The following is a 56,632-nucleotide window of genomic DNA, read 5'->3' as shown; positions in this document are numbered from 1 at the left end:
CGCCGAGCTTCACCCGGGTGCGGTAAACCTTGTCGGCGTCGAGCAGGTGCGAAGAGAACTTGGTCGCCTCGCCGAAGCAGATCGGCAACAGGCCGGTGGCCATCGGATCCAGAGTACCGGTATGCCCGGCCTTCTGGGCCTGAAACAGCCGCCTGACCCGCTGCAGGATCTGGTTGCTCGAGGCGCCCTGGGGCTTGTCGAACAGCAGCACTCCATCCACCGGCAGGCCGCGACGGCGTCGCGCCATCAGCGCTGGCCCTCGTCATCATCGCCGCTGCGTGAGCGGTCACTGGCCACGGCTTCGTCGATCAACGACGAAAGCCGCTGGCCGCGCACCACGCTTTCATCGTAGTGAAAGCGCAGTTCCGGCACGTGGCGCAGCTTGATGCGTCGCGCAATCTGGCTACGCAGGAACCCCGCAGCGCGCTTGAGCACCTTGAGGTTCTCCTTGATCCGCTCGGCGTCGTTGTCGCCCAGCAGGGTGATGTAGACGTCGGCGTAGCCGAGGTCACGGCTGACCGTGACCCCGCTGACGGTCACCATGCCCAGGCGCGGATCCTTGACCTCGCGCTGGATCAATACCGCCAGCTCCTGCTGCAGCTGGTCAGCGACCCGGTCGGTGCGCTTGAACTCGCTCATGCTGACTCCTCGCGCCGTTACAGGCTGCGCTCGACCTTGACCTGATCGAAGACTTCGATCTTGTCGCCGGTCTGGACGTCGTTGTAGTTCTTGACGCCGATACCGCACTCCACGCCCTGGCGGACCTCGTTGACGTCATCCTTATAGCGGCGCAGCGACTCGAGCTCGCCCTCGTAGATGACCACGTTGTCGCGCAGCACGCGGATCTTCTTGTTGCGGTGTACGCTGCCCTCGACCACCATGCAGCCGGCCACGGCGCCGATCTTGGGCGCGCGGAAGACGTCGCGGACCTCGGCCACACCGACGATCTCTTCCTTCCACTCCGGTGCCAGCATGCCGCTCATGGCCTGCTTGACCTCATCGATCAGCTGGTAGATGACACTGTAGTAGCGCAGATCCAGGCCTTCACGCTCGATGATTTCGCGGGCAGAAGCATCGGCACGCACGTTGAAGCCGACCACGATGGCGTCACTGGCCAGCGCCAGGTTGGCATCGGTACCAGTGATACCGCCCACCCCGGAGGAGACCACGGCCACCTGCACTTCATCGGTGGAGAGCTCTTCCAGCGCGCCCTTGATGGCTTCCAGCGAGCCCTGCACATCGGCCTTGAGCACGATGTTGACCTTGGCCACTTCGTCCTGGCCCATCTGGCTGAACATGTTCTCCAGCTTGGCTTTCTGCTGGCGCGCCAGGCGCACTTCGCGGTACTTGCCCTGACGGAAGTTGGCGACTTCACGCGCTTTCTTCTCGTCGGCCACGACCATGAAGTCGTCGCCGGCATCCGGGGTACCGTCGAGGCCCTGGATCTCCACCGGCATCGCCGGGCCGACACTGTCGACCTGCTTGCCAAGCTCGTTGGTCAGGGCGCGTACGCGGCCGTAGTGGAGACCGGCCAGCACGATATCACCCTTCTTCAGGGTACCGTTCTGGACCAGCACCGTGGCGACCGGACCACGGCCCTTGTCGAGGCGCGACTCGACCACTACACCCTTGCCAGGCGCTTCCGGTACGGCCTTGAGCTCGAGCACCTCGGAGACCAGCAGTACCGCCTCGAGCAGTGCATCGATGCCCTCGCCGGTCTTGGCCGAGACGTGCACGAACTGGGTATCGCCACCCCACTCCTCGGAAATCACCCCGTGCTGAGACAGCTCGTTGCGAATCCGATCGAAGTCGGCGCCTTCCTTGTCGATCTTGTTGACCGCTACCACGATCGGCACTTCGGCTGCCTTGGAGTGCTCGATCGCCTCGACGGTCTGGGGCATGACGCCGTCGTCGGCGGCGACCACCAGGATGACCACGTCGGTGGCCTTGGCACCGCGGGCACGCATGGCGGTGAACGCCGCGTGGCCCGGAGTATCCAGAAAGGTCACGCCGCCGTGCTTGTCTTCCACATGGTAGGCACCGATGTGCTGGGTGATGCCGCCGGCTTCGCCGGTGGCGACCTTGGCCTTGCGGATGTGGTCGAGCAGCGAGGTCTTGCCGTGATCGACGTGACCCATCACGGTCACCACCGGAGCACGCGTGATCTCATCCCCCTCATAGGAGATGGCCTCGAGCACCTCGGTCTCCAGCGCATCGTCCTTGACCAGCTTGGGCGTATGGCCCATCTCCTCGACGACGATCGCCGCAGTGTCCTGGTCGATGGTCTGGTTGATGGTCACCGCCGCGCCCATGGTGAACATCGCTTTGATCACTTCGTTGGCCTTGATCGACATCTTGTCGGCCAGGTCGGCAACGCTGATCGACTCGGGGATCGAAACCTCGCGGACGATCGGCTGCGTCGGCTTCTGGAAACCGTGCTTGCCGCCGCCGCCATCACGACCACCGCGACGCGTACCGCGACGTTCAGCGCGCTTGGCCTTCTTGGCACCGGCGCCGCGACGACGCTCTTCGCGATCACCGCGGTCGTCATCATCGCGTCCACCGCGCCCCTTCTTGGCCGCCGCCTTCTTGGGCACTCGACGCTGCTCGCGACCCTCCTTGGGCGGTGCCGGTGGCTGCTCGGCCTCGCTGGGGCCACTGTTGAGGTCAGGCACTGGAATCTGCGGCTCGCTGACCGCCTCGGCCTGCTCTGCCTTGGCCTGTTCCGCCTTGGCTTGCTCTGCCTTGGCCTGCTCTGCTTCTGCAGCTGCTTGGCGCGCCTGATCGGCCTCGGCGGCCTTGGCCTGCTCCTCGGCCTGCTGGCGCGAGTCGGCCATATCGCCGACCAGCTGGCGCGGCCCGCTCTCCTCGGCCTTGGGCTCTTCAGCCGCCGGCTCTTCACGCTTGACGTAGGTACGCTTCTTGCGCACCTGTACCTCGATGGTTTTGCCGCGCTCACCGCTCCTGATGCGGCTCTTGGTCTGACGCGTCAGGGTGATACGGTTACGCGCCCCAGCGCTGCTGCCGCCATGGCTCTTGGTCAGATAGTCGAGCAGGCGCTGCTTGTCCTCTTCGGATACGGCATCGCCCTCGGACTTGTGCGGCAGCCCGGCTTCTTTCATCTGTTCCAGCAGACGAGGCACGTCGCGCCCCACCTTGACTGCGAAATCTTTAACGGTCATTTCTGACATTACGACCCTCCTGAGCCCGTGACCTGATTACTGTTCGCTCTCGAACCAAGGCGCACGGGCAGTCATGATCAGTGCCGCGGCGCGCTCCTCGTCCACACCCTCGATATCCTTGAGATCATCGACGGCTTGCTCGGCAAGGTCCTCCATCGTGACGATGCCCCGGCTGGCCAGGATAAAGGCCAGATGACGCTCCATGCCGTCCATCTCGAGGAGATCCTCGGCCGGCTGAGCGCCGTCGAGTTCTTCTTCAGAGGCAATGGCCAGGTTCAACAGCTCGTCCTTGGCGCGTGCGCGCAGCTCTTCGACGAGATCCTCGTCGAACTCCTCGATCTCGAGCATTTCCTCGAGCGGCACATAGGCAATCTCCTCAAGCGAGGTGAAGCCCTCCTCGACCAGAATGCGTGCCAGCTCGTCGTCGATCTCGAGGTGATTGATAAAGTGCTCGACCAGGCTGTCGATCTCCTGCTCGCGCTTGCCCTCGGCTTCATCTTCGGTCATCACGTTGAGCCGCCAGCCGGTCAACTCGGACGCCAGCCGCACGTTCTGACCGCTGCGGCCGATGGCCTGAGCGAGGTTGTCTTCGGCCACCGCGACATCCATCGCGTGACTGTCCTCGTCGACCAGGATCGAGCCGACATCAGCGGGGGCCATGGCGTTGATCACCAACTGCGCCGGGTTGTCGTCCCACAGGATGATGTCGACCCGTTCGTTCTGCAGTTCGGTGGACACCGCCTGCACCCGCGAACCACGCATGCCGACGCAGGCACCCACCGGGTCGATGCGCCGGTCGTTGGTCTTGACCGCGATCTTGGCTCGCGAGCCTGGGTCACGCGCCGCTCCCTTGATCTCGATCAGCTGCTCGGCGATCTCCGGCACCTCGATCTTGAACAGCTCGATGATCAGCTCCGGGCAGGTACGCGACAGGATCAGCTGCGAGCCGCGCGCCTCCGGATCGACTTTTACCAGCAGCGCGCGCACCCGCTCGTTCATGCGGTAGCGCTCGCCGGGGATCATCTCGCTGCGCGGTAGGAACGCCTCGGCGTTGTCACCCAGGTCGATGATCAGGCCATCGCGGGTGGTCTTCTTGACGATACCGGCGACCAGTTCGCCTTCGCGATCCGCATACTGGCGCACCACCTCGGCCCGCTCGGCCTCGCGCACCTTCTGCACGATGACCTGCTTGGCGGTCTGTGCCGCAATGCGACCGAAGGAGGCATTTTCGATCCTCTCTTCGACCACATCGCCCAGCGCTAGCGGCGGATCGCGCTGCTCAGCGATGCTCTGCTTGATCTCGTGATCCGGCGTCTCGAACTCATCGTCCTCAACCACGGTCCAGAAGCGAAATGTCTCATAGTCCCCGGTGGCGCGGTCGATCTTGACCCGCACCGTGGCCTCTTCCTGCTCGAAGCGCTTGCGCGACGCGCTGGCCAGGGCCGCTTCCACCGCTTCGAAGATCACGTCACGGGGCACGCCCTTTTCGTTCGAGATCGCGTCTACGACCGTCAGAATCTCTTTGCTCATGCCTTTGCCTCGCCAGAAAACCTGTCCTTATTCATCGTCACCGGCCTCAATCCTCGAACTGAGGCACGACGCGCGCCTGATCGATGCCGTCGATGGGAAAGCAGTACTCTTCACCGTCGAGCTGCAGCAGCACGTCATCGCCTTCGATGCCGGCCAGCAAGCCCTGATACTTGCGCCGCCCTTCATAGGGAGCGCGCAGTTTGAGCGCCACGACGTGCCCGGCATAGCGCTCGAAATGGTCGAGGGAGAACAGCGGCCGATCCATGCCGGGCGATGACACCTCGAGGCGATATTCGCCGGCGATCGGGTCCTCGACGTCAAATACGGCGCTGACTTGCCGACTGATATCGGCACAGTCGTCAACCGTCACCCCGTCAGGGCCGTCGATGTAGATCACCAACCGGGAGTGCTTGCCCTGAGAAAGATAGTCGATTCCCCAGAGTTCGAAGCCCATGGCGGTCACCACCGGCTCGATTAGCGCATGTAGCGCGGCGTCCTTGATTGCCACAGACGAAGACTCCTACAGCCGTTGCGTCAGGCACCTGGCCAGGAGATGAAGAGACAGCTAGGTGGCTGATTGGCGTGCTATCAGCACGGGCTGTTAACGAATGAACGGTCAACAGATGAGCTGCTAACAAAAAGCCCCTTCACTGGAAGGGGCCTTTTACAAGAAACCTTTCATACCAACTCGGCCCCTGATGACATCAGACCAAGATGGTAGCGGGGACCGGATTTGAACCGATGACCTTCGGGTTATGAGCCCGACGAGCTACCAGACTGCTCCACCCCGCATCACAGGTCGGCGAGTATAGCTAGCGTGCCAATTAGCGTCAAGGAGGCTCGTGATTTGAGGGCTCCTCGGGCCGGCCGCTATCGCCGATGCCACTCTTGCTGCTGAAACGCATGCCTGGCATGTGCTTCAGGTTGGTGCCGAAGGCGGGACTTGAACCCGCACGACCGTTAGGTCACTACCCCCTCAAGATAGCGTGTCTACCAATTCCACCACTTCGGCAACAGGGGAGTACCGATTCCGGCAGCGTCAGTCGCCGCTTTCCTCTAGCACTGGCGCGGTATTATCCATATCCGCGGCCTCGTCGTCAAGCGTCGGCACGCCCTGCTGCTGTTCGATCAGGCGCGAATCGGGAATCCCCGCTTCCGGCGCCTGGCTGGCCTGAGTGGCAAAATAGGCCAGCGCCATCGAGGTCGCGAAGAACAACGCGGCGAGCAGCGCCGTGAACTTGGACAGGAAGCCGCCTGAACCGCGCGAGCCGAATACCGTCTGGGAGGCACCGCCACCGAAGGCAGCCCCCGCTTCGGCGCCCTTGCCCTGCTGCAGCAGGATAAGCGCGACCAAGGTGATGGCGATCACCACGTGAATCATGAGAATGGCAACTTGCATGGGTTCAACCTGCTGACTGACAAATGGCTAGAAAATCGTCGACCTTGAGCGAAGCACCGCCCACCAGGCCGCCGTCGATGTCCGGCTGAGCCAACAGCTCAGCCGCGTTACTGGCATTCATGCTGCCGCCGTAGAGCAGCGGAAGAGCCGCGGCGAGATCGCGGTCATAGCCGGCCTGATACTCGCGAATCGCCGCCATGACCTCTTGCGCCTGCTGCGGGGTCGCGGTGCGCCCGGTGCCGATCGCCCAGACCGGCTCGTAGGCGATCACTACCCGCGCTCGCTGGGCCGGTTCGAGACGTGCCATGGCATGCCCAACCTGGCGCAGCACCACGTCCTCGGTACGACCGGCGTCGCGCTCCTCGAGGGTTTCGCCGACGCACAGGATAGGGCGAATATCGGCGCTGAGCGCAGCGATCAGGCGATCGTAGACGTCTTCGTCGCTCTCGCGGTATAGCTGGCGCCGCTCGGAGTGCCCGACCAGCGCATAACCGACGCCGAACTCCTTGAGCATCGTCCCGCTGACCTCACCAGTACGTGCACCGCTGTGAAACGGGTTGAGGGTCTGTGCACCCAGCCCCAGCGGCGTCTCGGAGAACGCCCGGCGCGCCGCCTCGAGATAGGGGAACGGCGGATGAATCACCACCTCGACGCCGCTCGGCAGCCGCGCCTCGGCGAAGGCTCGGCCAAACGCCTCGACCAGTTCGGTGGAGCCATTCATCTTCCAGTTGCCAGCAATCAGTGGCGAACGCATCTGCAGTCCTCCCTCAAGGTGGAGCGAAATGGTATAGGAGCGGCCCTAGCATGACAACCGCGGCTTGACAACCCGAGCCACCGCTCAGGCCAGCAGCGCCTCCACATCACCGGCAAGGCGGCGCGCCAGCCCCTCCACGTCGAGGTGCGGGCGCCCCTCGACCATGACCCGGATCAGCGGCTCGGTGCCCGACGGCCGCAGCAGCACCCGGCCCTGGTCGCCCAGCGCCTCTTCGACCGCGCTCACTGCCTCTTGCAGTTCCGAGGTCGCCATCACCGCCTTGGCATCGGTGCCCGCGGTCAGACGCACGTTGATCAGTGCCTGGGGCGCTTTTTCGAGCCCGGACAGCAGGCGCGCCAGCGGCACGCCCTCGCGCACCATGATCGCCACCACCTGCAGCGCCGAGACGATTCCGTCGCCGGTAGTCTGCACATGGCCGCAAACGATATGGCCGGAGGACTCGCCGCCCAGTTGCCAGCCGTTGGCGCTGAGCCGCTCGATCACGTAGCGATCGCCCACCTTGGCGCGCTCGAAGGGCACGCCCATCGACTCCAGCGCTGCCGCCAGCCCGAAGTTGGACATCAGCGTACCCACCACGCCACCACCCAGCTCGCCGCGGCCGTGACGGTCGCGGGCGATCAGATAGAGGATATCGTCACCGTCGATCTCGCGTCCGTCGGCGTCGACCAGCAGGACGCGGTCACCGTCGCCATCGAAGGCGATGCCCAGGTCGGCGCCCTGCTGGATCACTGCCGCGCGCAGCGCCGCCGGGTGCGTCGAGCCGACTTCCTGGTTGATATTGAGGCCGTCGGGACTGGCACCGATCAGGCTGACCTCGGCGCCCAGCTCGCGGAACACGCTGGGCGCGATGTGATAGGTCGCGCCGTGGGCACAGTCGAGCACGATCTTCAGACCGTGCAGGCTAAGCCGATCGGGAATCGTCGACTTGCAAAACTCGATGTAGCGCCCCGGGGCATCGTTGATGCGCACCGCCTTGCCGAGCTCGGCGGCCGCCACTGTGGTCAGCGGCTCCTCGAGCATTGCCTCGATGCGTGACTCCACGGCATCCGGCAGTTTGGTGCCTTCGGCGGAGAAGAACTTGATGCCGTTGTCGGCAAAGGCGTTGTGCGAAGCCGAAATGACGATCCCGGCGTCGGCGCGGAAAGTGCGCGTCAGGTAGGCGATGCCCGGCGTCGGCATCGGCCCCAGCAGCGAGACATCCACCCCCGCCGCCGAGAGCCCGGCCTCCAGGGCCGACTCGAACATGTAGCCCGAAATACGGGTATCCTTGCCGATCAGCACCTTGGCGCTACCCCCCTCGGTCAGCACCCGCCCCATCGCCCAGCCGAGCTTGAGCATGAAGTCGGCAGTGATCGGGTACTCCCCCACCGTGCCGCGAATCCCGTCGGTTCCGAAATAGCGTTTGCTCATGGTTCCAAGCCTTCCTGTAGCACAGCCCATGTCATGTTGACGGCGTCCACGCTGGGCCCGACATCGTGAACCCGCAGTATGCGCGCGCCGCGCTCGACGGCCAGTGCCGCCAGCGCCAGCCCGCCGGGCAGGCGCTCCTCCACCGGTCGTTCGAGCACCTTGCCGATCATGCTCTTGCGCGACATGCCCACCAGCAGCGGCAACCCCAGCGCCTCAAGGTGCTGCATACGCCGCAGCAGGCGCAGGTTATGCTCGACTGTCTTGCCGAAGCCGAAGCCGGGGTCGAGGATCAGCCGCTCACGCCTGATCCCGGCCGCCTCACAGGCCGCGATACGCTCGGCAAGAAAGCGCACCACCGCCTCCTCTATCGGCTCAGCATAGTGCGGCGCTTGCTGCATGTCGCTGGGTTCGCCCTGCATGTGCATCACACATATCGGCAGGCCGCTGCGCGCCGCCGCCTGCAGCGCACCCTCGCACTGCAGGGCGCGCACGTCGTTGAACATGCCGGCACCCAAGGCCGCAGTCTCGCGCATCACCTCGGGACTGCTGGTGTCCACCGAGACCAGGGCATCGAGTTCACGCACCAGTCGCTCGACCACCGGCGCCACGCGATCCAGCTCCTGCTGAGCGGGGATCGACTGCGAACCGGGGCGAGTCGACTCACCGCCGACGTCGATGATCGCCGCCCCCTCGGCGAGCATGCGCTCGGCGTGGCGCAGCGCATCGTCGACCACGATGTGGCGGCCGCCGTCGGAAAAGGAGTCCGGCGTCACGTTGAGGATCCCCATCACGCGGGGATACGAGAGGTCGAGGCGGTGTCGTCCGCAGTGCAGTAAGGCGCTGCTGTCGCTCATGAAGTGGTCCTGATGATGTTCATAACCCGGCCTAGCCAGGCAAAGGCGTTCACTCTAATCAGCCGCCTGGCACGGCGCAAGCTGCACCTGCCGCAACGCAACGAGGCGCCATCAGGCGCCTCGTTGCATGGCGGGTAGCCGTTCAGTGGCCGGCCGGACCACCCAGTGGATCCGAGGGTCGGCGACGCGGCTCGTCGTCCTCTTCATCGCCGTCGTCGAGCTCGTCGGATGGGGCCTCGGGCTTGGCCTCGGCCTCCGATGCATCTACGGTGGACACGCCACCGCCGGGGCTGCTGGGGTCTTCCCAACCCTCGGGTGGACGCGGCGGACGCCCTTCCATGATGTCCTTGAGCTGCGTGGCATCAATGGTCTCGTACTGCATCAAGGCCTCAGCCATGGCGTCGAGCTTGTCGCGATTCTCTTCGAGAATACGCTTGGCCTCTTCATAGCAGCCATCAATGATCTTGCGCACTTCCTTGTCGAGCCGGGTGGTGGTCTCGCCCGACTTGAGCTTGCCGCCCTGGCCGGGACCGCCCATGAACTGGTGCGACTCGTCCTCGTCGTACATGATCGGGCCCATCTCGTCGGACAGCCCCCACTTGGCGACCATGTTGTGGGCCAGCTCGGTGGCACGCTTGATATCGTTGGATGCACCGGTCGTAACGCCGTTGGGGCCGAGCGTCATCTCCTCGGCAATCCGGCCGCCGAACAGCGAGCAGATCTGACTGATGATCTGCTGGCGCGACAGGCTGTAGCGGTCCTGCTCGGGCAGGAACATGGTCACACCCAAGGCGCGGCCACGCGGAATGATGGTGACCTTGTAGACCGGGTCGTGCTCCGGCATCACCAAGCCGATGATGGCATGGCCCGACTCGTGATAGGCGGTGTTGAGCTTCTCCTTGTCGGTCATGACCATCGACTTGCGCTCGGCGCCCATCATGATCTTGTCCTTGGCCAGCTCCAGTTCCTCCATGCTGACCAGGCGCTTGTTACGGCGCGCCGCGAACAGCGCCGCCTCGTTCACCAGGTTAGCCAGATCGGCGCCGGAGAAACCAGGCGTGCCACGGGCAATCAGCACCGGCTTGACGTCATCGGCCAGCGGCACCTTGCGCAGGTGCACGCCCAGGATGTGCTCGCGGCCACGGATGTCGGGCAGGCCAACCACGACCTGGCGGTCGAAGCGCCCGGGGCGCAGCAGCGCCGGGTCGAGCACATCGGGACGGTTGGTGGCAGCGATGACGATAATGCCCTCGTTGGCCTCAAAGCCGTCCATCTCCACCAGCAACTGGTTGAGGGTCTGCTCACGCTCGTCGTTGCCACCGCCCATGCCGGCGCCACGCGAGCGGCCCACGGCGTCGATCTCATCGATGAAGATGATGCAGGGGGCCTGTTTCTTGGCCTGCTCGAACATGTCGCGCACCCGCGAGGCACCAACGCCAACGAACATCTCGACGAAGTCGGAACCCGAGATCGAGAAGAACGGCACCTTGGCCTCGCCGGCGATCGACTTGGCGAGCAGCGTCTTACCGGTACCCGGCGGGCCCACCATCAGCACGCCGCGCGGGATGGTGCCGCCCAGGCGCTGGAACTTGGAAGGGTCGCGCAGGAAGTCGACCAGTTCCTCGACCTCCTCCTTGGCCTCATCACAGCCCGCCACATCGGCGAAGGTGGTCTTGATCTGATCCTGGGAGAGCAGCTTGGCCTTGGACTTGCCGAAGCTCATCGGCCCCCCCTTGCCACCGGCACCGCCCTGCATCTGACGCATGAAGAACAGGAAGATGGCGAGGATGATCAGAATCGGGAAGCTGGCAATCAACAGCCGCGTCCACAGACTCTGCTCCTGGGGCTCCCGACCCACCACGGTGACATCGTTGGAGAGCAGGTCGTTGATCAGCTGCGGGTCTTCCGCCGCCGGGCGGATGGTCTGGAACTGCGACCCATCGGTTCGCTCACCACTGATGGTGTAGCCATCGATGGTCACACTACGGATCTGCTGGTTCTGCACCTGCTGGACGAACTGCGAATAGTTCATCGCCTGAGGTGAGCTATCGACGCTGAAGTTGTTGAACACCGTCAGCAGCACTGCCGCGATGACCAACCACAGAATCAGGTTCTTCGCCATATCATTCAAGGGAGTACCCTCATTGCTGAAAACGAACTGCCAAGCGGGCATAGGTCTTCGACACTACAGCAGATGCGGGCGTTCAACCACATCCATGCACATCGATCAACACTGCCATAGTTGCCGGCGGGTGTCTGTCTATTGCGGCGGTAGCCTGAGGCTATCCGCTCAACCACGAAACTGCTCCGCCAGCAGGTAGACTTCGCGGGATCGCGCCCGGGAGGCATCCGGCTTGCGGGTGACCACCTTGCTGAAGCTGCCGCGCAGCGCCTTGAGGTAGTCGTCGAATCCTTCGCCCTGGAAGACCTTGGCCACGAAGCGGCCGCCCGGTCTCAGGGTCTGCTGCGCCAAATCCAGCGCCAGCTCGACGAGGTACATCGCCTGGGGCTGGTCGATAGCAGCCATACCACTCATATTGGGGGCCATGTCGGACATCACAAGGTCCACCGGCCGACCATCCAGTGCGGCGAGAATGGCATCGAGCACGGCTTCCTCGGTGAAATCGCCCTGGATGAAGTCGACCCCGGCCAGGGCATCCATCTCGAGGATATCCGAAGCGATCACCGCACCCTCCGGGCCCACCTTCTCGGCAGCGATCTGGCTCCAGCCGCCGGGCGCGGCCCCCAGATCGATCACCGCCATGCCCGGGCGCAGCAAGGCGTCCTTGGCATCCAGCTCGAGCAACTTGTAGCTGGCCCTGGAGCGGTAACCGTCCTGCCAGCTGCGCTGCACGTATTGATCGTCGAAGTGCTCCTTCAACCAGCCCTTGCTGGTCTTGCTGGCGCCACGAGCCGTAGCCGTAGCGGGCGAGGAGGACTTGCTGGAGCGGGTAGAGCGGCCCACGGCATCACCTGGATCTGATGTCGGTTTGAAGAGAAGCGGAGGGAGGCTTTCGCACGCGCCGCTTTCGCCGTAACATGGCGGGTTCAGCGCAACTTTGGACCCTCAAGATACCATGAGCTTGTCACAGGCACAAAAGAAAGCATTCCGCAGCATCGGCCACCACCTCAACCCGGTGGTCACGGTGTCCGAGAACGGCATCTCCGAGGGCGTGATCGCCGAGCTAGAGCGTGCGCTCAACGACCACGAGCTGATCAAGATCAAGCTGGCCCTGCCCGAGCGCGACGATCGCGCCGCCATGCTCGAGGAGCTGGTGACTCAGAGCGGTGCCGTACGCATCCAGACCATCGGCAAGGTGGCCCTGCTCTACCGCCACAACCCCAAGGCCAACGCCAAGCTCTCCAACGTCAAGCGCTTCGCCGAGCATCACGGCAGACACTAGGCACTGACGCAGACCAGAGAGGGAAGTAAGGAAGGCATAAGAGAGCAGAAGCCCCCTTTACCCAACGAACGAGGCCGCCCGACCAGGCGGCCTCTTACTTCTTCGCTCTTCTAACGTCCGACTTACAGGTGCTCGACGCTAAGGATCTCGTACTCGACTTCACCCCTGGGGGTGTTAACCACCACCGAGTCGCCCTCCTCCTTGCCGATCAGCGCGCGGGCGATCGGCGAGGTCACCGAAATCCGCCCCGCCTTGATGTCGGCCTCGTCCTCGCCGACGATGCGATAGGTCACCTCATCGTCGGTATCCAGGTTGAGCAGCGCCACGGTGACGCCGAAGATGACCTTGCCGGTCTTGGGCAGCTTGGTGACATCGATCACCTGGGCGGTGGAGAGCTTGCCTTCGATCTCCTGGATGCGCCCTTCGATGAAGCCTTGCTGCTCGCGCGCGGCGTGATACTCGGCGTTCTCCTTGAGATCACCATGCTCGCGCGCCTCGGCGATGGCGTTGATCACCTTGGGCCGTTCGACGCCCTTGAGCTGTTCGAGCTCTTCACGCAGGCGCTGCTCGCCTGCGACGGTCATCGGGACCTTGTTCATTGTGGTGCTCCTGCATGCAGTTCCTGGAGCCGCCGCACGGTAATCTCATTGCCATACTCCAACGCCATACACACGGCCCTGGCGCCTGCCAGGGTCGTCGCATAGGGCACCTTACGGGCGAGAGCGGTGCGGCGGATCACCGAAGAGTCATTGATAGCCTGACGACCTTCGGTGGTATTAACGATATAGGCCACTTCGTCGTTCTTGAGCATATCGACGATATGCGGACGACCTTCGAAGACCTTGTTGACGGCCTCTACGGGAAGCCCGGCAGCCTCGAGGGCAGTGGCAGTGCCGCGGGTCGCGCAAAGGGTAAAACCCAATCCTAGCAGAGTTTTGGCCACCTCGATAACGCCGGGCTTGTCCGGCTCGCGCACCGACAGGAAGGCCTTGCGCTCGCCGGTCAGCGCCGGAATTGCCTCACCGGCGCCCAGCTGCGCCTTGTAGAAGGCCTCGGCGAAGGTGTCGCCGCTGCCCATCACTTCACCGGTCGACTTCATCTCCGGCGACAGGATCGGATCGACGCCGGGGAACTTGTTGAACGGGAACACCGCCTCCTTGACGCTGTAGAAATGCGGCACGATCTCGCGCTCGAAGCCTTGCGCAGCAAGCGAGGTACCGGCCATGCAACGCGCGGCGACCTGGGCCAGCGAGGTGCCGATGCACTTGGAGACGAAGGGCACGGTGCGCGAGGCGCGCGGATTGACCTCGATAACGTAGATCTCGCCGTCCTGCCAGGCTAGCTGGACGTTCATCAGGCCCTTGACGCCGAGCTCCACCGCCATGCGCTTGACCTGGTCGCGCATCTCGTCCTGCACCTCGGCGGGCAGCGAATAAGGGGGCAGCGCACAGGCGGAGTCGCCGGAGTGCACCCCGGCCTGCTCGATATGCTGCATGATGCCGCCAATCACCACCTGCTGGCCGTCTGAGACCGCGTCAATGTCGATCTCGATGGCCGCATTGAGGAAGTGGTCGAGCAGCACCGGCGAGTCATTGGAGACCTTGACCGCATGGGTCATGTAGTTCTCGAGCTCCGAGGCGTCGTAGACGATCTCCATGGCGCGGCCGCCGAGCACGTAGCTGGGACGCACCACCAGCGGGTAGCCGATCGCCTCGGCCTTGGCGAAGGCCTCCTCGAAGCTGCGCGCGGTGGCATTGGGCGGCTGCTTGAGGCCCAGCTTGTCGATCATCTGCTGGAAGCGCTCGCGATCTTCGGCGCGGTCGATGGCATCCGGGGTGGTACCGATGATCGGCACGCCGGCGGCCTCCAGCTCGCGGGCCAGCTTGAGCGGGGTCTGGCCGCCGAACTGCACGATCACGCCGACCGGCTGCTCTTTATCGGCGATCTCCAGCACGTCCTCCAGAGTCACCGGCTCGAAATAGAGGCGATCACTGGTGTCGTAGTCGGTGGAAACGGTCTCCGGGTTGCAGTTGACCATGATGGTCTCATAGCCGTCGTCGCGCATGGCGAAGGCGGCGTGGACGCAGCAGTAGTCGAACTCGATGCCCTGGCCGATGCGGTTGGGCCCACCGCCCAGCACCATGATCTTCTGACGGTCGGAGACCTCGGCCTCGCACTCCTCCTCGTAGGTGGAGTACATATAGGCGGTATCCGAGGCGAACTCGGCGGCACAGGTGTCCACCCGCTTGTAGACCGGACGAATGCCGGCCTTCTGGCGGGTCTTGCGGAACTCCTTCTCGGAGACGCCGAGCAGCCTGGCCAGCCGCGCATCCGAGAACCCCTTGCGCTTGAGACCGAACAGCTCACGCGGTGCCAGCTCGGAGAGCGAGCGCTTGGCGACGTCGCGCTCAGTAGTGATCAGATCCTCGAGCTGAACCAGGAACCAGCGGTCGATCTTGGTCAGGGCGAATATCTCTTCGACGCTCATCCCGGCGCGCATGGCATCGGCGATATAGAAGATACGCTCGGCGCCGGCGGCCTGCAGCTCGCCCTTGATGTGCGCCATGGCCTCGCCGGTAAACTCGGTCACCTTGGGGTCGAGACCGTCGTTGCCGGTCTCCATGCCGCGCAGTGCCTTGTGCAGCGACTCCTGGAAGGTGCGCCCGATGGCCATCACTTCACCCACCGACTTCATCTGGGTGGTCAAGCGGTCGTTGGCCTGGGGGAACTTCTCGAAGGTGAAGCGCGGAATCTTGGTGACCACGTAATCGATGGACGGCTCGAAAGACGCCGGGGTACGCCCGCCGGTGATGTCGTTCTGCAGCTCGTCCAGGGTATAGCCTACCGCCAGCTTGGCGGCGATCTTGGCGATCGGGAAGCCCGTGGCCTTGGAGGCCAGCGCCGAGGAGCGTGACACCCGCGGGTTCATCTCGATGACCACCAAGCGACCGGTCTTGGGGTCCACGCCGAACTGCACGTTGGAACCGCCGGTCTCGACGCCGATCTCGCGCAGCACCGCCAGCGAGGCGTCGCGCATGATCTGGTACTCCTTGTCGGTCAGCGTCTGGGCCGGGGCCACGGTGATGGAGTCGCCGGTGTGCACGCCCATGGGGTCGAAGTTCTCGATGGCGCAGACGATGATGCAGTTGTCGTTCTTGTCACGAACGACCTCCATCTCGTACTCCTTCCAGCCCAGCAGCGACTCGTCGATCAGCAACTCGTGGTTGTTGGAGAGTTCGAAGCCGCGGGTACAGATCTCCTCGAACTCCTCCTTGTTGTAGGCCACGCCGCCACCGGAGCCACCCATGGTGTAGGAGGGGCGAATGATGGTGGGAAAGCCCAGTTCGGCCTGGATCTCCCAGGCCTCCTGCATGGAATGCGCCACCTTGGCCTTGGGGCACTCGAGGCCGATGCGCCGCATGGCCTGGTCGAAGAGATCACGGTCTTCGGCCATGTTGATGGCGTCGGCGTTGGCGCCGATCATCTCCACGCCGTACTGGGTCAGCACGCCGTGCTTGTCGAGATCCAGCGCACAGTTCAGCGCTGTCTGGCCACCCATGGTCGGCAGGATGGCGTCGGGGCGCTCGGCCTCGATGATCTTCTCCACCGCCTGCCAGGTGATCGGCTCGATATAGGTGGCGTCGGCCATGGCCGGGTCGGTCATGATGGTGGCCGGGTTGGAGTTGACCAGAATGACCCGGTAGCCCTCCTCGCGCAGCGCCTTGCAGGCCTGGGCGCCGGAGTAGTCGAATTCGCAGGCCTGGCCGATGACGATGGGGCCTGCGCCAATGATCAGGATGCTGTTGAGGTCGGTACGCTTGGGCATGACGGTTCCCGCGGCAAATCGGTGAAAGAACGGACTCGGTGGTGAGGGTCGACGCTCAGCGGCGTGCCTTCATCATCTCAACGAAGCGATCGAACAGCGGCGACACGTCGCGCGGCCCGGGGCTCGCCTCGGGGTGGCCCTGAAAACTGAAGGCAGGCCGGTCGGTACGCTCGATCCCCTGCAGAGTGCCGTCGAACAGCGAGCGGTGCGTCGCGCGCAGTGTCGCTGGCAGGCTCGCCTCATCGGCGGCAAAACCGTGGTTCTGGCTGGTGATCATCACCTGGCCGCTGTCGAGGTCCTGCACCGGGTGGTTGGCACCGTGATGGCCGTGGCTCATCTTCAGTGTCTTGGCACCGCTGGCCAGCGCCAGCAGCTGGTGGCCGAGGCAGATGCCGAACACCGGAAGCTCAGTCTCGAGGATCTCGCCGATGGCCTTGATGGCGTAGTCGCAGGGCTCGGGGTCACCGGGGCCGTTGGCCAGGAACACGCCGTCCGGGTTCATCGCCAGCACCTCGCTGGCCGGGGTCTGGGCCGGCACCACGGTCAGCCGGCAGCCACGGGAGGCGAGTATGCGCAGGATATTGCGCTTCACCCCGTAGTCGTAGGCGACCACGTGGTAGGGCCGCTCGACCTGCGCGGTATCGGCGTAGCCCTCACCCAGCGCCCACTCGCCCTCGCTCCATTCATAGGGCGTCTGGCAGGAAACTACCTTGGCCAGGTCCATGCCCTTGAGCCCGGGGAAGGCGCGGGCGGCGGCCAGGGCACGCGCCACGGCGTCGTCACCCTCGGCCTCGGCGCCGGCCAGGATCGCGCCGTTCTGCGAGCCCTTGTCGCGCAGGATGCGGGTCAGCCGGCGGGTGTCGATGTCGGCGATGCCGAGCACGTTCTGGCCCTTGAGATAGTCGGAAAGGGTCTGCTCGGAGCGGAAGCTGCTGGCCAGCAGCGGCAGGTCGCGGATCACCAGCCCGGCGGCGGCGATGGCGTCGGACTCAACGTCCTCGGCGTTGACGCCGGTGTTGCCGATGTGCGGATAGGTGAGGGTGACGATCTGTCGGGTATAGGAGGGGTCGGTAAGAATCTCCTGATAGCCGGTCATGGCCGTATTGAACACCACCTCACCGCTGGTTTGCCCCTCGGCGCCGATCGCGGTGCCGTGGAATACGCTGCCATCTTCCAAGGCCAATATCGCGGGTCTGTTCAACGCAACTTCCTCCCATGCTCTTAAGAGACCGCCGACGAGTCACGCTCATCCGACAGATGTGTCAAGGGCGGGCGCCAGGCTGGGTCACGCGGCAGGCGAGCCGTAAAAAAGCGGGACGAAACCTGAAAGACCGGTCTCATCCCGCTTGTTGTCATTGCTCGGTGTGCCCGTGGCCGACTCAACAAGCGCTATGATGGATGCAGCATCCGGCGCCCGGCCAAAATTTTTGGAATGTTACAGGAATCTGCGACCAACGGCTAGTCTTCTCTGGCCGCATGCTGAGACCAGTTGGCGCCGCGGCCGAGGGGCGCCGTGGGCAAGCCGAAGAGGAGGTTTGCGCCATGGATGGCGCAAGGTAGCGCCCAGGGACGGGTTCACAGCGCCTCCTCGTAGGCTTGCCGACGGGTTAGCCCCGCACCCGGGACACTTGAGCACCTAAAGCCCCAGCACATCCTGCATGCCATAGCGACCGTTGTCCTGCTCGGCCAACCAGCGCGCCGCCCGCACCGCGCCCCTGGCGAAGGTCATGCGACTCGAGGCCTTGTGGGTGATCTCGATGCGCTCGCCCTCGGTGGCGAACATCACCGTATGCTCACCGACGATATCGCCGGCGCGCACGGTGGCGAAACCGATCTCCTTGGCATCCCGCGGCCCGCACTGGCCGACCCGCTCGAACACGCCATGCTCCTTGAGCGTACGGCCAAGGCTGTCAGCCACCACCTCACCCATCTTCAGCGCCGTGCCGGAGGGGGAATCGACCTTGTGGCGGTGGTGGGCCTCGATCACCTCGATATCGTACCCCTCGTCGCCCAGCGCCTTGGCGGCGGTCTCGAGCAGCTTCAGCGTCAGGTTCACCCCCACGCTCATATTGGGCGCGAAGACCATCGCCAGCTGGTCGCGGTAGCCGTCGAGCTCGGCCAGCTGCTCGTCGCTGAGGCCAGTGGTGCCGATCACGATGCGCTTGCCGTGCGCGGCGCAGAACGCCAGGTTGGCCAGCGTCACCTGCGGCGCGGTGAAATCGATCAGCACGTCGAAGTCGTCGACGATGGCATCGAGGGACGCCGCCGCGGCAACGCCGCACTTGCCAAGCCCGGCCAGCTCACCGATATCGGCACCGGCCAGCGAGCTGCCCGGCTCGACCACGCCCCCCGCCAGGGTGGCCTCGGCATCCTGCTCTACGGCGGCAACCAGGGTGCGGCCCATGCGGCCGGCAACGCCGACGATAGCGATACGGGTCATGCGGACTCCTGCAGTTCGATAAAGATAGCGCCGGAGTATAGCAAAGACGCCTAGGCAGTGGCCCGGTCGCCGCGCAGCAGCAATACCATGGCGACCACGATCAGCACGCTGCCGGGCAACCAGGCCCAGCCGATCTGCTCAGGCTGGGTGGCAAACAGCAGCAGCATCGACACGAATGGCACCAGGTAGCCATAGGCGGTTACCGCGCCCGGGGTCAGCGCCGCGGTGGCGCGCTGCATCAGCCAGAAGGTCATGGCGCTGGAGCACAGCCCCAGATAGACCACCAGCAGCAGGTCCGACCCGGTCATCCACGCCAGGCCGGCCAGCGGCTCGACCAGGCTACCGGCCACGCCGATCAGTACGCCGCCCAGCGCCAGGCTCCAGAAGGTACGCGCCGCCGCCGAGGCCGACAGCCAGTCGCGGTTGATCCCCCACTTGCTGAGCACCGGATACAGCGCCGTGGAGAGACAGCCGCCGAAGAACACCAGCTCGCCGCTGCCGAACTGCAGCCCCCCGCCGCCGTTGCGTGCCTCGGCAAACGCCAACCCCAGCGCCCCACAGGCACCCAGCGCCAGGATTAACGGCAGCCGCCAGGCCAGCCGCTCGACGCCGGCCGCCACGCCGAACGCAAACGCCAGCAGCGGCACGGTCACGTAGAGGGTCGCCATGGAAAGCGCCGTGGCACGGTGTGCCGCCCAGAACATGGCGCCGAAGAAGCCTGCCAGACACAGGCCCATCAGCGCATACAGCAGCAGGCCGCGGCGTGCTGGCCGCCAGTCGCCGGCTCGTCGCGCCAGCGGCCACAGCGCCAGCGAGGCGATGGCAAAGCGCAGGGCGGTAAGCTGCAGCGGCGGCAGCCCTTCGCTCATCACTCCTACTGCCGGGAACGACAGCCCTACCAGCAGCGCCCATAGCAGCATGCCCAGGTGGGCACGGCGAACGCTGACGACGCTCAATTTTCCCAGACAATATCGAGCGGCTCGCCGGCCATACGCTCCAGATGACTGCTCACCACCCCCTCCAGTTGGTCCAGGGTCGACTCATCGAGCGCCTCGATGGCCACCGTCAGGCGATCCGCCGTAGCGTGCATCAGGCAGGTGCCATCGGCGAACGCCACCCGGCCCTGATCCGCGTCGTGCTCGACCTCGAGCTTGTGAGCCCAGTGCTTGCAGAGCCGGTTGATCAGCTTGCTGCCGTCGGCGGTAGCAACGTCAGTACGTGAGATTGGCATGTGACCTCCGTTGGGCGTCGGGCATCAGCACCCAACGCAGGGTAAAGACACTTACAGTGCGAAGCGCGTCAGGCGGAACGGCGACATATCCACCGCCGGCGGCTCACCACACATCTGTTCAGCCAGCACGCGACCGGTGACCGGCCCCAGCGTAAAGCCCTGATGGCCGTGACCGAAGGCCAGCCACAGCCCGGCATGCCGCGGCGCACTGCCAATCACCGGCAGCATGTCGGCGACACAGGGGCGGCTGCCCATCCACGGTTCGGCGTCGCGGCGCTCGCCGAGCGGTAACAACTCGCGAGCCACACGCTCGGCGGCATCCAGCTGCGCATGGCGCGGCGGCGCCTCAAGCGTATTCAATTCGGCACCGGTGGTCAGCCGCACCCCAGCCTGCATCGGTGCCAGCAGGTAGCCGGCATCGGCGTCGCGCAGCCAGTGGTTGAGCCGGGCTCCGTCCTGCATGGCATAGTGCATATGGTATCCGCGCTTGGGAAACAGCGGCACGCGATAGCCAAGCTCGGCCAGCCAGCGCGACGACCAGGGGCCTGTGGCCAGCACCAACTCCTCGGCCTCATGCACCCCGGCGGCGGTATGCAGCCGCCAGCCGCGGGCGGTCTGCTCCAAGCGCTTCGCCTCGGCGCGCTCGACACGCCCACCAGCCGCCTCGAACGCCGCGGCATAGGCCTTGACCAGTGCCCCGGGGTCGCGCACCGTCCAGCCGTTGGTCCAGTGCACGGCCCCCAGCATGGCGTCACCCCGCAGGTGCGGCTCATGGGCCTTGAGCGCCGCGGCGTCGAGCGCCTCATGGGTGACGCCATACGCCTCGCCGATGGCCTCGGCGTTGGCGACTTGCGCATCCAGCGACGCCTGCTCACGAAAGCCGTCCAGCCAGCCCTGCTTGCATACCAGCGACTCGGCGCCGGCGGCGGCGATCAGCGCCTGGTGCTCCTCGGTGCAGCGCACCGTCAATGAGGCGTAGGCCGGCACCACCGCGGCGTGGCGCGCCGGCGTGGATTGCCGCCAGTACTGCAACAGCGGACCGGCGGCGGCCAGCAAGGCGCGGGGGCGATAACGGATATCGATCTGACGGTTGGGCAACACCCGTAGCAGGGTCGCCAGGTCGCGGGGAAAGGGGTACGGCTTGACCGCCTCGCGCTGAATGATCCCGGCGTTGCCGTAGGAGGTCTCCTCGCCCGGCCGGCGGCGATCGAGCAGCGTTACCGAACGCCCACGCCGCGCCAGGTGGTACGCAATCGAGGTGCCCACCATACCGGCACCAAGCACCAGGGTCTCGCGGGTCATGTGGTCGTCCTTGCTTACGGCCGGGGCTACAAATGCTGGATCACGGCAGCTTAGCAAGAATGCCGCGTCAAGCGCACGCGCCAGGCGATGTCGCGATATGCGACGAGACCAGCCCCAAGTGGCGTTCGCTCCTCATCGTCGCAGTGGCCATCGCACCCTGCGCCCTTCGAACGCAGCCAGGCCAGCTCCGGCGAGCACCAGGGGCAGGGCCAGCAGAAAGCCGGCCGAAGGTGCCAACCCAAAGATTGCCAGGTCGGCCAGCACGGGCCAGATCAAGGCCAGGTACTCGAAGGGGGCCAGCCGCGAGACCTCCGCATAGCGCAGCGCGAGAGTCATGCAAATATGCGCCGCACCACCGAACAGCCCGGCAAACATCAGCAGCCACAGCTGCTTCCCATCCAGGTCTGCCCAGCCTAGCGGCCAGGTAACCAGCCCCGCCAGCGCTGACATCAGGATAAAGTAGAATGCGATAGCCCCCGGCGTCTCGGTGCGCGAGATGCGCCTCACGGTCAACAGCGCGCCCGCCGTAAGCAGGGCCGCCAGCAGTGCCAGCAGATAGCCCGCCAGCGAAGCCCCATCGCCCCCCAGACTGGGCAGTACCAGCACGGCCACCCCCGCCAGTGCCAGCAGCAGGGCTGCGGTCCGCTGTAGCGTTAACCGTTCGCGCAGCAACAAGACTCCGCCGATAGCCATCAGCACCGGGGTCAACTGCGCCAGGAGCGTCGCTTCGGCAACCGGCAGCAGCGCCAGGGCGGCGAAAGAAGCAAACATCGCCGCCGCGCCCAGGCCGGAGCGCAGCAGGTGCCCACCAGGCCGGCGGGTCGCCAACCCAGCGGGGAACTCGCGCCGCCATGCCAGGAACAGCACGACCGGCAGCAGCGCAAACAGCGAACGGAAGAAAACGATCTGTCCCAAAGGCGTCGCCTCGCTGGCGGCCTTCACGCAGACCATCATCCCAGTGAAGAGCATCCCCGAGAGCAGTCTCAAGATGATGCCGGCCAGCGGCCTATCGGGGAGCTCGTCCATGAATGCCTGTGCCTGGTGCAATGAGAGGGGATCGGCAGTCACGTCACGGCACTGCCATAAGGCATTGGCAGACATCGGCGCTGCCGTCCATCACCCTAGTCTAATAAGAGCTCCCCCATTTGCCCAGCAATCGTGCCTCTCAGGCTCGACTGCCAAACCACGAGGCCCCCGGCATCCGAGGATACCGGGGGCCCGTGCTGCCAGGACGGATGCCGAGGGATTACGGCTTCATGTCCTCGAAGAACTTGCGCACGCCATCGAAGAAGCCGCTCTTCTTGGGCGAGTGGCTGTTGCTCTCACCGAGGCTGTCCTGGAACTGACGCAGCAGCTCCTTCTGGTGCTCGCTGAGCTTGACCGGCGTCTCGAGTACGACCTTGCACAGCAGGTCGCCGGCGGGGCCGCCACGCACCGGCTTGACGCCCTTGCCCTTGAGCCGGAACAGCTTGCCGGTCTGGGTCTCGGCGGGGATCTTGAGTTTGACCCGACCATCCAGGGTCGGCACTTCGAGTTCACCACCCAGGGCGGCGTCAACGAAGTTGATCGGCACCTCGCACTGCAGATGACGGCCATCGCGCTGGAAGATGCGGTGCGGCTTGATCGCCACCTGCACGTAGAGATCGCCGGGCGGGCCACCGTTGATACCGCTCTCGCCCTCGCCGTTGAGGCGAATGCGATCGCCGGTATCGACCCCCGCGGGAATCTTCACCGACAGGGTGCGGGTCTCGCGCACGCGGCCTTCGCCGTTGCACTTATGGCACGGCACCTTGATGTGCACTCCGCTGCCGTGGCAAGTGGGGCAGGTCTGCTGCACGGCGAAGAAGCCCTGCTGCATGCGCACCTGCCCCATGCCGTTACAGGTCGGGCAGGTCTCCTTGGTGGAGCCCGGCTCGGCGCCGTCGCCATCACAGCGGTCGCAATCGATATGCCGGGGCACGCGGATATCGACGCTGGTGCCGGACACTGCGTCCTCGAGATCGAGCTCGAGGTTGTAGCGCAGGTCACTGCCGCGCTGCGGCGCATTGGGGTGACGGCGGCCACCGCCGCCACCGAAGATATCGCCGAACACGTCGCCGAAGATATCGCTGAAACCGCCGGCTCCCGCGCCGCCACCGAAACCGCCGCCGCCAAAGCCACCACCCTGGCCATCGACGCCGGCATGGCCAAACTGGTCGTAGGCGGCACGCTTCTCGCTGTCGGTCAGGACCTCATAGGCCTCGGAGACCTCGCGGAATTTCTCCGCCGCGCTGTCGTCGTCCGGATTGCGGTCCGGATGAAATTTCTGGGCCAGACGCCGATAGGCCTTCTTGATCTCTTTCTGATCGGCCCCGCGCTCGACGCCGAGCACCTCGTAATAGTCACGTTTGGACATGGGTCTGTCCGCCTCCATAGCGACACTGCGGAAACACCAACGCGGGAGTCAGGCCCCCGCGCTGGCGTCATCCGAAGCTCAGATGTCGTGGTTACTGCTTTTTCTGGTCGTCGTTGACTTCTTCGTACTCGGCGTCGACCACGTCATCTTCCGGCTTAGCGCTGCCTTCCTGCTCACCGCCGGCCTCACCCTGAGCGCCTTCGGCCTGCTCGGCATACATCTTCTGGGCCAGGTTGCCGGAGGCTTCGGTGAGGGCGCTGAGCTTCTGCTCGATGGCGTCCTTGTCGTCACCCTTGACCGCCTCCTCGAGCTCGCCAATGGCGCTCTCGATGGTCTGCTTCTCCTCGTCGCTGGCCTTGTCACCGGCGTCTTCGAGGGTCTTGCGGGTGGCGTGGATCATGCCGTCGGCCTGGTTGCGAAGCGCCACCAGCTCTTCAAACTTCTTGTCCTCGTCGGCATGCGCTTCGGCATCGCGCACCATCTGCTCGACCTCTTCCTCGGACAGACCGCTGGAGGCCTTGATGACGATCGACTGCTCCTTGTTGGTGGCCTTGTCCTTGGCCGACACGTGCAGGATGCCGTTGGCGTCCAGGTCGAAGGCGACCTCGATCTGCGGCACACCACGTGGCGCCGGCGGAATATCGCTGAGATCGAAGCGGCCCAGTGACTTGTTACCACCAGACTGCTTACGCTCGCCCTGCAGCACGTGGATGGTCACGGCGGTCTGGTTGTCATCCGCGGTGGAGAAGGTCTGGGTCTTCTTGGTCGGGATGGTCGAGTTCTTCTCGATCAGCGGCGTCATCACGCCACCCAGGGTCTCGATGCCCAGGGTCAGCGGGGTAACGTCGAGCAGCAGCACGTCCTTGACGTCGCCGCCCAGCACACCACCCTGGATCGCGGCGCCCACGGCCACGGCTTCGTCCGGATTGACGTCCTTGCGGGCGTCCTTGCCGAAGAACTCGGCGACCTTCTTCTGCACCATCGGCATGCGGGTCTGACCGCCGACCAGGATCACGTCATCGATCTCAGAGGCCGACAAGCCGGCATCGGCCAGCGCGGTCTTGCACGGCCCCAGCGAGCGTTTGACCAGGTCTTCCACCAGCGACTCGAGCTTAGCACGGGTCACCTTGACGTTGAGGTGCTTGGGACCGGTGTTGTCAGCGGTGATGTAGGGCAGATTCACGTCGGTCTGCTGGGCGCTGGAGAGCTCGATCTTAGCCTTCTCGGCGGCTTCCTTGAGGCGCTGCATGGCCAGGTTGTCGCCGGACAGATCGATGCCGGAATCCGACTTGAACTGATCGACCAGATAGTTGATCAGGTGCATGTCGAAGTCTTCGCCACCCAGGAAGGTGTCGCCGTTGGTGGCCAGCACCTCGAACTGGGTCTCGCCGTCGACGTCGGCCACCTCGATGATCGAGATATCGAAGGTGCCGCCACCCAGGTCATAGACCGCGATGGTCTTGTCACCGCGCGCCTTGTCCATGCCGTAGGCCAGCGCCGCCGCGGTGGGCTCGTTGATGATACGCTTGACCTCGAGGCCGGCGATACGCCCGGCGTCCTTGGTGGCCTGACGCTGGCTGTCGTTGAAGTAGGCCGGCACGGTGATCACCGCCTCGGTCACTTCTTCGCCCAGGTAGTCCTCGGCGGTCTTCTTCATTTTCTTGAGCACTTCGGCGCTGACCTGCGGCGGGGCCAGCTTCTTGCCCTTCACCTCCACCCAGGCATCGCCGTTGTCGGCCTCGGTGATCGCGTAGGGCACCATCTTGATGTCCTTCTGCACCACGTCGTCCTTGAAGCGACGACCGATCAGACGCTTGATGGCATACAGCGTGTTCTGGGGGTTGGTAACCGCCTGGCGCTTGGCAGCCTGGCCGACCAGCGTCTCGCCATCATCGGTGTAGGCGATGATGGACGGCGTGGTGCGGCCACCTTCGGCGTTCTCGATGACTTTGGCGCTGTCGCCGTCGAGAACGGCGACACAGGAGTTGGTTGTCCCCAGGTCAATACCGATGATGCGTCCCATAGGAAATCCTCGAAAGTTGTCTCTTGATTCGTACATCGCGGCCTTCGCCGCGGGGTTATCGTCTATCTGGGGGCCGCCTGACGCTTTTCAAGACCCTTGCCCCCAATCGCCTGGCCGCGAGGTCAGCTGGCCGCCTGGCTGACCACCACCATGGCCGGCCGTACCAGGCGCCCGTTGAGCAGGTACCCCTTCTGCATCACCTCCATCACGGTGTTGGGGTCGAGCTCAGGGTTGGGCACCATCGCCATGGCCTCGTGATACTGCGGGTCGAACGGTTCGCCGTGGGGCTCCACCGACTCGACGCCGAACTTGCCGAGCACATCGAGCTGCAGCTTGAGGGTCATCGACACGCCCTCGCGGTGAGCCTCGCTGGCGCCATCCTCCATGGCCTCCAGCGCCTTCTCCAGGCTGTCGATCACCGGCAGCAGCTCCTTGACGAATTTCTCCAGCGCGAACTTGCGCGCCTTGTCGGCTTCCTGCTCGGCGCGGCGACGCACGTTCTGGGCCTCGGCGGCGGCGCGCAGTGCCTGGTCCTTGGCTTCCGCGGTGCTCTGCTCGAGCTCCTCGATGCGCGCATTCAGCGCGTCGACATCGGCATCACCGGCCACCGGCTCTTCAGTCGACTCATCCTCGTCGGCAGCGGCTTCGATGGCCTCTTCGAGATCGCCATCCAGCGGCGTCTTCTGCGGCTCGGCGTCCTCCTCGGCACGCTCCAGCTCTTCGTCCAGCGGCGTCTGCGGTTGTTTGGCCATGAGTGTCTCCTGACATCGAAAGGCGGCACGCGGCCGCCTGAACATTTCACGACATGCAGTATCTGCAAGATTGAGTACAACGAATTGCAGCCTATATGGGGATGCCGACGACAATCTCAAGGCATTCGCGACTACGGCAACGTCGCGAGCATTGTCGTCCTCTATCGACTACTGTATAAACGCACAGAGGGCGATAACGACTACAAGGAGATAGGCAGCCATGCTGGTACAGCTCGCGATTCGTGATTACGCCATCGTCGATAGCCTCGACCTGGAACTTCATGGCGGCATGACCGCTATCACCGGCGAAACCGGGGCCGGCAAGTCGATCCTGCTCGGCGCCCTGGGGCTGTGCCTTGGCGAGCGCGCCGACGCCGGCAGCGTGCGCCACGGTGCCGAACGTGCCGACCTCTCGGCGCGCTTCGATATCGCCGCCCTGCCCGAGGCCCGTGAGTGGCTAGAGAATCGCGAACTGCCCGGCGACGACTGCCTGCTACGCCGGGTGATCACCGCCGCCGGGCGCTCCAAGGCGTGGATCAACGGCCAGCCGGCGACTATCGCCGACCTCAAGGCGCTAGGCGAGCACTTGATCGAGATCCACGGCCAGCACGCCCACCAGGCGCTGCTACGCGAGGACACCCACCTGCGGCTGCTCGACGACTACGCCGGCCAGCGCGATGCCGTGACCACTCTGGGCGAGACCCATCGCCGCTGGCAGCAGGCGCGACGACGCCTCAAGCGGCTGGCCGACGATGGCGACGAATTGGCGGCGCGCCGCCAGCTGCTGCGCTATCAGGTCGAGGAGCTCGACCAACTGGCGTTGAGCGACGGAGAACTCGACGCTCTGGAGGAGGAACAGACGCGCCTCGCCCACGCCGAGGAGACCCTGCGCGAGGCGCAGGCCGCCGCCGATTGCTGCGACCACGACGAGGGCGGCGCCCAGTCACTGTTGGCACAGGCAGTGAGCCGTCTCGGCGCGCTGCCCGGCAGCGACCGCGGCAGCCTCGCCGAGGCCCTCGGCATGCTCGAGGAGGCACGTATCCAGGTCGAAGAAGCCGGCCGCGAACTACAGCGCTTCATCGACACCACCGAGCTCGACCCAGCGCGCCTGGCCGAGGTCGAGGAGCGGCTCAGCGCGGTGCACCGCATCGCCCGCAAGCATCACGTGCTGCCGGACGAGCTGGTCGCGCTGCACCATCGCCTGCACGGCGAGCTGGCCGAACTCGACGGCGGCGAGCACGATCTCGAGGCACTCCGCCAGGAGGTCGAGCAGCTGCGCGACAGCTGGCGCCAGCAGGCCAGAACGATCAGCGAGGCTCGCCAGCGGGCGGCTACGCGCTTCGCCGAGGAGGTACAGTCGCAGTTGGGTTTTCTGGCCATGGGCAAGGCCAGCTTCGCGGTACAGGTCGAGGCCCGCGAGACGCCGGCCGCAGACGGCATGGACACGGTTCGCTTCTTGATCAGTGCCAACCCGGGGCAGCCTCCACGCCCGCTGACCAAGGTCGCCTCAGGCGGCGAGTTGTCGCGCATCAGCCTGGCCATCCAGGTGGTGGCGGCCAGCCACTCGACCATACCCAGCCTGGTATTCGACGAGGTTGACGTGGGCATCTCCGGCGCGACGGCCGAGATCGTCGGCCAGTTGCTCAAGCGCCTCGGCGAGGGTGGCCAGGTGATGACCGTGACCCACCTGCCCCAGGTTGCCGCCCAGGCCCATCAGCACCTGCATATCGAGAAGCAGGCCGAGGCCGATACCACCCTTACCCAGATGGTGCTGCTCGACGGCGCCGGCCGGGTTCGCGAGCTGGCGCGCATGCTCGGCGGGGTCAAGCTATCCGAACGCACCCTGGCCCACGCCCGCGAGATGCTCGACGCCAGTCAGCGCGCCCATCACTAGCCCGCAGCTGGCAGCTCTCCTAACGCACTCGGCCCCGATCATTGATCGGGGCCGAGTCGCAGAGGGTGCAAGCGTGACGCTTATTTTTTCTGAATGCCTTCCTGACGGGTCGCCTTGGAGCCCTTGGGCCGCACGTAGAGTACCAGGGCATGGTCTACCAGCTCGAAACCGTGCTCCTCGGCGATCTCCTGCTGACGCCGCTCGATGGTCTCATCGAAGAACTCGATGATCTCACCGCTCTCCAGACACACCATATGATCGTGATGCTCGTCTTGAGAGAGCTCGAATAGCGCGTGGCCACCATCAAAATTATGACGGATCACCAGACCGGCGGATTCGAACTGGGTCAGGACGCGGTAGACAGTGGCCAAGCCAACGTCTTCGCCGGCCTCGAGTAGCGCCTTGTAGACATCTTCGGCACTCAAATGGTGCTGACCCGGGGCATTCTCCAGGATCTGCAGGATCTTGACGCGGGGCAGGGTCACCTTCAGACCCGCCTTGCGTAGTTCATGGTTTTGATCGGCCATGGTTGCTCTTCGCAGTAACGTGTAGGGTCGGGTATGATCGACCGACTCAACGATAGTGAAGAACAGGCTCAAATGCAAAAGCTGATCAAAACCGTCACCCTTTCCGTTGCCCTCACCACGCTGGTCAGCGGCTGCAGCTACTTAGGCGTCTATAAGCGCGACCTGGCCCAGGGCAACCTGGTGACCCACGACATGGTCAGCCAGCTGCAGCCGGGCATGAGCCGCGACCAAGTTCGCGGTGTGATGGGAACGCCCCTGCTCGAGGGGCCGTTCGATGCCAGCCAGTGGGACTACCTATTCCGCCTCGACGAAGCCTACGGCGGCGTGGATCAGCGCCGCGTCACCCTGACCTTCGACGGTGACCGGCTGGTGGATATCAATCGCGACGGCGACCTGTCCCGCGACATCGACCTGATGCCCGAGGATGGGCCCGGCCCGGCCCCGGAAGGCGTTGGCCCGGATGACGGCATGGCTCCACAAGGTCCGCAGCCCGAGCCTCAGCAGGGCGGCGGCACTGCGCCGGCCGGCGGTGCCCCCGCCGAGCGCGCTCCGGAACCCAGCCAGCCCGAGCCCAGCGAGCAAGAGCCGATTCAGCAGGATCCGTCGCTCTAAGCGCTGCGCAACGAACGACTAGCACTCAGCGCGTCTTGCCCTGCAAGGCACGCTGTTTGCGCGCCTGCTTGGGGTCGATTTGCAGCGGGCGGTAGACCTCGACCCGGTCACCCGCGTTGAGCGGCTGGTCATCGCGCTTGAGCGCCACGCCAAAAACACCCAGCGGCGCGTCACGGAAGAAGGCCTCTCCCTGCTCGGGAAAGTCCTCTACTAGCCCCGCCTGCCATACGGCCTGGCGCGCCGTAGTGCCCGCGGGCACCGTCAGCGCCACCAGCCTCTGCCGATCAGGCAGCGCAAACGCCACCTCTACCTCTATCGAATCGACCATCAGCATACCACCTGGCACGCCAACGAGTGCCACTCAGCGACCATAGAGATCATCCGCTCGGCGAGTAAACGACTCCACCAGTTGGCCAGCGACCTGCTGGAACAGCTTGCCGAAGGCCATCCCCAGCAACCGGTTGGCGAACTCGAATTCCATCTCCAGGCTCACCTTGCAGGCATCCTCGCCCATCGGCGTGAACAGCCAGCGGCCGCGCAGGCGCTTGAAAGGCCCCTTCACCAGCGACAGCTCGATGCGCTCCGGCTCAACCAGATCGTTGCGGGTCATGATGCTGTGCTCGATACCTGCCCTACCCAGGGTCATCTCGCCGATCAGGTGCTCGTCGTCGCGCTCAACCAGGCGTGCCCGCCGGCAGCCCGGCAAGAACTCCGGATAGCGCTCGAAATCGTTGACCAGGTCGAACATCGCCTGGGGGGAGTGCCGCACCAGGGCGGACCGATTGACCGTAGGCATTTACCTCTCCGCTGACTTTGCTGGGCCGTACGCGTATCATGGTCGGATATTTCGTCAAGCCTTGAATCTTATCACGCTTCCCCCCATCTCGAACGGGGCTGCCAAGGCATATCGACACACGAGGTTCCATGGCCAACAAGAAAGGCAAGGGCAAAGGCCCGTTCAGTTCCGTCATCGCCCAGAACAAGAAGGCCCGCTTCGAGTACCACATCGATGAGACCTTCGAAGCGGGCCTCGCGCTGGCTGGGTGGGAGGTCAAGAGCCTGCGTGCCGGCAAGGCTCAGCTCACCGACACCTATATCTTGATCAAGAACGGCGAGGCCTGGCTGCTGGGCAGTCACATCACCCCGCTCAATACCGCCAGCACCCATGAGATCGCCGACCCGACGCGCACCCGCAAGCTGCTGCTGCATCGCAAGGAGATCGCCAAGATCTTCTCGCGCACCCAGGACAAGGGGCACACCTGCGTACCGCTCAAGCTGTACTGGAAGAAGAATCTGATCAAGTGCGAGCTGGCACTGGTGACCGGCAAGAAGCAGCATGACAAGCGCGCTACCGAGAAGGAGCGCGACTGGAACCGCCAGAAAGCGCGGATCATGCGCGAGCATTGAGCGGCGCACGCTTGAACTGGCGTCGCGCCGCCCCCACCTGATATGATGAAAGGGTTCCACGGGGGCGACATGGCTTCGACGCCGGTGACAACCTCCTAGGTGCATGCCGAGAGCGTGATGTATCTCGTAAATCCAACATCACGATTAAATAGTCGCAAACGACGACAACTACGCTCAGGGCGCGCTGGCAGCTTAAACGCTGTTAGCTTCTAGTCCGGCCCCAAAGTGATGTGCCCATTCATCACGGCGGGGATATGAGCGCAAACTGATGGGATCGCGGTTGGTGGTGTCCTCTCATCAATCGCTAAACCTTAGAGGAATCGCGTAGCTGGATCCTGCCCGTCGGAGCCAGTAGCGTTAAATCAAAAGACGGACCTAAGCATGTAGAGCCGAAGAGCGAGTGCCGGCGGACGCGGGTTCAATTCCCGCCGCCTCCACCAATTAAGCATACGAATCAAGCACCTACGGGTGCTTTTTTCGTTTCTGCCCCTCGACTAACCGTTGACCGAAGAGATCAAGGCATCTAGCAAGATGCGCATGGCAATGATAAACAGCAGCGCCATGATGACCTTGTCAAAGACGTCCCGGTCCAGATAATTCCCCAGCCGCCCGCCCAGCGGCATGGCCAGCCAGATCACCAGGAATGCCGCCACGCTGGCCATGGCGAGCGGCCATGTGACGAGCCCCACGGAGAGCAGTGCTGGAAGCTGGACCACTGTGATGGCCGCAAAGAAGGTCGAAATCGAGCCAATGAAGACCCGGCGCTCCAGGCGCATGAAGTTGAGAAACGCCACCGACACCGGCGCCGACATCCCCACCGCGCCTTGCAGCACGCCTCCGCATAGCCCAGCAGGGATGACCAGCCTATTGGCTAACGCACGCCCCAATTCGGCATCGCGGCGCAGCACGCGCACCCCCAGGTAGGCCAGCATGGTCACGGCGACAGTGATCGACAGTAGCTTCTCGTTGATACTCACCAGCGCCCAGGTGCCCAGCAGCACGCCCACTCCACCCGATGCGGCAAACCCCGCCAGGAAGCGCAGCGGCAGCAGATGACGGCGGTAGCGCCAGACTTGCAGCATATTGCTCAGCAGGTTGGGCACCAGCAAGACGACAATGGCGGTCTGGATATCGTAGAGCACCGTGAAGATAGGCACGACGATCAGAGGCACGCCAGAACCAATCGCGCCTTTGACGAACCCCGCCAGTACCAGCGTCAAGATTGACAGCAGTATCAGCATCGGGACAAGGGGCTTTCGAGCCTCATCTCCAGAATCGATGCTGTAAACCGTCTACCCAATGACTTACTAGCCAGCCACCACGCGCGTATGCAGCTCACCAACACCTTCTATGCCTCCCTGCAAGATATCCCCAATCGATACAGAACCAACGCCAGAGGGCGTTCCCGTCATGATGAGGTCGCCAGCACGCAAGCGGAACAATCGAGATAGCTGGGAGATGACTTCCGGCACTTTCCAGATCATCTGATCAAGATTGCCCTGCTGACGCAGCTCACCGTTGATATTTAACCAGATTGCCCCCGAGTCGGGATGGCCGATCTTTGCGGCTGGCGCTAGAGTGCCACAAGGAGCAGCACCCTCGAAGCTTTTCGCGGTATCCCATGGACGCCCCATTTTCTTCATCTCGGCTTGAATATCCCGTCGTGTCATATCGAGACCAACGGCATATCCATACACATGCGCTAGAGCCTGATCAACGGGAATATCCTCACCACCCTTGGCCAAGGCTACCACTAGCTCAACTTCATGGTGAACGTCTTGAGTGGCTGGAGGATAGACAAAGTCTCCGCTATCCGTAATCAGCGTCGTGCTGCTCTTTTGGAAGAAGAAGGGCGGCTCCTTATTTGGGTCATGCCCCATTTCTACCGCATGAGCGGCAAAGTTACGACCAACACAATAGATACGATGGACAGGAAAGCGCTGTTCACCACCCAAGACGGGCAAAGTGGCCATCTCAGGGGCTGGTATTACCAGGGAGTCCGAGCTCATGACAGGTCCTCAAGTTGTAGTGGCATTATCAACGACGGATTTCAATTAGCACCTCGAGTCTGTAGGCCGTGGTAACCGTGCTGAGAGCGCGCTTCACCAAGAGCCATCCCACTGCGAATATCTTTCAGAATCTTATCCTCGGTGTGCTCAATACCCTCTGCGGTAGCCAATACGTCTTCATGATGCCCAAGCGGAATCACTACAACGCCATTACCATCTGCGCAAATGAGGTCGCCAGGCTCGACCCGCACCGTACCAAGGCAAACTGGCACATTGACGGCCTGAAGCATTACTCGATCCTTGCCGGTCCGCATGTGGCCCTGCCTTGACCAGATTGGGTAGCTCAACGCCAAGCTCTCCTGAAGATCACGATTGACGCCATCCACTACTGTACCTTCGACACCGTTGCGCTTGGCGACTTCGGTCATTATGTTGCCCCATACGGTACAGTCGGTACGTCCGCGATTATCGATCACCACAACATCGCCCACGCCAAGATCATCCAGAAAATCCCCCACAGTGCCCCCTTCCGCGCTGACAGGCATGTACGCCAGGGTAAAAGCCTGACCAGCTATGCATGCCTCTGGCAGAAGTGGGCGAAGCCCTTCAACGGCTCCGGGGAGGCCGTGCTTGTCTAGCGCATCGCTCAGGCTCGAGGTGGACAGTGAGCGGCAGCGCTCTAGCGTCTGGGCATCTAATCGTTGAGTCGTCATCACAAGCGTCTCCTGGCGTTTAACGTGGGACAGCCGAATTATTGGTTGTATTGGTCTAATTGGTTATCATGCTCCGCGTCACGCCCGACGGGCTTGGTCAGCGCCAGCGGAGAGTGGGGAGTCAGCAACTGCCGTTCGACGCTCAGCAAGTGCTCAAGCATACGCGCTGACGCTGAGGCGGCGTCACGCTCAGCGATAGCATCAATGATGTACTCGTGCTCGTTGAACGAATGGTGATCAGGCAACGGACGCACGGTGTCGGTACGCCGGCGGCACCACACCATGGTTCGCCTAACGCTTAGTAGCATGTCAAACATCGAAGACGTAATCAGATTCTGTGTCGAATCAGCTATCAACTTGTGAAACTGATTGTCGCAGGCTTCATATTCTCGCCACGTCTTCGCTTCTCGGCTCTGCCTAGCCACCTCTCGCATCGCCTCGATGTCCCTCGGCGTCGCTTGTAGCGCGGCTTCAGCAGCCAGTGCTGGCTCAAAGGTCATGCGCGCTCGAACTACATCAGAGGGGCTACAGTGATGGACAAGGTGCGTGGGATCGAGCGACTTGAGAGGCGATCGATCACCCACAAAGGTCCCCTTACCGACATGTCGCCATACCAACCCCTCCTTTTCGAGTATGGCCAGCGCCTTGCGAACCTCACCCCGGGTAACACCCACTTGCTGCGCCAGCTCGCGCTCTGGGGGCAACCGGTCGTTGGGCCGCTTGCCGCTTTGCGACAGATAGGCACGCAGCTGAACCAGTGTTGCGTGATGCTCTTCCATAACCTCCCCCCTGAGTAACCCTCTATGATGTTAGGTCGCCCGAAAAAATTGGGCAACCATTTCTTGACCTATTACAAAAATTGGTCAAACCTTGAGGCAGGATTCGACTGGCCACTGGAGGGCACGACGAGACTGCCGACCGGCGCCGAGGAGGGAGATACGCCCCCCGACGCTCGTGAGGCTCAAGTCACACGCCAAGCACACCGTCATAACGATAAAAAGGATCGCATCATGAACAGCAAAAAGGTTCTTGCCAGCGCCATCAGCGCCATCGCACTCGCCACCGTTCCCCTATCGGCTCATGCATGGCCTGAACAAACCGTCACTATCATCGTCCCATATGCCCCGGGCGGGATTGCCGATATTGCCGCTCGCACTGTGGCCGAGGCCATGACGCCGGTCTGGGGACAAGAAGTCATCGTCGACAACCGTACAGGCGGGGCCGGCTTTGTTGCTGCCACTGCCGTAGCCCGCTCAACCCCAGATGGCCATACCCTCTTCGTCGCCGACATGGGCGTCAACGTCATCAATCCCTATCTATTCGACGACATTCCCTACGATCCCGCCTCGGACTTCCGCCCGATCACCATGATCAGTGATACGCCGCTGGTTCTAGCAGCCTACAGCGGCGCTCCATTCGACACGACAGAGGAGTACATTGCATATGCCGAGGCCAACCCCGGAGACATCAGCTTCGCCTCGGCCGGCATAGGCTCGTTGAATCATATCGTGCCAGAGTGGATCAACTATGAAACTGGCATTGATACCGTCCACATTCCCTACCGGGGCGGGGCGCCGGCAGCCACAGCGGTAGCATCTGGCGAAGCCGAAGTCGGCGTGCTGGCGCTGTCGTCCGTAGGGCCGTTCGTTGACAGCGATGATATCAAGCTGCTGGGAGTCGCACGCCAGGAGCGCGTGGAGTCTCACCCAGACCTCCCGACACTGATTGAAGGCGGCGTACCCAACGTCGCGGCAGGCCAGTGGGCAGGCTTGTTCGCTCCATCGGGCGTCAGTGACGAAATCATTGAAAAGATCTACGAGGATGTAGCGGCCTATCTGGCAACCGAGGAGGCCCAGAGCGCCTTTGCTGATCGTGGCGCGATTGTGTCCCCAATGACCTCTGATGAGTTCAGTCAGATGCTGGATGAACTGCGCGAGCAGTTCTCAACCATCATCGAAGCAGCCGGCATCAGCGCTGACTGAGACCACTGGCCGAGGCTCTCGTAATGAGCTTCGGCCACCTCTATACGGGGTTACATGATGAACGTACTTATCTCCAAGGATTTCTTGGCAGGGATAGTCTGCGTGCTGCTTGGGGGCCTGGTACTAGTCGTTGCATCCGACTATAGCTTCGGCACCCCGCGGCGTATGGGTCCGGGTTTCTTCCCTATAACCCTCGCCACGCTGCTGTTACTGCTAGGCGTTGGCATCATGCTGAGCTCGCTACGCACAAGAGAGAGACTCGCTGCCCTAAACCTGCGCCCATGGCTAGTCATTCCCGCCGCAATCGTTGCTTTTGCATTGCTCTTGCCACGATTTGGATTTGCCCCTGCCGGCCTCGCTGTAGTGTTGCTTGCCGGGCTCGCTGACCGCAAGGCCAATAAGCTTGCTCTGACCCTACTTGCCAGCGTGCTCGTACCTGCTGTTTGGGGATTATTTGCCTTGGTACTAGGCGTGCCTATCCCGTTTGTCACCTGGAGTTGACCATGGATCTACTAGAGAGCCTCCAGCTCGGTCTAGCCACCGCGTTGACCATGGAAAACCTGCTCTACTGCCTGCTTGGTGTGAGCGTTGGAATGATCGTGGGCGTTTTACCCGGTATTGGCCATCTGGCGGCGGTATCACTCCTGATGCCACTGACATTTCATGTCCCGGCTACTGCCGCTCTGGTCATGCTGGCAGGTATCTACTATGGCGCCCAGTACGGTGGCTCTATCGCCTCGATTCTACTTAACTTGCCAGGTACAGCCTCTTCGGCCGTCATCTGCCTTGACGGCTACCCCATGGCACAAAATGGCCGTGCCGGTGCAGCGCTGTTGATTACTACCATTGCATCTTTTATTGGCAGCTGCTTCGCCATCATCGTGCTGATTCTGATGGCTCCGCCACTAGCTCAGCTTGCGTTATCGTTCCACTCGGCGGACTACTTCTCGATGATGGTGCTAGGCCTGGTGGCAGCGGGGTCCATTAGCCAGGGTCGACCACTGATTGGGCTAGCGAGTGTAGTCTTGGGGCTGCTGATCGGCTTGGTTGGCATCGACGTCAATAGTGGCGCCATGCGCATGACCTTCGGAATCCCTGAGCTATTTGACGGTATCAGCATCATCGTCATTGCCATGGCGCTGTTCGGTGTTTCTGAAGTCATTTCAAGTATCGGCAAGGCCGCTGACGGAGCAAGTAGTACCCGCGTGACGTTCCGCTCGCTGCTCCCAACGCGGAAGGAGTGGCGCGAGTCTGGCTGGCCTATCTTGCGCGGTTCTGGCGTAGGTACTGCCGTGGGCATTCTGCCAGGAACAGGTGGCGGCTCGATGGCCTCGTTCATGGCCTATGCCGTAGAAAAACGCATTTCCTCCAAGCCTGATACCTTTGGCAAGGGCGCAGTTCCCGGGATTGCTGCCCCCGAGGGAGCTAACAATGCTGCTGCTCAGTCCTCATTCATACCAACGCTCACACTGGGCATACCCGGCGATGCGATCATGGCACTAATGCTGGGCGCTCTAATGATTCATGGTATTGCGCCTGGCCCCAGAGTTGTTACGGAAAATCCAGATCTTTTCTGGGGGTTGATCGTAAGCTTCTTGATTGGAAACCTGATGCTCCTGGTGCTCAACATTCCACTCATAAAAGTGTGGGTGAAGATACTGCAAATACCCTATCGTCTCCTTTTCCCTATCATCATTCTTCTGATATGCGCGGGCGTCTATAGCCTTGACCGTTCAGTAATCGATGTACTCCTGGTAGCCGGCTTCGCAGGGGTAGGTTATCTGCTGATCAAACTGGGATTTGAAGCTGCACCTCTACTGCTCGGTTTTATTCTTGGTCCAATGCTCGAAGAAAACCTACGACGCTCCATGCTGCTAAGCCGAGGTGACTTCATGGTCTTCCTTGAGCGTCCAGTCAGTGCCGGCTTCCTGTTACTGGCAGTCCTGCTGCTGTTATGGGTCGTCTGGGGAAGTTTGAAACCGCCTAAGCCCTCAGCTTGAACCAGTATTACTATCTACCATCACGAGGATATATGCATGAACAAGCTTGCCGTAAGAACAATCGAGCGCGCAGCCACCGATGTTATACAGGAACTCGGTAGATGCGGCGTTGCGACTGTACATGAAGCACAAGGGCGGACTGGTGCCATGGAGCCAGAGATTCGGGCGGGCGTTCCGGGCGCCGCGATAGCTGGATCAGCCATCACGGTATTGTGCGCGCCAGGGGACAATTGGATGTTGCATGTCGCCATCGAGTTGATGGAACCGGGAGATGTGTTGGTCGTGGGAACTACTTCACGCAGCCTCGATGGCTTTTTCGGCGATGTGCTGGCCGAGTTTGTCTCGCAGCGAGGCGGTGTAGGCGCCGTTCTGGACACAGGCGCACGCGATATAAGAGACCTGCGAGAGCAAGGGTTCCCCGTCTGGTCACGCGCTATCAGTCCACAGGGCACCGTCAAGGAGACGGTAGGTGCCGTTAACGTTCCCATCATGTGTGGTGGACGCCTGGTTATTCCTGGCGATGTCGTCGTGGCCGATGATGATGGTGTTGTATTGGTGCCACGGCAAGGTGCAGCCGAGGTCCTTGCAGCCTCACAAAAGCGCATCGAAAAGGAAGAGGCCATGCGCAGCGCGATCAAACAAGGCGGCAAGACGCTCGACCTGCTGGGCTTGCGGGATAAATTGGCTGATAAAGGCCTTCGATATGATGATGGCCCCGTTGACTGGCCGTTTCACCAGGAGTGAAGAGCATGAAGATCGCCATTCTAGATGATTATGGTAATGATGCTCTGCGGCTAGCGGACTGGAGCGGGCTGGATGATATCGCTGTTTTCCACGATACACTGACAGACCACGATGCGCTGGTGGAACGCCTTTCGTCGTTTGATGTGCTGTGCGTCATGCGTGAGCGCACGCCACTCCCTGCCTCACTGCTGGAGAGGCTGCCAAAATTGAAGCTCATCGTAACCTCGGGCTCGCGCAACCTCTCGATCGACCTCGACACTGCTGCGCGCCAAGGCATCACGGTATGTGGCACCGAATTGCGGAAAACCACCACCGCCGAGCTGACATTAGGACTCATACTGGCAAGCCAGCGACGGATAGTCGTCGAGTCAAATCACCTGCGCAATGGTCAGTGGCAGCAGGGACTGGGGCGTGACCTCGCGGGGCTGACGCTCGGCATCGTCGGGCTTGGCAAGGTTGGCCAGCAGGTTTCAGCACTTGCTAAGGCCTTCGGCATGAGCGTCTTGGCTTGGTCACAGAATCTGACACAAGCGCTTTGTGATGAACATGGCGTCGAGCTTGCCGCTTCCCTGGAAGATCTATTGAAGGCGTCAGATATAGTATCGATACATGTGGTGCTTTCGCCTCGCAGTCAGGGGCTTATAGGCCGTGAGGCGCTTAGCCTAATGCAACCTACGGCCTGCCTTGTCAACACATCGCGAGGGCAAATTGTTGACTCTCAAGCGCTCGTGGACGCGTTGCGCAGCCAAACACTGGGATCGGCAGCAATCGATGTATTCGATCAAGAACCGCTGCCTGACGATGATCCTCTTCGCGATCACGAACTGATTGACAGCGGGCGGCTGCTGCTGACACCTCACTTGGGATATACCAGCGAGCAGACGTTCAGGCTCTTCTACCAGCAAATGGTGGAAGACATCCACGCCTGGCAACAGGGGGAGCCGATCCGTGAACTTGGCTAGGCGGAAGCAGCCTTCAGACCTCGCACCAGATCTCGATCGACCTTGGTCTCAGACTTGACGCGAAAACCACTTGCGAGCAGCCTCATGGGGAGCCATTATCTGCGCCCTCTCGCCGGCCCTTCGGGCCCTGGGCGAGGCCACGACCGAACATTACCCGATCTGGATGCGAACCCATGAGCAAAGTCCTGATTATTGGCGCCGGCGGCGTCGGCGGTGTCGTTACCCACAAGTGCGCCCAGCATCCCGAAGTCTTCGGCGAGATCATGCTGGCCAGCCGCAACGAGGCGAAGTGCCAGGCGATCGCCGACCAGTTGGATCGGCCGATCCAGACCGCCCAGGTGGATGCCGATGACGTCGAGGCGCTGGTCGCCCTGATCGAGTCGTTCCAACCGGACGTGCTGATCCACGTGGCCCTGCCCTATCAGGACCTGACCATCATGGAGGCCTGTCTGCGTACCGGCGTGCCCTACCTGGACACCGCCAACTACGAGCATCCGGACGAGGCCAAGTTCGAGTACAAGGAGCAGTGGGCCTTCCAGGACCGCTACAAGGACGCCGGCAACATGGCCACCCTGGGCTGCGGCTTCGACCCGGGCATGACCAATATCTACTGTGCCTACGCCCAGAAGAACCTGTTCGATGAGATCCACCGCATCGACATCCTGGATGCCAACGGCGGCGATCACGGCTACCCGTTCGCCACCAACTTCAACCCGGAGATCAACATTCGCGAGATCACCGCGAAGGGGCGCTACTGGGAGAAGGGCGAGTGGAAGGAGACCGCGCCGCTGGCCGAGAAGCGCAAGTTCGACTTCGACGGCATCGGCGAGAAGGACATCTACCTCCTCTACCACGAGGAGATGGAATCCCTGTGCCAGAACATCAAAGGCCTGGAGCGCATCCGCTTCTGGATGACCTTCTCCGACAAGTACATCACCCACCTCAAGGTGCTCGAGAACGTCGGCATGACCAGCATCGAGCCGATCAAGGTGGGCGATGCCGAGATCGCCCCGCTGGAGTTCCTCAAGGCGGTGCTGCCCGACCCGGCCTCGCTGGGCCCGCGCACCAAGGGCAAGACCAACATCGGCATCATCGCCGACGGCATCAAGGACGGTAAGCGGCGCAAGGTGCATATCTACAACATCTGCGACCACGAGCAGTGCTACGCCGAGGTCCAGTCCCAGGCCATCTCCTACACCACCGGCGTGCCGGCGGTGACCGGCGCCATGCTGATGCTGGAAGGCATCTGGAAGGGCGCGGGGGTGTTCAACGTCGAGCAGCTCGACCCCGACCCCTTCATGGCGCGCATCGGCGAGATGGGCCTGCCGTGGCAGGTGGTCGAGCTCGACCCCGACCACGACCCCCTGGCCTGAGCCATGGCGAACGCACGTGAGCAGAGCCTGGACTTTAATGTCCAGGCCTGCCCCTCCCCGGCCTATGTGGTGGACGACGCCCTGCTGCGCAAGAACCTGGAGCTGCTCGGGCAGGTTCAGGAGCGCAGCGGCGCGCGCATCCTGCTGGCGCTGAAGGGCTTTGCCATGTGGGACACCTTCCCGTTGGTTCGCCAGTACCTGGTGGGCACCACCTCCAGCGGCCAAGACGAGGCCCGCCTGGGAGCGGAGACCTTCGGCGGCGAGGTGCACTGCTACTCGCCGGCCTTCACCGCGGAGGAGATGGCGGTGGTGCTGCGCTACGCGGACCACCTCAGCTTCAACTCCCCGGGCCAGTGGCGGCGCTTCCGCGAGACCATCGCGAACGCGCCGCGCCGGGTCTCCTGCGGGCTGCGGGTCAATCCGGAGCACTCCACCGGGGCGGTACCGCTCTACGATCCCTGCGCGCCGGGCTCGCGGCTCGGCACCCGGGCACGGGACCTCACCTCGGAGGTGATGGAAGGCCTCGAGGGGCTGCACTTCCACACCCTGTGCGAGCAGAACAGCGACGACCTGGAGTCGACCCTGGCGGCCTTCGAGGAGCGCTTCGGCCACTACCTGGCCAGCCTGAAATGGGTCAACTTCGGCGGCGGCCACCATGTCACCCGCGCCGACTACGACGTGGAGCGACTGGTGCGGGTGATTCGCGGTTTCCGGGAGCGCCACCCGCATCTCACCGTCTACCTGGAGCCGGGCGAGGCGATCGCGCTGAACACCGGTTACCTGGTCTGCTCGGTGCTGGATATCGTCGAGAATGACGGCCCCATCGCCATTCTCGACACCTCCGCCACCGCGCATATGCCCGACGTACTGGAGATGCCCTACCGTCCCGAGATCATCGGCGGCGGCGAGCCCGACGAGAAGGCCCACACCTACCGCCTGGGGGGCATGACGTGTCTCGCCGGCGACGTGATCGGCGACTACTCGTTTGACGAGCCGCTTGAGATCGGCGACCGCCTGGTGTTCACCGACATGGCCCACTACACCATGGTCAAGACCACCACCTTCAACGGCATCCGCCTGCCATCGATCTGCCGCATCGACGCGGCCAACCGCGAGGTGCGCACGGTCAAGACCTTCGGCTACGTGGACTATATGCAGCGCCTGAGCTGAGCCCGCAAGCCGAATCTCGACAAGGCGCCTGCGGGCGCCTTGTTTTGCTGCGCATACTGGTACCGCTGCTGGAAGTCGCCTCATGCCTCTTTCGCCAGGCCCGAGTTTGACGCATGGTGACGAAGCTGACATCCACCGCCAGGGAGTGACGGTAATGACGACGATCTTCAAGTTCGGTGGCGCTTCGATCAAGGACGCCGAGGCCATTCGCCACCTGGGCGAGCTGCTGAATCGCCTAGAGACCCGGCCTCGCACGATCGTGATCTCCGCCATGGGCAAGACCACCAATGCGCTGGAGGCCCTGCTGGCCGCGGCTCGACATGGCGACGAAAGCGACTATCGTCACCAGCTCGAGGCGTTGCGTCGCGATCACCTTGCTACCGTGGAGTCGCTGTTCGGCGCATCAGGGGGCAGCGTGGCAGAGCGGGTCGAGACACTGCTGGAGGAACTGGATGAATGCCACCGACAGCATCGTGGCGATGACCGACCCCACCACTATGACCAGACGATCTGCTACGGCGAACTGCTTTCCACCACCATCGTCAGCGCCTGGCTCAACGAGATCGGTGTCGACAACGACTGGTACGACGCTCGCCAGCTGATCGTCACCGATGCCAATCACCAGGCCGCCAACGTCGACTGGGCAAAGACGTCACAGCGGCTGAAGACGCTCGAGGGCGAGCCGCTGGTGGTCACCCAAGGCTTTATTGGCGGCACCGCCGATGGCGATTCGACCACTCTCGGTCGCGAAGGCTCGGACTTCAGCGCGGCGATCATCGCCCACTGCCTGGGCGCCAGCGAGGTGGTGATCTGGAAGGACGTGCCGGGGCTGTTCAACGCCGATCCGCGGCGCTTCGACAATGCCCGGCAGCTGATGCAGATCAGCTACCACGAGGCCATCGAGCTGGCCTGGCTGGGCGCCAAGGTGATTCACCCCAAGACCCTGGCCCCGCTGCGCGAGCGGCAGATCCCGCTCAAGGTGCGCTCCTTCAAGGCCCTGGACGCTCCGCACAGCGTTATCTCGGCGCGAGGCGACGACGACGCCATGCCGGCCTGCATCCTGGCCGAGGAGCAGGTACTGCTGGAGATCCAGCCCAGGGACTTTTCGTTCATGGACGAAGCGCGACAGCTCGACGCGCTCGGTCGCCTGGTCGACGCAGGCCTGCACGCCAACCTGATCGACAGCAGTGCCATGCGCCTCTCGCTATGCCTCGACGCCCACCCCGAACGCCTGGAACCACTAGTCGAGTCGCTTGACGCCGACTATGCACTGACACGCCACGACGACCTGACCTTGCTCTCGGTGCGCCACCCCACTCAGGCGCTGCTGGACTCGCTCAGTAAAGGCCGCGCCCACCTTGTCGAACGGCGCAACCGGGAAGTGGCCCAGCGCCTGTTTCACAGTAACGACTGCCCGGAGACGTGGCATATTCCGGACTGAACGTGCTGACCAAAGCCATTCACCCCAACGCCTTGACCACCAGCTGCACGCCGACGATGGCCATGGCGATGATGATCAAGCGGAAGAACAGCGTCTCGTTGACCCGGTGCTGCAACCACAGGCCACTGCGCACGCCGGCCCAGGCCACCGGCACCAGCATCAGCGAGGCCCAGGCGCTGGTGAGGTTGATCTCGCCGAGCCACAGGTAGGGGCCGAGCTTCATCAGGTTGACCGCGGCGAAGACGATGGCGCAAGTAGCGATAAAGGTGCGCTTGGCCAGCCGCCGAGGAATCAGGTAGAGGTTGATCGGTGGTGCCCCGGCGTGAGCCAGGAAGCTGGTGAAACCACAGCCGGTGCCGGCCAGCGGCGCCCAGCGCGTGGAGATCGGACGCCCGGCCGCAGGGCGTAGCAGCATGTACAGGGCAAAAAGCAGCGACAGCAGGCCCAGTAGCAGGCGCACACCGTTGTCGTCGAGGCTGCCAATCAGCAGCGTGCCGATGACCACCCCCAGCGCCAGCCCAGGCAGGATACGCCACACCTCGGCGCGGTCGTGATGCCCCCACCATGCTTTGACGGTGAAGGCATCCATCACCAGCAGCAGCGGCAACAGCAAGCCGGCCGCCTCGATAGGGCCGATGGCCAGCGCCATCAGCGGCACCGAGAGCGTGCCAAAGCCACCGGCGAACCCGCCCTTGGAGACACCGGTGAGGTAAGTGGAGAAGATGATCAGGCCCCAGGCGAGCCAGGAGTATTCGGGTAGCATCGCGGATCCTTGCGAGACTCGTCGCCAGACACATATCGAGCGAGAGGAATTATTTCCCCCAATGGTACTCTATCCCTGCGTTGCATAAGACAAGGAGATCCCATGCCACCCCGTGCTGCACTACCCCGCAGACTCATCGCTGGCGCCGGTGCCCTGTTAATCGCCGCCACCTCGCTCTCAACCAGTGCCGACGACGAGATTTTCGGCTGGGTTGAGATGGCCACCGTTGAACCCTGGGGCACCACCATCAAGGCTAAGCTCGACAGCGGCGCCCTGACCTCATCGCTGGATGCCCGCGATATCGAACGCTTCGAAAAGGATGGTGAAGAGTGGGTACGCTTCCGCCTCGAGCTGGAGGACGAGCGCAGCGACGCAGTGCTCACCGAAGAGCTGGAGAAGCCGATCTACCGTAGCATCAAGGTACGGGGCGCGGGCGGAAGCGCCAGGCGGGCCGTGGTACTGATGGAATTCTGTCTGGGCAACACCCGCTACGAAGAACAGGTCGGACTGCGTGATCGAAGCGAAATGTTCTACCCGCTGCTGCTGGGGCGTCGCACCATCGAACACCTGGGCCTGCTCGACGTTCGCAAAACCTTCATCAATGGTGCCGACTGCGACGAGGACGCCGAGTTCGTCGCTAACGATCCGGACGACGATTGAGCCAAGCGCCAGCGCTCGTGCCCAGCCAGGCGCCGGCCAGCCATAGGCTCACCGACAGACCGATATACAGCAGTGCCATACCCAGGGCCCCGGTCCCGGCCAGGGTCAGCACCTCCAGGCTGAAGATCGAGAAGGTGGTGAAGCCACCGCATATGCCGCCGATCAGGAACAGCTGCATGCGCGACGATAGTGGCCAACGACCTGCGCTGAGCGCGGCGATCAGCCCGATGGCGATCGACCCCAGCAGATTGACACTCAGGGTGCCCCAGGGCAGTCCGCCTGGCGCTGCCAGCAGCCACAGCGAGACCAGATAGCGCGCCATCGCCCCCAGGGCACTGCCAGCCGCCACTGCCGCATAGTTGGCGATCGCCGCTTTCATAGCGAGCCTCCTGCCACCAGCCGGCCGACGATCAGGCCCAGCGATACCGCCATCAGGCAGCCCAGCAGCGAGGCGGCGATGTTCAGATAGCCGCGCCACGGGGCAGCTCCGCGCAACAGCGTCAGCGTCTGCAGGCTAAAGGAGGAGACAGTGGTATAGCTGCCCAGCACGCCGACGGCGAGCAGCCACCAGCTCGCGGTTGGCCCCTGCAGCAGCAGCACATCCAGCCCCCAGACGCCGGCCAGCAGGCCGAGCAGCAGCGCTCCGCTGAGATTGACCACCAGCGTCCCCCAGGGAAACACCGCCCCCCAGCGAGCGGTGACAACGGCAGTGAGCAAGACCCGTAGCACGCCCCCAAGCGCCCCACCAGCACCGACCCATATCAGCGGATGGACATCCAACACGGCACTCCCCCTTTACGCCAGCGGCCATATTAGCAGACATAAAAAACCACCCGCGAACGGGTGGTGAAAGTTACCGCATGCTTGCCAATGTTCCGTTTACATGGCGCTAGGACGCCGCGGGCTCTTGCCCGGTTGTGGTGGCAGGCTGGAGGCTGCCGCCAGCATATGCTGTTCAAGGTCGTCGGCGTGACACTTAAAGGCTAAGCATTCGCCACAGCGCACGCCCTGGTCCATGGCATCCACGGCAGGGAGGATGAAACGATCGTGGCCGCAAACGTTGCAGCGCAGCTCCAAGGGGACTTCCAACATTGAGGGTTACTCCTAATGCGTGATGCTCTTCCCTGATCACCAAGGCAGTAGCTGTTAACAATTACAGTGGCACATATCTCGCAAAATGTACAATTTCTGTATAGATTAATCTTGCGTATAATGATCCGACAATCGGTTCACGGCCAGTTTCGTCGCGTCTCATGACGTGCACATGACGGTCATCGACTTGTCTGGCTTGGTGCCGACATGTTGAGATGCGGCATCATGGCCGCGCTGTATTCATGTCGCCACTCGCCTTTTCACGCTGACTCACGGAGGTAGAAGCGTGCTTGCACCACGTCTCTTCACGATACTCGCCGGCCTGCTAATGGCCCTGCTGCTGGCACCGGCTCATGCCCAGCAGGCTGACCCCACTGCGCCACCGCCGGCCTACGATACCTTGGCCGACCTGCTCGAAGACGAGCAATCACGCAACCGCCTGATCGAGGAGCTGCGCGGCCTGTCGCAGCAAGATCCGGTGGCGCCATTGGGGCTGGAGGGTGAAGTCTCCGCTGAAGCCATCGCCGCCACGGCGCCCAGCGGCCAGGCCGCCGAGCAGGTTTCGATGCCGCGTCGCCTGGCCGAAGCCACCAGCAACGTCGCCGGCGACATCGGTAGCCAGTTCAACAACCTGATCAGCGTGATCGGCGGCTTGTTCAGCGGCCAGCCCACCGGCGAGCCAGGCTTCGACAGCGCTGCCTTCATGAATGCAGCCATCAATCTTGGCATGGTGATCATCGCCACCTTTTTGCTGTTTATTGGCTTTCGCTTCTTGGCCAAGCCGGCCTTTACCCACATCAGCGTGTGGTCCCGCGAAGGCGCCGGCCTGACGCCCATCCTGCGCCTGGTGATTGCGGTCGCGGTGGCAGCGGTCATCGATGTGCTGGTAGTGGCCCTGGCCTATGTCGGCGGCAACCTGATTGCCACCTTCGCGGTAGGTGAGACCGGTGAACTCTCGACCCGCGCCTCGCTGTTCCTCAACGCCTTCCTGGTCATCGAGCTGTTCAAGGCGGCCGTGCGCATGCTATTCGCTTCTCGCTATGAAGGGCTACGTCTGCTACCGATCGCCGCCGAGGAAGCCTCCTACTGGAACACTTGGATTGCACGACTGATCGGCTTGGTCGGTTACGGCCTCCTAGCGGTGGTACCGCTGCTCAACTTCTATGTGTCGCCAGCGCTTGGCGAAAGCATCGGCACGCTGATCATGCTCGGTGCCTTTGTCTACGCCGTCGGCAAGGTGCTCAAGAACCGTCTCAAGCTGCGCCAAGCCATCGAGGGCATGGCCGAGCGCAGCTCACTGAGCGCCACCCGCATGTCGCTGCAGCTTTTTGCGCGGCTGTGGCACTGGTTGGCCATCCTGTACTTCCTGATGGTGCTGGTGGTCACGCTTATCCGCCCCGAGGACGCGCTGCCGTTCGTCATGGTCGCCACCCTGCAGACGCTGCTGGTGGTCGGCGCGGGGGCGCTGATCTCGGCACTGCTGACCCAGACCATCGGCCGCCATATCCGCCTATCCGATGACCTCCGGCGCAAGCTGCCGATGCTCGAACCGCGCCTCAACAGCTATGTGCCCAACGCCCTGCGGGCCATCCGAGCGGTGATTCTGATCGCTGTGCTCATGCTGGTGCTGAATGCCTGGGGCGCCTTCGACGCCGCTGCCTGGTACGCCTCCGAGGCCGGCCGCGGAATGATTGGCAAGGCGGTCAGCGTGGCGGTGATCCTGGTACTGGCCATTGGCGCCTGGCTGGCGCTGGCCAGCCTGATCGAGCACAAGCTCAATCCCGATACCGGTACCGGCGAGCCCGATGCCCGCGCCAAGACGCTGCTGACGCTGTTCCGCAATGCCCTGGCAATTGCCCTGGTGACCATCACGCTGATGATCGTGCTGGCCGAGATCGGCATCAATATCGGTCCGCTGATCGCCGGTGCCGGTGTGCTCGGCCTGGCCATCGGCTTCGGTGCCCAGAAGCTGGTGCAGGACATCATCACCGGGGTGTTCATCCAGATCGAGAACGCCATGAACAACGGCGACGTGGTCACCGTAGGCGGCATCACCGGAACTGCCGAGCGCCTCAGCATCCGCTCGGTAGGCATTCGCGATCTCAACGGCACCTACCACATCGTGCCCTTCTCCAGCGTAGACACCGTCTCCAACTACATGCGCGAGTTCGGCTATCACGTCGGCGAATACGGCATCGCCTACCGCGAGAGCATCGACGAGGCGATCGTGGTGCTGCGTGAGGCCTTCGACGAGCTGGCCAACGACGATGCCCACAAGGCCAATATCCTGGCACCGCTGGAAGTCGCCGGGGTCGTGGCGCTGGCCGACAGTTCGGTCAACATCCGTGTGCGCATCAAGACTACGCCGGGCACCCAGTGGGCCACTGGCCGCGCCTTCAACCGTCTGGTCAAGCTGCACTTCGACGCCAAGGGCATCGAGATCCCCTTCCCGCACACCACCCTCTACTTCGGTGTCGGCAAGGAGGGCGAAGCGCCGCCGGCCAACCTGCGCACCATGCGTCAGCCGTTCGACATCAACGGCCGCCCAGGCGGCCAGCCAAGCTCCGGGGAGCAGAGTCGCATCGGCCAGGACGATCCGCGCTCGCAGCCCAACCCCGAGTTCAAGGGCGATTTCGACGACGACTGAACTCGTTACCACCTCCCCACCCACGCAAAAGGGGCTGCCATTGGCAGCCCCTTTGTCGTTGCGGCAAAGCGATAACTCAGTGGGTGGTCACCAGCATCACTACGCTGAGCGCCGCCGACACCCACATTGCCGGCTTGATCGCCTCAATGCGGCCGGTGAACAGCTTGATCATCACGAAGCTGAGGAAGCCGAAGGCGATCCCCAGAGTGATCGAGTAGGTCAGCGGCATCAGGATGATCGCCAGAAAGGCCGGAAACGCCTCGTCGTAGCGGGTCCAGTCGATCTTGCTGATCGGTGCCAGCATGAACAGTCCGACCAGCACCAGCGCCGGCGCGGTGGCGATCGACGGCACCAGCGACAGCAGCGGCGAGAGGAACAGGAACGGCAGGAACAGCACCGCGATGACCACTGCCACCAGACCGGTGCGTCCACCCTGGGCGACCCCCGCACCGGACTCGATGAAGGTCTGGGCGGCACTGGTGCCGAGCGGTGCGGCGATCATCGAGGCGAAGGCATCCACGGTCATCGAGCGCTTGAGGTTGCGCGGGTTGCCATCCTCGTCCTTGAGATCGGCGGACTCGGAGAGTGCCATGAAGCACGACAGCGCATCGAAGAAGTTGGTGAACAGCATCACGAAGATGAACGGCAGGTATGCAACCTTCAGCGCGCCCCAGATATCCACCTGCATCACCGCACTGAAGTCGGGCCAGGCGGCCAGGCCGCTCCACTCGACCATCACGTCACCGCCCCACATCCGCCCCATCGGCGTAGCCAGCAGGGTGGTCAGCGCGATACCCAGGATCAGCGCGCCGTTGAAGCGCAGGATGACCATGATCGCCGTCGCCATCATGCCGACGAAGAAGGTGATCAGGGTCGGGTCCATGCTGCCCAGCGACACCAGGGTGGCATCGCTGCCGACGATGAAGCCGGCGTTCTTGAGCCCGATGAAGGTGATGAAAAGGCCAATCCCGCAGGTGATCGCATAGCGCAGCGAGGCCGGGATCGCCTCGATGATCGCCTTGCGCACATTGAACATCGCCAGGGTCGCGAACAGCACCCCCGACCAGAAAACGCAGCCCAGCGCTACCTCCCACGACAGCCCGGCACCCTGCACCAGGGTATAGGTAAACAGCGCATTCATGCCCATACCGGGGGCTACCAGAATCGGGTTGCGCGCGTACAGCCCCATCGCCAGGCTGCTCATGAAACTGATCAGTACCGTTGCCGAGAGCGCTGCCGAGAACGGAATGCCGGCATCCGAGAGAATCGCCGGATTGACCACGATGATGTACATCGATGCCAGGAAGGTGGCAACACCGGCCAGCACCTCGGTACGCAGTGTCGAGCCACGATCACGTATACGGAAATAGCGCTCCAGCCAGTTGCTCTCTCCCGGAGCCTGGCCAGACGACTCTGAGGCCGTGTCGGCGGTAGTGGAGGAGTGTTGCATCGTCATGATCCTGTTGTTGTTGGCTGTCATAGACCAGAGGCATCGCGAGGCCCCTGACCTTTCGGTCAAACAATCACAGGGTAGGCAATTTCTGACCGTTTGGACAAGCTCTGATAGACCAATGACGTATACAAAAGATAAAACTACTGGATACGTTTCCTTCCGACATAAAAAAGGGCGCCTCACGGCGCCCAGGAGAGCAAATTGGTGGGCTCAGCGATTGTCGTCGCTGGGCTGAGGGAGCGACGGCAGCGACTTGTCGAGCAGCTCGACGCTCTGGCGGTAGTAGAGCTGGCTCTTGTTGTGCTCGCCGAGATTGGCGTAGAGCCGCGCTAGCTCGGCGCACACCACGCCACTGGGGCGCTGGCGCTGGCTGGCCTCGAAGTACTCCTGCGCCTTGCCCCAGTAGGCGTTGCGCAATGACAGTCGGCCTAGGGTCAGCAGCAGGTCGGGATCGTTGGGACGCTCCTGCAACCACTTCTCGGCATACACCAGCTGGCGCGCCGCGTCGACGTTGAGCAGACCGTAGCGCAGCACCAGACGATGATCCCAGTGCTCCTTGAGCGAGTGGCGCAGCAGGCGCTCGGCGATACCCTCTTCGCCACCGCGCACCAGCGCCTCGGCGTAGATCACCACCAGCTCGATGTCGCTGCGCAGGTAGTCGGGCATATCGGCCCACAGGTTACGCACCCGCTCGATGTCGCCGGGCTGACGCGCCGCCTGCACGATCAGCTCGCGATAGGCGCGCTGCTCGAGGGTCTGGCGCTCGTCGGGAGCAATCAACTGCTGGGCAGCGAGGCGTGGAATCAGTCGCCGCAGGCCGTCCCAGTCGTTGACGCTGAGATAGGCCTGCTTGAGCTGCTTGAGCACCTGGGGGTGGTTGGGCAGCTGCTTGTCGAGGCGGGTCAGGGTCGCCAACGCCTCCTCGAACTGATGCCGGTCGAGCATCAGCTGAGCCTGGACCATGCCCACCGCGGTATCGGCGCCCTCAGTGCTCAGGTGGGCGCGTTTGAGCAGGGTATCGGCCTGGTCGTAGCGGCCCTGGTAGTGGGCCGCCAGCGCCGCGGAGAGGTAGTTGACCAGCGGGGTGCTGGAGTCGTCCGCCGACTTGACCAGGGCCTTCTCGGCACGCTTCCAGCGTCCTTCGGCCAGTGCCACCAGGCCGCGCACGGTGCTTTTCATGGCGTTGCGGTTACGGGTACGGCTGTTCCACAGCTTGAGCCGGCTGACCGGGTGACGCATACGGCTGAGCACCCGCAGCACGAAGTGCAGCACCAGGAAACCGCCCAGCAGCAGGATCAACCCGAACCAAAACGACGTCTGTAGTGAGGTGTCGCCGACCCGCACCAGCCAGTAGCCAGGCACACTGACCATCAGCTGGCCGAACAGCGCCCCCAGTGCCAGGCCGAGAACGACGATGAGGATCAATTTTCTCATGCCTCGTCTCCCTCATCGTCGCCGTTGTCCGCGCCGCCGTTGAAGCGCCGCTCGATGAACTCGGCCAGCGCCTGCTGGGAGCCGCTGATATCCGGCAGCTCGGGGCGAATCGCCGCCTCGCGAAGTTCGCCGAGCCGCTCGAGGACCCGCTGTACACCCTCACTGTCGGCGTCATAGTAGGCCTCGACCAGGGTGATCGCCTTGTCGAGGCTGGCTTCGAACAGCGCTTCCTCTTCCTTGAGCAGCGCCAGCTGAGCCTGCTCGATCAGCAGTCGGACGTTCTGGCGCAGGTAGGCCTCCTGCTCGGGGGCGATCAGTGCCTCCAGCGCCTCGTCGTGGCGGCGCACCGTGACCAGGTCGCGCAGCTCGGCGCCAAAGCGCGATAGCTGCTGCTGCCAGTTACCCGAGGGCGGCTGCTCGATCCCCGACTCGGCGGCGATCTGCTCGATATCCTGATCCAGCGGCAGCCCGGCGAGCTGTTCCTGCTGGGCGTCGAGGGCCAGGTAAAGCCCGGTACGGTCGACCCGCGGTACCGCATCCAATGCCGCCAGTTCAGAGGAGATCGCCCGACGCACCGGGGTCAGCGCCGGGTTATCGGCGTCGCGCAGACGGCCATCGGCGGTGCGCAGCAGCGCCGCAGCGCCGTCGGCGTCGCGTTCCAGCTGCAGGCGCTGATTGGCCAGGCGCAGCAGATAGGCGGCCTCGGCGTGCAGCCATTCACGCTCGTCGGCGTCCTGCTCGCTGGAGAGCTCGTCGAGCACGCGGTCGAGGGTCTCGTCGACCTCACTACGATAATCGTCGAACTCGCCGCGCAGGCTGGCCAAGGCGTCATCCAGCGCCGCGTCGCGCTCGCTCTCCCCCTCGTCGAGACGGCTCTCCAGCGCTGCCAGCTCGTCACGGCTGGCGGCATCGCCGCTGCGTGCTTCGAGGTCGGCAATGCGCTGCTGCTGCGCCTCGAGCCGTTCCCAGCCCTGCCAGGCGGCCAGCAGCAGCGCCAGGCCGAGCAGTACCGCCAACACCAGCGCGATCAGCCCGGTCTTGCTGCCACCGCCGTCCTCGGGAGGCGGCGTGGTGGTGCGCGGCGGGGGCGGCTGCTTATCAGCGCCTGCCTCGCCCTTGCCATCGGTCGGCTTGGAGGCGCTCTCGGCAGCGGCCTTGGGCTCGCTAGACTTGGCGGGGGCCCCGCCACCGGCTTTGGGGGTGGCTCGCGAGGACTTGTCGGCCTTGCTATCACCACCGCTTTCATCAGACGCGGCGGCGCTCGGCACATCAGCCGCTTTGGCATCAGCGCTGTCGCTCCCCTTGGTGTCGCCGCTCTTGGCGGCGCCCGTCTCGCTGGAGGCGGCCGCAGCTGCACGTTCGGCGGGCGCCTTGGTGCCGCGTCGGCGGCTGCGCGAACGACCACCGCCCTTGGCCGATGAGGCCGTGTCAGATGAGGTCGCGGATGCACTGTCGGTGCCGCGGGAAGACGTCCCAGGCGGGGTATCACCGGATGGCGTCTGATTATCGTCCTGATCGTGTGGTTGCTTGCTCATCTGTCGCTAGCCCTTTTCAAGATCGTCATGATCGATTACTGCACCATCGTCCCGCCCGTCGATATCCTCGACTGCTGCACTCAGGGCCGCCACCGAGGCGCCACCGGCAATCCGCACTTTGGTGAAGCCCAAGCTGTCTGCCAGTGTAGCCAAACGTCGACTGGAAACGATTAGCGGTTGGTTCAAGGCGCGTGATTGACACCATCCTGCCAGATATTCGAGCAGTTCTCCGCTGGAGATCACCAACGCCGCATAGTCGCCGCTCGCCAACCGCTCCGCGGCGGCCCCCCGCGGCGGATGCATCACTCGTCGATAGAGTGCCAGACGCGTGACCCGTGCGCCACGCGCGGCCAGGGTCTCGGCGAGCAACGGTCGGCCACCTTCCCCGGCCACCAGCAGCACCTTCTGTTCGTCGAGGCGCGCCAGCGACGGCAGTGTCAGCAGGTCTTCGCTGGTGTCACCGCTGCCCGGCGGTGGAACATGTACCCGCACCCCTAGGTAGCGGTGCAGGGTTTCGGCGGTGGCCTGGCCCACCGCGTAGAAGGCCGGCCCCAGCGGCAACTGCGGCCAGTAGCGGTCCAGCGCCTCAGCCAGCCGTTCGGCGGCGTAAGGGCTGACCACCACGATGCGCGAGAACTGGTCGATATCCAGCCATATGCTGCGCTGCTGGGCGTCCTCATCGAGCGCTTCGAGCCCCATCACCTCCAGGTGCTGCGGCATCTGCCCCTGGGCGGCCAGCGCCGCGGCCAGACGCGCGCCGCGTTCACCGGGGCGCGTCAGCAGGATCGGCAACGCCATCAGACGTCGCCGTAGACCTGGGCCAGGATCTCGCCTGCGCCCTGGTCGAGCAGCTCCTCGGCCACGCGAATGCCCAGTGTCTCGGGTTCGCTGGCCGAGCCGCGGCCCTCGGCGCGCAGTACCTGGGTGCCCTCGGGGTTACCCACCAACGCCCGCAGCCACAGCGTCTGGCCGTCGTTTTCGAACACCGCATGGCCACCGATCGGCACCTGGCAGCCGCCCTCGAGGCGGGTGTTCATGGCCCGCTCGGCGCGCACCCGGGTCGCAGTGCCTGGATCATCGAGCGGCGCCAGCAGTTCGATCAGCGAGTGGTCGTCGCTGCGGCACTCGATGCCCAGCGCCCCCTGCCCACACGCCGGCAGGCACACCTCAGGCGGCAGATCGGCGGTGATGCGATCGGCCAGCCCCAAGCGGCGCAGGCCTGAGGTGGCCAGGATGATGGCGTCGAACTCACCGGCGTCGAGCTTGCCGAGGCGGGTCTGAACATTGCCGCGCAGGCTCAACACCTCGAAATCGGGGCGCGCCTCGCGCATCTGCAGGCCACGGCGCAGACTCGAGGTGCCGATACGCGCGCCTTCGGGCAGCGCATCGAGCGAATCGTAATGGTTGGAGACGAAGGCGTCGGTGGGCTCGGCGCCTTCGAGGATCACCGACAGCCCCAGCCCTTCGGGAAAATGCATCGGCACGTCCTTCATCGAGTGCACCGCGATATCGGCGCGGCCATCGAGCATCGCTTCCTCGAGCTCCTTGACGAACAGGCCCTTGCCGCCAACCTTGGCCAGCGGGGTGTCGAGGATCTTGTCGCCACGGGTGGACATCGCCACCAGTTCCACCTCGAGACCGGGGTGCGCCGCCATCAGACGGTCACGCACGTGTTCGGCCTGCCACATGGCGAGCAGGCTCTTGCGGGTGGCAATACGTAGGGTGCTATAAGCGGGCACGGAGGGCTCCCTGGATAGGCCCGACCAACGCTGGCCGGGCAATGAGCACGGCAAGGGACGACGCCCTCGCATGATGCCCCCATCATAATGCACCGCTGCAGGCAGGAAAAATGTGCCGTGAGTCGGCCGGCCTGCAGCGTGGCCAGCCTGCGCGACTCTGGTACACTTTGCGGCCATGAGCGCGAGTCTTCTACCGTAACCGCCGACACGATCACAGCAGGATGTCCAGCCCGATGACCAAGCCAACCAACCAGTCCTGGGGCGGCCGCTTCAGCGAGCCCACCGACGCCTTCGTGGCCCGCTTCACCGCCTCGGTGGACTTCGACCAGCGCCTCGCCCAGCACGATATCCAGGGTTCCATTGCCCATGCCACCATGCTGGCCCGGGTCGGCGTGCTCAGCGACGCCGAGCGCGATGCCATCATCGACGGGCTCGGCGAGATCGCCGGGGAGATCGAGCGCGGTGAGTTCGCCTGGTCGGTACCGCTGGAAGACGTGCACATGAACATCGAGGCGCGGCTCACCGACAAGATCGGCATCACCGGCAAGAAGCTGCATACCGGCCGCTCGCGCAACGACCAGGTGGCCACCGACATCCGCCTGTTCCTGCGCGATGAGATCGACGTCATCGACGCCGAACTCAGCCGCCTGCGCGAAGGGCTCGTCGAACTCGCCAGCCGCGAGGCCGACACCATCATGCCTGGCTTCACCCACCTGCAGACCGCCCAGCCGGTGACCTTCGGCCACCACCTGCTGGCCTGGCAGGAGATGGTCGCCCGCGACCAGCAGCGCCTCGCCGATTGCCGCCGCCGCGTCAATGTGATGCCGCTGGGCGCCGCAGCGCTGGCCGGCACCACCTACCCCATCGACCGTCACGTCACTGCCGAGCTGCTGGGCTTCGAACGCCCGGCGGAGAACAGCCTCGACGCGGTCAGCGATCGTGACTTCGCCATCGAATTCACCGCCTTCGCCAGCCTGCTGCTGATGCACCTGTCGCGGATGAGCGAGGAGCTGGTACTGTGGACCAGTGCCCAGTTCGACTTCATCGACCTGCCCGACCGCTTCTGCACCGGCTCGTCGATCATGCCGCAGAAGAAGAACCCCGACGTACCGGAGCTGGTACGCGGCAAGAGCGGCCGTGTCTACGGCCACCTGATGAGCCTGCTGACGCTGATGAAGTCGCAGCCGCTGGCCTACAACAAGGACAATCAGGAGGACAAGGAGCCGCTGTTCGACAGCGTCGATACCGTCAAGGGCTGCCTGCGCGCCTTCGCCGACATGATCCCGGCCATCGAGGCCAAGCCCGACAACATGCGCGAGGCCGCGCGCCGCGGCTTCTCCACCGCCACCGACCTGGCCGACTATCTGGTCCGCAAGGGCGTGGCCTTCCGCGACGCCCACGAGATCGTCGGCCAGTCGGTGGCCTACGGCATCGAACAAGGCAAGGATCTGTCCGACATGCGCCTCGACGAGTTACGCCAGTTTTCTCACGATATCGGCGATGATGTCTTCGAGGTCCTGACCCTGGAGGGCTCCGTAGCAGCACGCAACCATATCGGCGGCACCGCGCCGGATCAGGTGCGCGCCGCCGCCCAGCGCGCCCGCGATGACCTGGCTCGGGGGCAGGCATGATCGCGCGCCTCGCCATGTGCGCCCTGGTGCTGCTGCTGGCCGGCTGCGGCCAGAAAGGCCCGCTGTATATGCCCGACGATGAACAGGCCGCCGAGCGCTACGGCGACCCGGCCGACGCCACGCCCGACGACGAGAGCTGAGCATGGACCATTTCGAATACCGCGACGGGGTGATGTACGCCGAGGACGTGCCGCTGATGCAGGTCGCCGAGCGTATCGGCACCCCCTGCTACGTCTACTCCCGGGCTACCCTGGAGCGCCACTTCCGCGCCTACAGCGAGGCGCTGGGCAGTCATCCACACCTGATCTGCTATGCGGTCAA

54 protein-coding genes, 2 tRNA genes and 1 other RNA gene (2 of these 57 running past the window's edge) are annotated in these 56,632 nt (G+C 63.7%); 18 read left to right on the top strand and 39 right to left on the bottom strand.

Translation table 11 applies throughout. From position 1 onward, the window contains the following. The 13 genes from truB to rlmE all read right to left on the bottom strand — a co-directional run. On the bottom strand, positions 1-247 hold the beginning of the coding sequence (gene truB / locus BLT16_RS16390; protein WP_089659582.1) for a tRNA pseudouridine(55) synthase TruB. It extends 689 nt beyond the left edge of the window; the window shows 247 of its 936 coding nt (coding positions 1-247); it begins with the start codon at positions 245-247; its stop codon lies off the left edge, out of view. Further along, positions 247-639 carry a 30S ribosome-binding factor RbfA gene (gene rbfA, locus BLT16_RS16385; RefSeq protein WP_089659581.1) on the bottom strand — a complete coding sequence of 131 codons (393 nt, stop codon included), beginning with the start codon at positions 637-639 and terminating at the stop codon, positions 247-249. Before rbfA ends, truB begins: the two co-directional genes overlap by 1 nt. 17 nt (positions 640-656) lie before the next feature. Beyond that, positions 657-3,191, bottom strand: a complete 2,535-nt coding sequence (gene infB / locus BLT16_RS16380) for a translation initiation factor IF-2 (RefSeq protein WP_089659580.1) — start codon at positions 3,189-3,191, stop codon at positions 657-659. A gap of 27 nt (positions 3,192-3,218) precedes the next feature. Beyond that, positions 3,219-4,712: a transcription termination factor NusA gene (gene nusA / locus BLT16_RS16375; RefSeq protein WP_089659579.1), complete on the bottom strand. Its 1,494-nt coding sequence runs from the start codon at positions 4,710-4,712 to the stop codon at positions 3,219-3,221. Between the two features lie 46 nt (positions 4,713-4,758). Continuing rightward, a complete protein-coding gene (rimP, locus tag BLT16_RS16370) occupies positions 4,759-5,220 on the bottom strand; it encodes a ribosome maturation factor RimP (protein WP_089659578.1) in 462 nt (153 codons plus the stop codon). A gap of 207 nt (positions 5,221-5,427) precedes the next feature. Beyond that, a tRNA-Met gene (locus BLT16_RS16365) sits at positions 5,428-5,504 on the bottom strand. Positions 5,505-5,637: 133 nt separating this feature from the next. Next, a tRNA-Leu gene (locus BLT16_RS16360) sits at positions 5,638-5,724 on the bottom strand. 27 nt (positions 5,725-5,751) lie between these two features. Then, positions 5,752-6,111 carry a preprotein translocase subunit SecG gene (secG, locus tag BLT16_RS16355; protein ID WP_089659577.1) on the bottom strand — a complete coding sequence of 120 codons (360 nt, stop codon included), beginning with the start codon at positions 6,109-6,111 and terminating at the stop codon, positions 5,752-5,754. 4 nt (positions 6,112-6,115) lie between these two features. After that, positions 6,116-6,865, bottom strand: coding sequence for a triose-phosphate isomerase (gene tpiA / locus BLT16_RS16350; RefSeq protein ID WP_089659576.1), 750 nt, complete (start codon positions 6,863-6,865; stop codon positions 6,116-6,118). Between the two features lie 84 nt (positions 6,866-6,949). Next, complete coding sequence (gene glmM, locus BLT16_RS16345) at positions 6,950-8,296, bottom strand: phosphoglucosamine mutase (protein ID WP_089659575.1); 1,347 nt, start codon at positions 8,294-8,296, stop codon at positions 6,950-6,952. Further along, positions 8,293-9,150 (bottom strand): dihydropteroate synthase, encoded by an 858-nt coding sequence (gene folP / locus BLT16_RS16340; RefSeq protein ID WP_176817258.1) that lies wholly within the window; start codon positions 9,148-9,150, stop codon positions 8,293-8,295. The genes glmM and folP overlap by 4 nt, the downstream gene beginning before the upstream one ends. Before the next feature lie 142 nt (positions 9,151-9,292). Further along, complete coding sequence (ftsH, locus tag BLT16_RS16335) at positions 9,293-11,281, bottom strand: ATP-dependent zinc metalloprotease FtsH (protein ID WP_089659574.1); 1,989 nt, start codon at positions 11,279-11,281, stop codon at positions 9,293-9,295. Between the two features lie 159 nt (positions 11,282-11,440). Further along, positions 11,441-12,115 (bottom strand): 23S rRNA (uridine(2552)-2'-O)-methyltransferase RlmE, encoded by a 675-nt coding sequence (rlmE, locus tag BLT16_RS16330; protein ID WP_089659573.1) that lies wholly within the window; start codon positions 12,113-12,115, stop codon positions 11,441-11,443. A 112-nt stretch (positions 12,116-12,227) separates the two neighbouring features. Between rlmE and yhbY the strand changes: the two genes are divergently transcribed. Further along, positions 12,228-12,554: a ribosome assembly RNA-binding protein YhbY gene (gene yhbY / locus BLT16_RS16325; RefSeq protein ID WP_089659572.1), complete on the top strand. Its 327-nt coding sequence runs from the start codon at positions 12,228-12,230 to the stop codon at positions 12,552-12,554. A 122-nt stretch (positions 12,555-12,676) separates the two neighbouring features. On the opposite strand, the gene greA is transcribed toward yhbY, so the two are convergent. From greA to grpE, 11 genes are all read right to left on the bottom strand, one after another. After that, positions 12,677-13,153, bottom strand: a complete 477-nt coding sequence (greA, locus tag BLT16_RS16320) for a transcription elongation factor GreA (protein WP_089659571.1) — start codon at positions 13,151-13,153, stop codon at positions 12,677-12,679. Further along, complete coding sequence (carB, locus tag BLT16_RS16315) at positions 13,150-16,380, bottom strand: carbamoyl-phosphate synthase large subunit (RefSeq protein ID WP_089659570.1); 3,231 nt, start codon at positions 16,378-16,380, stop codon at positions 13,150-13,152. The genes greA and carB overlap by 4 nt, the downstream gene beginning before the upstream one ends. Positions 16,381-16,435: 55 nt before the next feature. Then, positions 16,436-17,581, bottom strand: coding sequence for a glutamine-hydrolyzing carbamoyl-phosphate synthase small subunit (carA, locus tag BLT16_RS16310; RefSeq protein WP_089659569.1), 1,146 nt, complete (start codon positions 17,579-17,581; stop codon positions 16,436-16,438). Positions 17,582-18,016: 435 nt separating this feature from the next. Next, on the bottom strand, positions 18,017-18,820 hold the full coding sequence (gene dapB, locus BLT16_RS16305) for a 4-hydroxy-tetrahydrodipicolinate reductase (protein WP_089659568.1): 804 nt from the start codon (positions 18,818-18,820) through the stop codon (positions 18,017-18,019). 50 nt (positions 18,821-18,870) lie between these two features. Continuing rightward, positions 18,871-19,776, bottom strand: a complete 906-nt coding sequence (locus BLT16_RS16300; RefSeq protein ID WP_245701721.1) for a DMT family transporter — start codon at positions 19,774-19,776, stop codon at positions 18,871-18,873. After that, positions 19,773-20,051 (bottom strand): DUF2218 domain-containing protein, encoded by a 279-nt coding sequence (locus BLT16_RS16295; protein ID WP_089659566.1) that lies wholly within the window; start codon positions 20,049-20,051, stop codon positions 19,773-19,775. Before BLT16_RS16295 ends, BLT16_RS16300 begins: the two co-directional genes overlap by 4 nt. A gap of 51 nt (positions 20,052-20,102) precedes the next feature. Then, positions 20,103-21,353, bottom strand: a complete 1,251-nt coding sequence (locus BLT16_RS16290; protein WP_089659565.1) for an NAD(P)/FAD-dependent oxidoreductase — start codon at positions 21,351-21,353, stop codon at positions 20,103-20,105. A 132-nt stretch (positions 21,354-21,485) separates the two neighbouring features. Beyond that, positions 21,486-22,379, bottom strand: coding sequence for a DMT family transporter (locus BLT16_RS16285; RefSeq protein ID WP_089659615.1), 894 nt, complete (start codon positions 22,377-22,379; stop codon positions 21,486-21,488). Between the two features lie 220 nt (positions 22,380-22,599). Continuing rightward, positions 22,600-23,748 (bottom strand): molecular chaperone DnaJ, encoded by a 1,149-nt coding sequence (dnaJ, locus tag BLT16_RS16280; protein ID WP_089659564.1) that lies wholly within the window; start codon positions 23,746-23,748, stop codon positions 22,600-22,602. 91 nt (positions 23,749-23,839) lie between these two features. Further along, complete coding sequence (dnaK, locus tag BLT16_RS16275) at positions 23,840-25,771, bottom strand: molecular chaperone DnaK (protein WP_089659563.1); 1,932 nt, start codon at positions 25,769-25,771, stop codon at positions 23,840-23,842. Between the two features lie 122 nt (positions 25,772-25,893). Beyond that, on the bottom strand, positions 25,894-26,523 hold the full coding sequence (gene grpE, locus BLT16_RS16270) for a nucleotide exchange factor GrpE (RefSeq protein ID WP_089659562.1): 630 nt from the start codon (positions 26,521-26,523) through the stop codon (positions 25,894-25,896). A gap of 220 nt (positions 26,524-26,743) precedes the next feature. Here grpE and recN point away from each other — a divergent pair, with 220 nt between their 5' ends. Next, positions 26,744-28,417, top strand: a complete 1,674-nt coding sequence (gene recN / locus BLT16_RS16265) for a DNA repair protein RecN (RefSeq protein WP_089659561.1) — start codon at positions 26,744-26,746, stop codon at positions 28,415-28,417. A gap of 80 nt (positions 28,418-28,497) precedes the next feature. On the opposite strand, the gene fur is transcribed toward recN, so the two are convergent. After that, complete coding sequence (gene fur, locus BLT16_RS16260; protein WP_076746082.1) at positions 28,498-28,944, bottom strand: ferric iron uptake transcriptional regulator; 447 nt, start codon at positions 28,942-28,944, stop codon at positions 28,498-28,500. A 72-nt stretch (positions 28,945-29,016) separates the two neighbouring features. Between fur and BLT16_RS16255 the strand changes: the two genes are divergently transcribed. Then, a complete protein-coding gene (locus BLT16_RS16255) occupies positions 29,017-29,556 on the top strand; it encodes an outer membrane protein assembly factor BamE (RefSeq protein ID WP_089659614.1) in 540 nt (179 codons plus the stop codon). Between the two features lie 25 nt (positions 29,557-29,581). On the opposite strand, the gene BLT16_RS16250 is transcribed toward BLT16_RS16255, so the two are convergent. Further along, entirely contained in the window at positions 29,582-29,884 is a 303-nt protein-coding gene (locus BLT16_RS16250; RefSeq protein ID WP_422717933.1) for an RnfH family protein, read from the bottom strand. 33 nt (positions 29,885-29,917) lie between these two features. Beyond that, positions 29,918-30,352, bottom strand: coding sequence for a type II toxin-antitoxin system RatA family toxin (locus BLT16_RS16245; protein ID WP_089659560.1), 435 nt, complete (start codon positions 30,350-30,352; stop codon positions 29,918-29,920). Between the two features lie 128 nt (positions 30,353-30,480). On the opposite strand from BLT16_RS16245, the gene smpB reads away from it, so the two are divergent. Both smpB and ssrA read left to right on the top strand, forming a co-directional pair. Further along, positions 30,481-30,963 carry an SsrA-binding protein SmpB gene (gene smpB / locus BLT16_RS16240; protein ID WP_089659559.1) on the top strand — a complete coding sequence of 161 codons (483 nt, stop codon included), beginning with the start codon at positions 30,481-30,483 and terminating at the stop codon, positions 30,961-30,963. A gap of 60 nt (positions 30,964-31,023) precedes the next feature. Continuing rightward, positions 31,024-31,403: a transfer-messenger RNA gene (gene ssrA / locus BLT16_RS16235) on the top strand. A gap of 54 nt (positions 31,404-31,457) precedes the next feature. Here ssrA and BLT16_RS16230 read toward each other — a convergent pair. The 4 genes from BLT16_RS16230 to BLT16_RS16215 all read right to left on the bottom strand — a co-directional run bounded on the left by BLT16_RS16230 (position 31,458) and on the right by BLT16_RS16215 (position 34,464). Then, on the bottom strand, positions 31,458-32,204 hold the full coding sequence (locus BLT16_RS16230) for a sulfite exporter TauE/SafE family protein (RefSeq protein WP_245701719.1): 747 nt from the start codon (positions 32,202-32,204) through the stop codon (positions 31,458-31,460). A gap of 66 nt (positions 32,205-32,270) precedes the next feature. Continuing rightward, a complete protein-coding gene (locus tag BLT16_RS16225; RefSeq protein WP_089659558.1) occupies positions 32,271-32,972 on the bottom strand; it encodes a fumarylacetoacetate hydrolase family protein in 702 nt (233 codons plus the stop codon). Between the two features lie 41 nt (positions 32,973-33,013). Beyond that, positions 33,014-33,685, bottom strand: coding sequence for an RraA family protein (locus BLT16_RS16220; RefSeq protein WP_089659557.1), 672 nt, complete (start codon positions 33,683-33,685; stop codon positions 33,014-33,016). A 38-nt stretch (positions 33,686-33,723) separates the two neighbouring features. Beyond that, a complete protein-coding gene (locus BLT16_RS16215) occupies positions 33,724-34,464 on the bottom strand; it encodes a FadR/GntR family transcriptional regulator (protein ID WP_089659556.1) in 741 nt (246 codons plus the stop codon). Positions 34,465-34,695: 231 nt separating this feature from the next. Here BLT16_RS16215 and BLT16_RS16210 point away from each other — a divergent pair, with 231 nt between their 5' ends. From BLT16_RS16210 to BLT16_RS16175, 8 genes are all read left to right on the top strand, one after another. Beyond that, entirely contained in the window at positions 34,696-35,667 is a 972-nt protein-coding gene (locus BLT16_RS16210; RefSeq protein ID WP_176817257.1) for a Bug family tripartite tricarboxylate transporter substrate binding protein, read from the top strand. Positions 35,668-35,724: 57 nt separating this feature from the next. Next, positions 35,725-36,168: a tripartite tricarboxylate transporter TctB family protein gene (locus tag BLT16_RS16205; RefSeq protein ID WP_176817256.1), complete on the top strand. Its 444-nt coding sequence runs from the start codon at positions 35,725-35,727 to the stop codon at positions 36,166-36,168. Between the two features lie 2 nt (positions 36,169-36,170). Continuing rightward, a complete protein-coding gene (locus BLT16_RS16200) occupies positions 36,171-37,667 on the top strand; it encodes a tripartite tricarboxylate transporter permease (RefSeq protein ID WP_089659553.1) in 1,497 nt (498 codons plus the stop codon). A 36-nt stretch (positions 37,668-37,703) separates the two neighbouring features. Then, a complete protein-coding gene (locus tag BLT16_RS16195; RefSeq protein WP_089659552.1) occupies positions 37,704-38,411 on the top strand; it encodes a 4-carboxy-4-hydroxy-2-oxoadipate aldolase/oxaloacetate decarboxylase in 708 nt (235 codons plus the stop codon). 5 nt (positions 38,412-38,416) lie between these two features. Continuing rightward, positions 38,417-39,373: a D-2-hydroxyacid dehydrogenase family protein gene (locus BLT16_RS16190; RefSeq protein ID WP_089659551.1), complete on the top strand. Its 957-nt coding sequence runs from the start codon at positions 38,417-38,419 to the stop codon at positions 39,371-39,373. A gap of 173 nt (positions 39,374-39,546) precedes the next feature. Further along, positions 39,547-40,746 (top strand): saccharopine dehydrogenase family protein, encoded by a 1,200-nt coding sequence (locus BLT16_RS16185; protein ID WP_089659550.1) that lies wholly within the window; start codon positions 39,547-39,549, stop codon positions 40,744-40,746. 3 nt (positions 40,747-40,749) lie between these two features. Further along, on the top strand, positions 40,750-41,916 hold the full coding sequence (nspC, locus tag BLT16_RS16180) for a carboxynorspermidine decarboxylase (protein WP_089659549.1): 1,167 nt from the start codon (positions 40,750-40,752) through the stop codon (positions 41,914-41,916). A gap of 154 nt (positions 41,917-42,070) precedes the next feature. Further along, complete coding sequence (locus BLT16_RS16175; protein WP_176817255.1) at positions 42,071-43,357, top strand: aspartate kinase; 1,287 nt, start codon at positions 42,071-42,073, stop codon at positions 43,355-43,357. A 19-nt stretch (positions 43,358-43,376) separates the two neighbouring features. Here BLT16_RS16175 and BLT16_RS16170 read toward each other — a convergent pair whose 3' ends face one another. Beyond that, positions 43,377-44,120: a sulfite exporter TauE/SafE family protein gene (locus BLT16_RS16170; RefSeq protein ID WP_089659547.1), complete on the bottom strand. Its 744-nt coding sequence runs from the start codon at positions 44,118-44,120 to the stop codon at positions 43,377-43,379. Between the two features lie 102 nt (positions 44,121-44,222). Between BLT16_RS16170 and rloA3 the strand changes: the two genes are divergently transcribed. Further along, positions 44,223-44,780 carry a retropepsin-like aspartic peptidase RloA3 gene (gene rloA3 / locus BLT16_RS16165; RefSeq protein ID WP_089659546.1) on the top strand — a complete coding sequence of 186 codons (558 nt, stop codon included), beginning with the start codon at positions 44,223-44,225 and terminating at the stop codon, positions 44,778-44,780. Here rloA3 and crcB read toward each other — a convergent pair. Continuing rightward, complete coding sequence (crcB, locus tag BLT16_RS16160) at positions 44,758-45,159, bottom strand: fluoride efflux transporter CrcB (protein WP_089659545.1); 402 nt, start codon at positions 45,157-45,159, stop codon at positions 44,758-44,760. The two genes, rloA3 and crcB, sit on opposite strands and share 23 nt — an antisense overlap. Then, the gene (locus BLT16_RS16155) at positions 45,156-45,563 is read right to left on the bottom strand and encodes a CrcB family protein (protein ID WP_089659544.1); all 408 of its coding nucleotides are present in this window, start codon (positions 45,561-45,563) and stop codon (positions 45,156-45,158) included. Before BLT16_RS16155 ends, crcB begins: the two co-directional genes overlap by 4 nt. A gap of 637 nt (positions 45,564-46,200) precedes the next feature. Here BLT16_RS16155 and ybiO point away from each other — a divergent pair. Then, positions 46,201-48,519 carry a mechanosensitive channel protein gene (gene ybiO, locus BLT16_RS16145; RefSeq protein WP_089659611.1) on the top strand — a complete coding sequence of 773 codons (2,319 nt, stop codon included), beginning with the start codon at positions 46,201-46,203 and terminating at the stop codon, positions 48,517-48,519. A gap of 76 nt (positions 48,520-48,595) precedes the next feature. Here the strand turns inward: ybiO and BLT16_RS16140 are convergent, their stop codons facing one another. The 5 genes from BLT16_RS16140 to hemC all read right to left on the bottom strand — a co-directional run bounded on the left by BLT16_RS16140 (position 48,596) and on the right by hemC (position 54,680). Next, positions 48,596-49,969, bottom strand: a complete 1,374-nt coding sequence (locus BLT16_RS16140) for an NCS2 family permease (RefSeq protein WP_089659542.1) — start codon at positions 49,967-49,969, stop codon at positions 48,596-48,598. Between the two features lie 213 nt (positions 49,970-50,182). Then, complete coding sequence (locus BLT16_RS16135) at positions 50,183-51,406, bottom strand: heme biosynthesis HemY N-terminal domain-containing protein (protein ID WP_089659541.1); 1,224 nt, start codon at positions 51,404-51,406, stop codon at positions 50,183-50,185. Then, complete coding sequence (locus BLT16_RS16130; RefSeq protein WP_089659540.1) at positions 51,403-52,941, bottom strand: uroporphyrinogen-III C-methyltransferase; 1,539 nt, start codon at positions 52,939-52,941, stop codon at positions 51,403-51,405. Before BLT16_RS16130 ends, BLT16_RS16135 begins: the two co-directional genes overlap by 4 nt. A gap of 6 nt (positions 52,942-52,947) precedes the next feature. Then, positions 52,948-53,739 (bottom strand): uroporphyrinogen-III synthase, encoded by a 792-nt coding sequence (locus BLT16_RS16125; RefSeq protein WP_089659539.1) that lies wholly within the window; start codon positions 53,737-53,739, stop codon positions 52,948-52,950. Continuing rightward, positions 53,739-54,680, bottom strand: a complete 942-nt coding sequence (gene hemC / locus BLT16_RS16120; RefSeq protein ID WP_089659538.1) for a hydroxymethylbilane synthase — start codon at positions 54,678-54,680, stop codon at positions 53,739-53,741. Before hemC ends, BLT16_RS16125 begins: the two co-directional genes overlap by 1 nt. Positions 54,681-54,913: 233 nt before the next feature. Between hemC and argH the strand changes: the two genes are divergently transcribed. The 3 genes in view from argH to lysA are tightly spaced (at most 2 nt apart) and all read left to right on the top strand, a layout consistent with a single transcriptional unit that may run on beyond the window. Further along, on the top strand, positions 54,914-56,311 hold the full coding sequence (gene argH, locus BLT16_RS16115; RefSeq protein ID WP_089659537.1) for an argininosuccinate lyase: 1,398 nt from the start codon (positions 54,914-54,916) through the stop codon (positions 56,309-56,311). Beyond that, positions 56,308-56,451: an LPS translocon maturation chaperone LptM gene (lptM, locus tag BLT16_RS16110; protein ID WP_089659536.1), complete on the top strand. Its 144-nt coding sequence runs from the start codon at positions 56,308-56,310 to the stop codon at positions 56,449-56,451. Before argH ends, lptM begins: the two co-directional genes overlap by 4 nt. A 2-nt stretch (positions 56,452-56,453) precedes the next feature. Continuing rightward, positions 56,454-56,632, top strand: partial view of a diaminopimelate decarboxylase gene (gene lysA, locus BLT16_RS16105; RefSeq protein ID WP_089659535.1) — the 5' portion only. 1,099 nt of this gene lie beyond the right edge of the window; only the first 179 of its 1,278 coding nucleotides appear in the window; the start codon lies at positions 56,454-56,456; the stop codon falls past the right edge of the window.

Source organism: Franzmannia pantelleriensis, assembly GCF_900102875.1.
GTDB classification, from domain to species: domain Bacteria; phylum Pseudomonadota; class Gammaproteobacteria; order Pseudomonadales; family Halomonadaceae; genus Franzmannia; species Franzmannia pantelleriensis.
Note: the sequence above shows the minus strand (reverse complement) of the source record. Positions and strands in the feature narration are given on the sequence as shown.

Coding starts and splice junctions, on each gene's coding strand:
- rbfA (WP_089659581.1), bottom strand. CDS start 639: ATGAGCGAGTTCAAGCGCACCGACCGGGTCGCTGACCAGCTGCAGCAG.
- infB (WP_089659580.1), bottom strand. CDS start 3,191: ATGTCAGAAATGACCGTTAAAGATTTCGCAGTCAAGGTGGGGCGCGAC.
- nusA (WP_089659579.1), bottom strand. CDS start 4,712: ATGAGCAAAGAGATTCTGACGGTCGTAGACGCGATCTCGAACGAAAAG.
- secG (WP_089659577.1), bottom strand. CDS start 6,111: ATGCAAGTTGCCATTCTCATGATTCACGTGGTGATCGCCATCACCTTG.
- tpiA (WP_089659576.1), bottom strand. CDS start 6,865: ATGCGTTCGCCACTGATTGCTGGCAACTGGAAGATGAATGGCTCCACC.
- glmM (WP_089659575.1), bottom strand. CDS start 8,296: ATGAGCAAACGCTATTTCGGAACCGACGGGATTCGCGGCACGGTGGGG.
- folP (WP_176817258.1), bottom strand. CDS start 9,150: ATGAGCGACAGCAGCGCCTTACTGCACTGCGGACGACACCGCCTCGAC.
- yhbY (WP_089659572.1), top strand. CDS start 12,228: ATGAGCTTGTCACAGGCACAAAAGAAAGCATTCCGCAGCATCGGCCAC.
- greA (WP_089659571.1), bottom strand. CDS start 13,153: ATGAACAAGGTCCCGATGACCGTCGCAGGCGAGCAGCGCCTGCGTGAA.
- carB (WP_089659570.1), bottom strand. CDS start 16,380: ATGCCCAAGCGTACCGACCTCAACAGCATCCTGATCATTGGCGCAGGC.
- dapB (WP_089659568.1), bottom strand. CDS start 18,820: ATGACCCGTATCGCTATCGTCGGCGTTGCCGGCCGCATGGGCCGCACC.
- BLT16_RS16295 (WP_089659566.1), bottom strand. CDS start 20,051: ATGCCAATCTCACGTACTGACGTTGCTACCGCCGACGGCAGCAAGCTG.
- BLT16_RS16290 (WP_089659565.1), bottom strand. CDS start 21,353: ATGACCCGCGAGACCCTGGTGCTTGGTGCCGGTATGGTGGGCACCTCG.
- BLT16_RS16285 (WP_089659615.1), bottom strand. CDS start 22,379: ATGGACGAGCTCCCCGATAGGCCGCTGGCCGGCATCATCTTGAGACTG.
- dnaJ (WP_089659564.1), bottom strand. CDS start 23,748: ATGTCCAAACGTGACTATTACGAGGTGCTCGGCGTCGAGCGCGGGGCC.
- dnaK (WP_089659563.1), bottom strand. CDS start 25,771: ATGGGACGCATCATCGGTATTGACCTGGGGACAACCAACTCCTGTGTC.
- grpE (WP_089659562.1), bottom strand. CDS start 26,523: ATGGCCAAACAACCGCAGACGCCGCTGGACGAAGAGCTGGAGCGTGCC.
- recN (WP_089659561.1), top strand. CDS start 26,744: ATGCTGGTACAGCTCGCGATTCGTGATTACGCCATCGTCGATAGCCTC.
- fur (WP_076746082.1), bottom strand. CDS start 28,944: ATGGCCGATCAAAACCATGAACTACGCAAGGCGGGTCTGAAGGTGACC.
- BLT16_RS16255 (WP_089659614.1), top strand. CDS start 29,017: ATGCAAAAGCTGATCAAAACCGTCACCCTTTCCGTTGCCCTCACCACG.
- BLT16_RS16250 (WP_422717933.1), bottom strand. CDS start 29,884: ATGGTCGATTCGATAGAGGTAGAGGTGGCGTTTGCGCTGCCTGATCGG.
- BLT16_RS16245 (WP_089659560.1), bottom strand. CDS start 30,352: ATGCCTACGGTCAATCGGTCCGCCCTGGTGCGGCACTCCCCCCAGGCG.
- smpB (WP_089659559.1), top strand. CDS start 30,481: ATGGCCAACAAGAAAGGCAAGGGCAAAGGCCCGTTCAGTTCCGTCATC.
- BLT16_RS16230 (WP_245701719.1), bottom strand. CDS start 32,204: ATGCTGATACTGCTGTCAATCTTGACGCTGGTACTGGCGGGGTTCGTC.
- BLT16_RS16225 (WP_089659558.1), bottom strand. CDS start 32,972: ATGAGCTCGGACTCCCTGGTAATACCAGCCCCTGAGATGGCCACTTTG.
- BLT16_RS16220 (WP_089659557.1), bottom strand. CDS start 33,685: ATGACGACTCAACGATTAGATGCCCAGACGCTAGAGCGCTGCCGCTCA.
- BLT16_RS16215 (WP_089659556.1), bottom strand. CDS start 34,464: ATGGAAGAGCATCACGCAACACTGGTTCAGCTGCGTGCCTATCTGTCG.
- BLT16_RS16210 (WP_176817257.1), top strand. CDS start 34,696: ATGAACAGCAAAAAGGTTCTTGCCAGCGCCATCAGCGCCATCGCACTC.
- BLT16_RS16205 (WP_176817256.1), top strand. CDS start 35,725: ATGAACGTACTTATCTCCAAGGATTTCTTGGCAGGGATAGTCTGCGTG.
- BLT16_RS16200 (WP_089659553.1), top strand. CDS start 36,171: ATGGATCTACTAGAGAGCCTCCAGCTCGGTCTAGCCACCGCGTTGACC.
- BLT16_RS16195 (WP_089659552.1), top strand. CDS start 37,704: ATGAACAAGCTTGCCGTAAGAACAATCGAGCGCGCAGCCACCGATGTT.
- BLT16_RS16190 (WP_089659551.1), top strand. CDS start 38,417: ATGAAGATCGCCATTCTAGATGATTATGGTAATGATGCTCTGCGGCTA.
- BLT16_RS16185 (WP_089659550.1), top strand. CDS start 39,547: ATGAGCAAAGTCCTGATTATTGGCGCCGGCGGCGTCGGCGGTGTCGTT.
- nspC (WP_089659549.1), top strand. CDS start 40,750: ATGGCGAACGCACGTGAGCAGAGCCTGGACTTTAATGTCCAGGCCTGC.
- BLT16_RS16175 (WP_176817255.1), top strand. CDS start 42,071: ATGACGACGATCTTCAAGTTCGGTGGCGCTTCGATCAAGGACGCCGAG.
- BLT16_RS16170 (WP_089659547.1), bottom strand. CDS start 44,120: ATGCTACCCGAATACTCCTGGCTCGCCTGGGGCCTGATCATCTTCTCC.
- rloA3 (WP_089659546.1), top strand. CDS start 44,223: ATGCCACCCCGTGCTGCACTACCCCGCAGACTCATCGCTGGCGCCGGT.
- crcB (WP_089659545.1), bottom strand. CDS start 45,159: ATGAAAGCGGCGATCGCCAACTATGCGGCAGTGGCGGCTGGCAGTGCC.
- ybiO (WP_089659611.1), top strand. CDS start 46,201: ATGGCCCTGCTGCTGGCACCGGCTCATGCCCAGCAGGCTGACCCCACT.
- BLT16_RS16140 (WP_089659542.1), bottom strand. CDS start 49,969: ATGCAACACTCCTCCACTACCGCCGACACGGCCTCAGAGTCGTCTGGC.
- BLT16_RS16135 (WP_089659541.1), bottom strand. CDS start 51,406: ATGAGAAAATTGATCCTCATCGTCGTTCTCGGCCTGGCACTGGGGGCG.
- BLT16_RS16130 (WP_089659540.1), bottom strand. CDS start 52,941: ATGAGCAAGCAACCACACGATCAGGACGATAATCAGACGCCATCCGGT.
- BLT16_RS16125 (WP_089659539.1), bottom strand. CDS start 53,739: ATGGCGTTGCCGATCCTGCTGACGCGCCCCGGTGAACGCGGCGCGCGT.
- argH (WP_089659537.1), top strand. CDS start 54,914: ATGACCAAGCCAACCAACCAGTCCTGGGGCGGCCGCTTCAGCGAGCCC.
- lptM (WP_089659536.1), top strand. CDS start 56,308: ATGATCGCGCGCCTCGCCATGTGCGCCCTGGTGCTGCTGCTGGCCGGC.